Annotated in this window: 53 protein-coding genes and 1 riboswitch (2 of these 54 only partly in view); of the genes, 41 read left to right on the forward strand and 12 right to left on the reverse strand. The window is 57.7% G+C overall.

What is annotated here, in order from left to right; translation table 11 throughout:
• The 8 genes from CBW65_RS11520 to CBW65_RS11550 all read left to right on the forward strand — a co-directional run.
• Nucleotides 1-484, forward strand: partial view of a M3 family oligoendopeptidase gene (locus CBW65_RS11520; protein ID WP_087456943.1) — the final stretch only. It extends 1,244 nt beyond the left edge of the window; 484 of the gene's 1,728 nt are visible here — the last part of the coding sequence; its start codon lies beyond the left edge, outside the window; it ends in the stop codon at nucleotides 482-484.
• A gap of 110 nt (nucleotides 485-594) precedes the next feature.
• The gene (locus tag CBW65_RS11525; protein WP_087456944.1) at nucleotides 595-1,017 is read left to right on the forward strand and encodes a hypothetical protein; all 423 of its coding nucleotides are present in this window, start codon (nucleotides 595-597) and stop codon (nucleotides 1,015-1,017) included.
• Nucleotides 1,018-1,036: 19 nt separating this feature from the next.
• Nucleotides 1,037-1,174, forward strand: a complete 138-nt coding sequence (locus tag CBW65_RS24580) for a hypothetical protein (protein ID WP_198299815.1) — start codon at nucleotides 1,037-1,039, stop codon at nucleotides 1,172-1,174.
• 109 nt (nucleotides 1,175-1,283) lie between these two features.
• Complete coding sequence (locus tag CBW65_RS11530; RefSeq protein ID WP_087456945.1) at nucleotides 1,284-3,608, forward strand: xanthine dehydrogenase family protein molybdopterin-binding subunit; 2,325 nt, start codon at nucleotides 1,284-1,286, stop codon at nucleotides 3,606-3,608.
• Nucleotides 3,605-4,444, forward strand: a complete 840-nt coding sequence (locus CBW65_RS11535; protein ID WP_087456946.1) for an FAD binding domain-containing protein — start codon at nucleotides 3,605-3,607, stop codon at nucleotides 4,442-4,444. Before CBW65_RS11530 ends, CBW65_RS11535 begins: the two co-directional genes overlap by 4 nt.
• Nucleotides 4,441-4,935 carry a (2Fe-2S)-binding protein gene (locus tag CBW65_RS11540; protein WP_087456947.1) on the forward strand — a complete coding sequence of 165 codons (495 nt, stop codon included), beginning with the start codon at nucleotides 4,441-4,443 and terminating at the stop codon, nucleotides 4,933-4,935. The genes CBW65_RS11535 and CBW65_RS11540 overlap by 4 nt, the downstream gene beginning before the upstream one ends.
• Nucleotides 4,932-5,951, forward strand: coding sequence for an XdhC family protein (locus CBW65_RS11545; RefSeq protein ID WP_087456948.1), 1,020 nt, complete (start codon nucleotides 4,932-4,934; stop codon nucleotides 5,949-5,951). Before CBW65_RS11540 ends, CBW65_RS11545 begins: the two co-directional genes overlap by 4 nt.
• Complete coding sequence (locus CBW65_RS11550) at nucleotides 5,948-6,643, forward strand: nucleotidyltransferase family protein (protein ID WP_087456949.1); 696 nt, start codon at nucleotides 5,948-5,950, stop codon at nucleotides 6,641-6,643. The genes CBW65_RS11545 and CBW65_RS11550 overlap by 4 nt, the downstream gene beginning before the upstream one ends.
• 15 nt (nucleotides 6,644-6,658) lie before the next feature.
• Here the strand turns inward: CBW65_RS11550 and hemQ are convergent, their stop codons facing one another.
• Nucleotides 6,659-7,411 carry a hydrogen peroxide-dependent heme synthase gene (gene hemQ / locus CBW65_RS11555; protein ID WP_087456950.1) on the reverse strand — a complete coding sequence of 251 codons (753 nt, stop codon included), beginning with the start codon at nucleotides 7,409-7,411 and terminating at the stop codon, nucleotides 6,659-6,661.
• A gap of 205 nt (nucleotides 7,412-7,616) precedes the next feature.
• Here hemQ and CBW65_RS11560 point away from each other — a divergent pair, with 205 nt between their 5' ends.
• Nucleotides 7,617-9,377, forward strand: coding sequence for an aromatic amino acid hydroxylase (locus CBW65_RS11560; protein ID WP_232463485.1), 1,761 nt, complete (start codon nucleotides 7,617-7,619; stop codon nucleotides 9,375-9,377).
• A gap of 216 nt (nucleotides 9,378-9,593) precedes the next feature.
• Entirely contained in the window at nucleotides 9,594-10,070 is a 477-nt protein-coding gene (locus CBW65_RS11565; protein WP_087456951.1) for a hypothetical protein, read from the forward strand.
• Between the two features lie 3 nt (nucleotides 10,071-10,073).
• Here CBW65_RS11565 and CBW65_RS11570 read toward each other — a convergent pair whose 3' ends face one another.
• A complete protein-coding gene (locus tag CBW65_RS11570) occupies nucleotides 10,074-10,697 on the reverse strand; it encodes a superoxide dismutase (protein WP_198299816.1) in 624 nt (207 codons plus the stop codon).
• Nucleotides 10,698-10,770: 73 nt separating this feature from the next.
• Here CBW65_RS11570 and CBW65_RS11575 point away from each other — a divergent pair, with 73 nt between their 5' ends.
• The 13 genes from CBW65_RS11575 (at nucleotide 10,771) to CBW65_RS11635 (ending at nucleotide 26,838) form a co-directional block, all read left to right on the forward strand.
• Nucleotides 10,771-11,919: a THUMP domain-containing class I SAM-dependent RNA methyltransferase gene (locus CBW65_RS11575; RefSeq protein ID WP_087456952.1), complete on the forward strand. Its 1,149-nt coding sequence runs from the start codon at nucleotides 10,771-10,773 to the stop codon at nucleotides 11,917-11,919.
• Nucleotides 11,920-12,286: 367 nt separating this feature from the next.
• Nucleotides 12,287-13,222 (forward strand): cytochrome c oxidase subunit II, encoded by a 936-nt coding sequence (gene coxB / locus CBW65_RS11580; protein WP_087456953.1) that lies wholly within the window; start codon nucleotides 12,287-12,289, stop codon nucleotides 13,220-13,222.
• A 22-nt stretch (nucleotides 13,223-13,244) separates the two neighbouring features.
• Nucleotides 13,245-14,885, forward strand: a complete 1,641-nt coding sequence (gene ctaD / locus CBW65_RS11585) for a cytochrome c oxidase subunit I (RefSeq protein WP_408646543.1) — start codon at nucleotides 13,245-13,247, stop codon at nucleotides 14,883-14,885.
• Between the two features lie 284 nt (nucleotides 14,886-15,169).
• Nucleotides 15,170-16,114 (forward strand): heme o synthase, encoded by a 945-nt coding sequence (gene cyoE, locus CBW65_RS11590; RefSeq protein ID WP_087456955.1) that lies wholly within the window; start codon nucleotides 15,170-15,172, stop codon nucleotides 16,112-16,114.
• Nucleotides 16,115-16,138: 24 nt separating this feature from the next.
• A complete protein-coding gene (locus CBW65_RS11595; protein ID WP_087456956.1) occupies nucleotides 16,139-16,771 on the forward strand; it encodes a hypothetical protein in 633 nt (210 codons plus the stop codon).
• A 290-nt stretch (nucleotides 16,772-17,061) separates the two neighbouring features.
• Nucleotides 17,062-18,801: an ABC transporter ATP-binding protein gene (locus CBW65_RS11600; protein ID WP_232463487.1), complete on the forward strand. Its 1,740-nt coding sequence runs from the start codon at nucleotides 17,062-17,064 to the stop codon at nucleotides 18,799-18,801.
• Entirely contained in the window at nucleotides 18,798-20,570 is a 1,773-nt protein-coding gene (locus tag CBW65_RS11605) for an ABC transporter ATP-binding protein (protein ID WP_087456957.1), read from the forward strand. The genes CBW65_RS11600 and CBW65_RS11605 overlap by 4 nt, the downstream gene beginning before the upstream one ends.
• Before the next feature lie 147 nt (nucleotides 20,571-20,717).
• Nucleotides 20,718-21,683: a hypothetical protein gene (locus tag CBW65_RS11610; protein ID WP_087456958.1), complete on the forward strand. Its 966-nt coding sequence runs from the start codon at nucleotides 20,718-20,720 to the stop codon at nucleotides 21,681-21,683.
• The gene (locus CBW65_RS11615; protein WP_087456959.1) at nucleotides 21,680-22,645 is read left to right on the forward strand and encodes a hypothetical protein; all 966 of its coding nucleotides are present in this window, start codon (nucleotides 21,680-21,682) and stop codon (nucleotides 22,643-22,645) included. The genes CBW65_RS11610 and CBW65_RS11615 overlap by 4 nt, the downstream gene beginning before the upstream one ends.
• 82 nt (nucleotides 22,646-22,727) lie before the next feature.
• On the forward strand, nucleotides 22,728-22,943 hold the full coding sequence (locus CBW65_RS11620; protein ID WP_087456960.1) for a hypothetical protein: 216 nt from the start codon (nucleotides 22,728-22,730) through the stop codon (nucleotides 22,941-22,943).
• Nucleotides 22,944-22,976: 33 nt separating this feature from the next.
• Nucleotides 22,977-24,455 carry a cardiolipin synthase gene (gene cls / locus CBW65_RS11625; RefSeq protein ID WP_198299817.1) on the forward strand — a complete coding sequence of 493 codons (1,479 nt, stop codon included), beginning with the start codon at nucleotides 22,977-22,979 and terminating at the stop codon, nucleotides 24,453-24,455.
• Nucleotides 24,456-24,561: 106 nt separating this feature from the next.
• Nucleotides 24,562-25,833 (forward strand): DUF4397 domain-containing protein, encoded by a 1,272-nt coding sequence (locus CBW65_RS11630; protein ID WP_087456961.1) that lies wholly within the window; start codon nucleotides 24,562-24,564, stop codon nucleotides 25,831-25,833.
• Nucleotides 25,834-25,974: 141 nt separating this feature from the next.
• A complete protein-coding gene (locus tag CBW65_RS11635; RefSeq protein WP_087456962.1) occupies nucleotides 25,975-26,838 on the forward strand; it encodes an aldo/keto reductase in 864 nt (287 codons plus the stop codon).
• Nucleotides 26,839-26,886: 48 nt separating this feature from the next.
• Here CBW65_RS11635 and CBW65_RS24220 read toward each other — a convergent pair whose 3' ends face one another.
• On the reverse strand, nucleotides 26,887-27,336 hold the full coding sequence (locus CBW65_RS24220) for a YlbF/YmcA family competence regulator (protein WP_157721902.1): 450 nt from the start codon (nucleotides 27,334-27,336) through the stop codon (nucleotides 26,887-26,889).
• Between the two features lie 87 nt (nucleotides 27,337-27,423).
• On the opposite strand from CBW65_RS24220, the gene CBW65_RS24225 reads away from it, so the two are divergent.
• Nucleotides 27,424-27,675 carry a hypothetical protein gene (locus tag CBW65_RS24225; RefSeq protein WP_157721903.1) on the forward strand — a complete coding sequence of 84 codons (252 nt, stop codon included), beginning with the start codon at nucleotides 27,424-27,426 and terminating at the stop codon, nucleotides 27,673-27,675.
• Between the two features lie 132 nt (nucleotides 27,676-27,807).
• Here CBW65_RS24225 and CBW65_RS11645 read toward each other — a convergent pair whose 3' ends face one another.
• The 3 genes from CBW65_RS11645 to CBW65_RS11655 are packed head-to-tail and all read right to left on the reverse strand — an operon-like array spanning nucleotide 27,808 to nucleotide 30,262.
• A complete protein-coding gene (locus tag CBW65_RS11645) occupies nucleotides 27,808-29,166 on the reverse strand; it encodes a nucleoside recognition domain-containing protein (RefSeq protein WP_232463534.1) in 1,359 nt (452 codons plus the stop codon).
• A 32-nt stretch (nucleotides 29,167-29,198) separates the two neighbouring features.
• Nucleotides 29,199-29,990 carry a FeoB small GTPase domain-containing protein gene (locus CBW65_RS11650; RefSeq protein ID WP_087456965.1) on the reverse strand — a complete coding sequence of 264 codons (792 nt, stop codon included), beginning with the start codon at nucleotides 29,988-29,990 and terminating at the stop codon, nucleotides 29,199-29,201.
• 38 nt (nucleotides 29,991-30,028) lie between these two features.
• Nucleotides 30,029-30,262: a FeoA family protein gene (locus CBW65_RS11655; protein WP_087456966.1), complete on the reverse strand. Its 234-nt coding sequence runs from the start codon at nucleotides 30,260-30,262 to the stop codon at nucleotides 30,029-30,031.
• 309 nt (nucleotides 30,263-30,571) lie between these two features.
• Here CBW65_RS11655 and CBW65_RS11660 point away from each other — a divergent pair, with 309 nt between their 5' ends.
• A complete protein-coding gene (locus CBW65_RS11660; protein WP_087456967.1) occupies nucleotides 30,572-31,780 on the forward strand; it encodes an MFS transporter in 1,209 nt (402 codons plus the stop codon).
• Between the two features lie 16 nt (nucleotides 31,781-31,796).
• Here the strand turns inward: CBW65_RS11660 and CBW65_RS11665 are convergent, their stop codons facing one another.
• The gene (locus tag CBW65_RS11665) at nucleotides 31,797-32,096 is read right to left on the reverse strand and encodes a hypothetical protein (protein ID WP_087456968.1); all 300 of its coding nucleotides are present in this window, start codon (nucleotides 32,094-32,096) and stop codon (nucleotides 31,797-31,799) included.
• An 87-nt stretch (nucleotides 32,097-32,183) separates the two neighbouring features.
• Between CBW65_RS11665 and CBW65_RS11670 the strand changes: the two genes are divergently transcribed.
• The 5 genes from CBW65_RS11670 to CBW65_RS11690 all read left to right on the forward strand — a co-directional run bounded on the left by CBW65_RS11670 (nucleotide 32,184) and on the right by CBW65_RS11690 (nucleotide 36,612).
• Nucleotides 32,184-32,447, forward strand: coding sequence for a glutaredoxin family protein (locus CBW65_RS11670; RefSeq protein ID WP_157721904.1), 264 nt, complete (start codon nucleotides 32,184-32,186; stop codon nucleotides 32,445-32,447).
• A gap of 18 nt (nucleotides 32,448-32,465) precedes the next feature.
• Complete coding sequence (gene uvsE, locus CBW65_RS11675) at nucleotides 32,466-33,413, forward strand: UV DNA damage repair endonuclease UvsE (protein WP_087456970.1); 948 nt, start codon at nucleotides 32,466-32,468, stop codon at nucleotides 33,411-33,413.
• An 88-nt stretch (nucleotides 33,414-33,501) separates the two neighbouring features.
• Nucleotides 33,502-33,605, forward strand: a riboswitch (TPP riboswitch).
• 87 nt (nucleotides 33,606-33,692) lie between these two features.
• Nucleotides 33,693-34,274, forward strand: a complete 582-nt coding sequence (locus tag CBW65_RS11680) for an ECF transporter S component (RefSeq protein WP_087456971.1) — start codon at nucleotides 33,693-33,695, stop codon at nucleotides 34,272-34,274.
• Nucleotides 34,275-34,361: 87 nt separating this feature from the next.
• Entirely contained in the window at nucleotides 34,362-35,873 is a 1,512-nt protein-coding gene (locus tag CBW65_RS11685) for an ABC transporter ATP-binding protein (RefSeq protein ID WP_232463488.1), read from the forward strand.
• Nucleotides 35,866-36,612: an energy-coupling factor transporter transmembrane component T family protein gene (locus tag CBW65_RS11690; protein WP_087456973.1), complete on the forward strand. Its 747-nt coding sequence runs from the start codon at nucleotides 35,866-35,868 to the stop codon at nucleotides 36,610-36,612. Before CBW65_RS11685 ends, CBW65_RS11690 begins: the two co-directional genes overlap by 8 nt.
• Nucleotides 36,613-36,648: 36 nt before the next feature.
• Here the strand turns inward: CBW65_RS11690 and CBW65_RS11695 are convergent, their stop codons facing one another.
• Together CBW65_RS11695 and CBW65_RS11700 are read right to left on the reverse strand one after the other, a co-directional pair.
• Nucleotides 36,649-37,947: an ATP-binding protein gene (locus tag CBW65_RS11695; RefSeq protein WP_087456974.1), complete on the reverse strand. Its 1,299-nt coding sequence runs from the start codon at nucleotides 37,945-37,947 to the stop codon at nucleotides 36,649-36,651.
• 47 nt (nucleotides 37,948-37,994) lie between these two features.
• Complete coding sequence (locus CBW65_RS11700) at nucleotides 37,995-39,275, reverse strand: ATP-binding protein (RefSeq protein WP_232463535.1); 1,281 nt, start codon at nucleotides 39,273-39,275, stop codon at nucleotides 37,995-37,997.
• A gap of 233 nt (nucleotides 39,276-39,508) precedes the next feature.
• Between CBW65_RS11700 and CBW65_RS11705 the strand changes: the two genes are divergently transcribed.
• Entirely contained in the window at nucleotides 39,509-40,312 is an 804-nt protein-coding gene (locus tag CBW65_RS11705; RefSeq protein WP_087456976.1) for an inositol monophosphatase family protein, read from the forward strand.
• A gap of 49 nt (nucleotides 40,313-40,361) precedes the next feature.
• Here CBW65_RS11705 and CBW65_RS11710 read toward each other — a convergent pair whose 3' ends face one another.
• Together CBW65_RS11710 and CBW65_RS11715 are read right to left on the reverse strand one after the other, a co-directional pair.
• Nucleotides 40,362-40,970: a superoxide dismutase gene (locus tag CBW65_RS11710; protein WP_087456977.1), complete on the reverse strand. Its 609-nt coding sequence runs from the start codon at nucleotides 40,968-40,970 to the stop codon at nucleotides 40,362-40,364.
• Between the two features lie 152 nt (nucleotides 40,971-41,122).
• Nucleotides 41,123-41,716 (reverse strand): TetR/AcrR family transcriptional regulator, encoded by a 594-nt coding sequence (locus CBW65_RS11715; protein WP_087456978.1) that lies wholly within the window; start codon nucleotides 41,714-41,716, stop codon nucleotides 41,123-41,125.
• Between the two features lie 172 nt (nucleotides 41,717-41,888).
• On the opposite strand from CBW65_RS11715, the gene CBW65_RS11720 reads away from it, so the two are divergent.
• The 8 genes from CBW65_RS11720 to CBW65_RS11755 all read left to right on the forward strand — a co-directional run bounded on the left by CBW65_RS11720 (nucleotide 41,889) and on the right by CBW65_RS11755 (nucleotide 54,802).
• Complete coding sequence (locus CBW65_RS11720) at nucleotides 41,889-43,211, forward strand: phytoene desaturase family protein (RefSeq protein ID WP_087456979.1); 1,323 nt, start codon at nucleotides 41,889-41,891, stop codon at nucleotides 43,209-43,211.
• Nucleotides 43,212-43,471: 260 nt separating this feature from the next.
• A complete protein-coding gene (locus tag CBW65_RS11725; RefSeq protein ID WP_087456980.1) occupies nucleotides 43,472-44,431 on the forward strand; it encodes a tRNA modification radical SAM protein MnmL/YtqA in 960 nt (319 codons plus the stop codon).
• Between the two features lie 6 nt (nucleotides 44,432-44,437).
• Complete coding sequence (locus CBW65_RS11730) at nucleotides 44,438-45,013, forward strand: tRNA 5-(aminomethyl)-2-thiouridylate-methyltransferase MnmM (protein WP_087456981.1); 576 nt, start codon at nucleotides 44,438-44,440, stop codon at nucleotides 45,011-45,013.
• 157 nt (nucleotides 45,014-45,170) lie between these two features.
• Nucleotides 45,171-45,722 (forward strand): RNA polymerase sigma factor, encoded by a 552-nt coding sequence (locus CBW65_RS11735; protein WP_157721905.1) that lies wholly within the window; start codon nucleotides 45,171-45,173, stop codon nucleotides 45,720-45,722.
• Nucleotides 45,719-47,185 (forward strand): hypothetical protein, encoded by a 1,467-nt coding sequence (locus CBW65_RS11740; RefSeq protein ID WP_087456983.1) that lies wholly within the window; start codon nucleotides 45,719-45,721, stop codon nucleotides 47,183-47,185. Before CBW65_RS11735 ends, CBW65_RS11740 begins: the two co-directional genes overlap by 4 nt.
• Before the next feature lie 122 nt (nucleotides 47,186-47,307).
• Nucleotides 47,308-47,748 (forward strand): cupredoxin domain-containing protein, encoded by a 441-nt coding sequence (locus CBW65_RS11745; protein WP_087456984.1) that lies wholly within the window; start codon nucleotides 47,308-47,310, stop codon nucleotides 47,746-47,748.
• 108 nt (nucleotides 47,749-47,856) lie between these two features.
• Complete coding sequence (locus CBW65_RS11750) at nucleotides 47,857-51,117, forward strand: PD-(D/E)XK nuclease family protein (RefSeq protein WP_087456985.1); 3,261 nt, start codon at nucleotides 47,857-47,859, stop codon at nucleotides 51,115-51,117.
• Nucleotides 51,110-54,802 (forward strand): UvrD-helicase domain-containing protein, encoded by a 3,693-nt coding sequence (locus CBW65_RS11755; protein ID WP_087456986.1) that lies wholly within the window; start codon nucleotides 51,110-51,112, stop codon nucleotides 54,800-54,802. The genes CBW65_RS11750 and CBW65_RS11755 overlap by 8 nt, the downstream gene beginning before the upstream one ends.
• 242 nt (nucleotides 54,803-55,044) lie before the next feature.
• On the opposite strand, the gene CBW65_RS11760 is transcribed toward CBW65_RS11755, so the two are convergent.
• Nucleotides 55,045-56,154, reverse strand: coding sequence for an aminopeptidase (locus CBW65_RS11760; RefSeq protein WP_087459213.1), 1,110 nt, complete (start codon nucleotides 56,152-56,154; stop codon nucleotides 55,045-55,047).
• A 166-nt stretch (nucleotides 56,155-56,320) separates the two neighbouring features.
• Here CBW65_RS11760 and CBW65_RS11765 point away from each other — a divergent pair, with 166 nt between their 5' ends.
• A complete protein-coding gene (locus CBW65_RS11765; RefSeq protein WP_087456987.1) occupies nucleotides 56,321-56,617 on the forward strand; it encodes a hypothetical protein in 297 nt (98 codons plus the stop codon).
• Between the two features lie 90 nt (nucleotides 56,618-56,707).
• Nucleotides 56,708-57,487, forward strand: partial view of a GTP diphosphokinase gene (locus tag CBW65_RS11770; protein WP_087456988.1) — the 5' portion only. Its footprint extends 15 nt past the window's final position; the window shows 780 of its 795 coding nt (coding positions 1-780); it begins with the start codon at nucleotides 56,708-56,710; its stop codon lies beyond the right edge, outside the window.

The raw sequence follows: 57,487 nt of genomic DNA on the forward strand, positions 1-57,487 counted from the left end.
AGACCGGATTGCGCTCTTGGCCAGCAAGCTCGACAATGCGATGATCTACTGCATGTTCACCTACTCGGCGTTCCTGTTCGACCGCAGCTTCTATGCCGAGCGCGCGGAAGGTCTGGTCAGCGCGGAGCGCATCACCGAGCTGCTGCTGCAGGCGCAAAAGACGGCGTACTGCGATGCGCTTGATGGATACAACGAGTGGCAGTGGCTGTCGCACGGTCATTACTACGACACGGTCACCCCGTTTTACAACTACCCGTACACCTTCGGCTCTCTGTTCTCGGCCGGCATCTACGCGATGGCGCTGCGAGAAGGGGCGGCGTTTGAAGACAAGTACATCGCCCTGCTCCGTGACACCGGCCGCATGACCGTCGAAGATCTGGCCGCCAAGCACCTCGGCGTCGACCTGACTCAGGAAGCGTTCTGGGAGGATGCGATGGGGATTATGACGGGCGACTTGGAAGAGTTTTTGGAGCTGACGAAGTAAATAAAGGAGTCACAGCAAGCCGCGCCGGAGAGCGCGGCTTTTTTGTGCAAGGCGGGAACACAAGCCGATTCTGGCAATTTGAATATTCTAGAAGAAGAGAGGTGAGAAGCATGAAAAAAAGGGACACCGACATCGGGACTCGCACCGTGAAACGAATCTACCGAACAATCGAAGTGATCACCGTCGCGCTGCTGCTCTCCGGGCAGATCAACGTCAGCGGTGTCTTCTTCTTTAAAGGGGGCGGCTTCTCGCTGTCTTTTGCCGGGCCGATCACCGGCGGTGTGCGGTCGCTTGGTGTGCCGGAAGCGCCGGCTTCAGACGCAGTCATCGACTTGATTTCGCTGGCCGCCGCCTTGCTGCTGATCCTTGATCAAGTCAATGTGACAGGAACCCTGCTGACGCAAGGCGGCTATACGATCGTGCTGAGCGGGCCGATCTTTAGGCAAGCCAAGCGGGTGGCCGCTGTCCCGCAGACCAGACGATTCGTCAACGATTTGAAAAAGCAGGCATTGCGCTCGCTGCAAGAAAGCTGAGCAAAAGGAGTGAGACTGGATGGCGCTCAATAAGATCCCGCCCATCGTGCCGAAAAAGGGGACGATTTTTGTGTCTGCCGCGTTTTTGGCGACCTTTATCTTCTTTTTCACACGGCAGGAGCCGATCCCGGAAGAACAGCAAAAAAGAGAAGTTTGACCGGACAGGGACGGCAGACATCGGAGCACACGCATGGGACAATGCGGTGCTTACATATAACCAACAACGAATGGAGGTAACAGGAAAATCAGGGAGGGAGCTGCTGGAGATGGAGATCGTCGGGAAAAGCGTTCCCCGCAAAGAATCTCTAGACAAGGTGACCGGAGCTGCGAAATACACGGAAGACTTGCGATTGCCCCAACTGTTGCATGCCTGGCTGTTGACCAGCCCTTATGCGCATGCCAAGATCATCGAGATCGACACTTCGGAAGCGGCCGCGATCGACGGGGTGCGGGCGATCCTGACCGGCGACATGTATCCGGAGCCGCTCGGGGAGGCGCTGGCCGACCGTCCCTATCTCGCCGTGGAGAAAGTCCGTTACCACGGGGAGCCGGTTGCGGTGGTTGTCGCCGAATCGAAAGCGCTGGCCAAGCGGGCGGCGGAGCGGATTCGGGTGCGCTACGAACCGCTGCCGGTCGTCAACTCCCCGAGCGAGGCGCTGCGTCCGGACGCGCCAATCTTGCATGAACGGCTGGATGAGTATGAGCGGGCGCAGTCGATCCACCCGGTACCGCACACCAACATCGGCAATCACGTCAAGATTCGCAAAGGCGACATGGCGGCAGGCTGGGCGCAAAGCGAAGTGATCGTCGAAAGCACCTACTCGTTTCACACGGCCGATCATGGCGCGATGGAGCCGCGCTGTGTGATCGTGGAGGCCCCGCCGGGGAGACCAATCGTCATTCATGCCTCCACGCAAAATCCGTTTACGATCAAAAAGGAGTTCAAGCGCTTTTTTCAGGTCGACGAGTCGGACGTCGTGGTGCATGTGCCGTTTGTCGGAGGGGGTTTTGGCGGCAAAGGGGCGATTCAGCTGGAATACATCGCCTATCACGCGTCGAAAGCGTGCGGCGGACGTCCGGTGCGACTTGTCAACGCCCGCGAACAGGACCTGATCTCTTCGGCCAGCCACATCGGGCTGGAAGCGCGTGTCAAATTAGGGGCGACCCGCGACGGCAGGCTGACCGCCGCCGAATACACGCTGCTGTATGACACCGGCGGCTATACGGACCAGGGCGCTTTTGTCACGCTGGCCGGAGCGGTCAACTGCACGGGGCCCTACCGCATTGATCATGTGTGGTGTGATGCGCTCTGCGTTTACACCAACCATCCCTATGCGACTTCCTTTCGCGGGTTTGGCCATCCGGAAGCGCATTTCTGCATGGAGCGCACCGTCGATCTGCTGGCGAAGCGGCTGCAGACCGACCCGCTGGAACTGCGGCGCCGGAATGCCATCCTCCCCGGCGATACGACGCCGACGCAAGCGCCGCTGAACAGCAGCAACCTCGGCGACCTGCCGGCCTGCATCGAGAAGCTGAAAGGCCTGATCGGGTGGGAAGCAGGGCAGTTGCACCGGCTGGATGCGAATCGTGTGCTCGCCAAAGGCATGGCCAGTGTCTGGAAGACGTCCAGTGCGCCGATGACGTCCGGGTCGGGGGCGATCATTACCTTCAACCACGACGGGACGGTCAACCTCAGCGTCGGATCGGTGGAGCTCGGCCAAGGCAACCGCACCGTCCTCACGCAGATCTTGGCCGAACGGATGCAGATGGACGTCGATCGCATCCACATCAAGATGGAGGTCGATACGTCCGTCTCGCCTGAACATTGGAAAACGGTCGGGAGCACCAGCACGATGATGGTGGGGCGCGCCATTCTCGAAGCGGCAGACGATGCGATCGGCCAATTGAAGCGCACCGCCGCGATTCCGTTGCAGCGCCGTCCCGATGAATTGGCAGTTGGACGGGAGCGGGTGTATGTACGGAACGATCCGGCGACGTTTCTGCTCGTCAAAGATGTCGCCCAAGCGTATGTGTTTCCCAGCGGCAGCGCCATCGGGGGACCGGTCATCGGGCATGGCCGCTATATTGCGCCGATGCTGACCCATCTCGACCCGGAAACGGGAAAAGGCATCCCCGGCCCGCAATGGACGGTGGGAGCACAGGCGGTCGAAGTGGAGTTGAACACGCGTGATTTCACCTACAAGCTGTTGCGGGCGGCTTCGGTGTTTGATGCCGGTAAAGTGATCAACTGGGGCACGGCAGCGGGGCAGGTCATGGGCGGCATGAACATGGGGCTGAGCTGGGCGAGCCGGGAGACGTTTTATTTTGATGAAATGGCACGCGTGCTGAACCCGCAGCTGCGCGATTACAAGATCATCCGCTTCGGTGAAAGTCCCCATTATCTCGTCGATTTTGTGGAGACGCCTTATCTGGAAGGACCTTACGGAGCGCGCGCGCTCGGGGAATACGGCACGATCGGCATGGCGCCCGCTTTGGCCAACGCGCTTTCGATCGCCGCCGGCGCGGAGTTAAACCGATTGCCGCTGACACCTGAATTGATCTGGCGGCAGACGAAGGGGCGGATGCCATGATTTCCTTTGATTTCGACTATTACCGGCCGGAATCTGTCAGGGACGCGGTTCTGCTGTACCAGAAGCTGGCCTCGGAAGGAAAACAGCCGCTGTATTACGCCGGCGGCACCGAGATCATCTCGATGGCGCGGATCGGCCAGCTTCGCATGGGAGCGGTGATCGATCTGAAAGGGATTGCGGAACTGAACGAATCCCGCTTCAGCGGGGATGTGCTGGTCATCGGGGCGAACGTCACGTTGACGAGGCTGGCCGAGGAGAACCTGTTTCCGCTGCTGGGAGATACGGCGCGGCGCGTGGCCGATCATACCAACCGCAACAAGATCACGGTGGGCGGAAACATTTGCGGGCGGATCAAATACAGGGAGGCGGTGCTGCCGTTTCTGCTCACCGACAGCCAGGCGGTGCTGGTTGGGCCGTCCGGCCAGCGCCAGGTGCCGATTGGCGAGCTGTTCAACGGGAAACTGAACCTGCTGCCAGGCGAATTGCTGGTCCGGCTCCTCACCTCCCGCCGCGATGTGGAGCTGCCTTATGTCACGATGAAGAAAACCAAGCTGGAAGAGATCGATTACCCGCTGGTCCGTCTCGCCGCCGTGCAGACCGGCAGCTGGATTCGCATCGCTTTCAGCGGAGTCAGCGAAACGCCGCTGCGGCCGCTGCAGGTAGAAGCGATGCTCAATAACACGGCCTTGCCGCTTGAAGTGCGCATCGAAAACGCGATCCGGCAGTGGCCGGCTCCGATGCTGAATGACATCCTCGGGTCAGCGGAGTACCGGGCGTTTGTGCTGCGCCATGCCTTGCAGGATACGTGGGCCGCTCTGGAAGGGGGAAGCGTATGATTTCCAACGGTACGGGCAAATGTGAAGTGCAGCTGTTGGTCAACGGGGAGCACCGGCACGCGGTCATCCGCTCGGCAGACACGCTGTTGTCTGCGCTGCGGGACCAGTTGGATTTGACAGGGGCAAAGGCGGGCTGTGAGAATGGCGACTGCGGCACCTGCACCGTCCAAATCAACGGCTGGCCGGTCAAATCCTGCATGATGCTGGCGATCGAAGCGGCAGGTCTTGCCGTGACGACGATCGAAGGGCTGCGGGGGACGCCGGTTCAAGACGCCTTCATTCGCCATTTTGCGTTTCAATGCGGCTTCTGCACGCCGGGTTTTCTGATCGTGTGCCATTCGCTGGCACAGATTCATCCCGATGCGGATGAAGAAGTGATCCGAGAGTGGCTGCAATCGAACATCTGCCGCTGCACGAGCTATCAGGAGATTCGCGGGGCGATAAAAGCAACGCTGGCCATGGCGCAGGGGCATCAGGGGGAAGGAAGATGAAGGAGTTGCATCAGATCGCAAAAGCCTTGCAGCCTGTGCCGCAGCGGGCTTTGATCGCCACGGTGATCCGTGTTGAAGGGTCGGCCTACCGCAAAGAAGGGGCAAGCAGGCTGTTGTTGCCGGGTTGCTGCGGCGTCGGCGTGATCAGCGCCGGGTGTCTGGAAGCCGACCTCGAAGCGCGATTCCCGCGACTGTGGGAGGAAGGCGCCGCACGCACGCTGGTCTATGACATGAGTGCGGAAGACGATCTGTCCTGGGGGCAGGGGGCGGGCTGCAACGGAGTGGTCCATGTGCTGGTCGAACCGGTCGGGGAGGAACTGCGGAGCTGCTTGCTGCAGATGGATGAACTGTTGCGAAGCGGGACGCCGGTGCTGGTGATCAAGCAATTGACGCAGCATGGGGCGGTGGCAAGGTCCTGTTATTTGACCGAGCAGGGACTGACTTTTGGCGATTGGGGAGACGGAATCGAAGTGCTGGCCGACGCGGCATGGGGGCAGATCCGCCAGAGCCGGAAAAGCGGGGTGCACAAGCTCGAAGGAGTGGAGAGGGAGTGCTATCTGCAACTGGTGCTGCCCCAACCGCGTTTGCTGCTGGTCGGAGCAGGTGAGGACGCGCGGCCGCTGGCTGCGTACGCCGCTGCGGCAGGGTTCTCGGTGACGGTGGCCGACTGGCGGTCGGACGCTTGCAGCCGGACGCATTTTCCGCAGGCCGATCAGTTGATCGCAGGGCCACTGACCGACATTCTTGAGCAGTTGGACTTGTCTCTGGATGATGCGGCGGTGATCATGACACACAATTTTCAGCGGGACCGGGAAGCGCTGCAACTGCTCCTGCAGAAACAGGTGGGCTATCTTGGTGTGCTAGGCCCTCGACATCGCACGACGCGGCTGCTGGAGGGGAACACCATCCCCGAAGCGGTGCGTTCGCCGGTCGGCTTGGCGATCGGAGCGGAGGGGCCGGAAGAGATCGCAGTCAGCATCTTGGCGGAATTGATCCAGACCCGGAGGCGGCGATGAAGAGCGGCGGCGTTGCCGGCATCTATCTGGCGGCGGGGAGCAGCCGTCGCATGGGCGGTGACATCAACAAGATCGCGTTGCCGGTCGGCGGCCGGACGCTTGGCAGCATCGGTCTGGCCACCGCTCTCTGCTCCACGCTCGATCACATTTTCGTGGTGACAAGGCCGGATGATGATCTGAGCTGGGTGGACGGTACGCTGCGGGAAGCGGACATGGGGGAAAAATGGACGCAGGCAGTCTGTCTGGAAGCAGCGAACGGTCAGGCTGCTTCGCTGCAGTGCGGGGTTCGGGCGGCGCTGGAGGCGGGAGCAAGCGGCGTGATGGTGCTGCTCGCCGATCAGCCTTTCGTTCCGGTCGAACTGATCAACAGCTTGCACAGCTCATTTCTTCAGGACTGGCCGGAAGCGGCAGCCAAAGCAAAGATCGCGGCGGCGAGCTTTCAAGGCGCGGTGCGGCCGCCCGTATTGTTTGCGGCAGCCGTATTCCCGGAACTGCTCCGCTTGCAGGGGGATGTTGGCGCGCGCGAACTGCTCCGCAACCGACCGCCACATGTCGCGATGCGAACGGTTGAAGCGGCAGACGCCGCATGCTTTTTTGATGTGGACACCCCGGAAGATGTGCGGAAAGCTGAGGCCATCTCGCGGTCGTGTTCGGAAGCAGATAAAGAAAACCCTCCACGGAACGGTCCGTAGAGGGTTTTGCTGTCTTTACACGTGCAACAGCTTGCGGAAGCCTTCGCCGTCCAAGATGTTGCCGACGAGGAAGTTGCCGAACTCGCCGAAGCGAGCGGACACTTCGTCAAATCTCATTTCGTATACGATATGCTTGAACTGCAACGCATCGTCGGAGAAGAGGGTTACGCCCCACTCCCAGTCGTCGAAGCCGACGGAGCCGGTGATGATCTGCTTGATCTTGCCTGCGTATTTGCGGCCGACCATGCCGTGGGCGCGCATCATTTCGCGGCGCTGCTCCATGGACAGCATGTACCAGTTGTCATTGCCTTCGCGCTTCTTGTTCATCGGGTAGAAGCAGATGTGCTTGGACTTCGGCAGGGCCGGGTACAGGCGCGCACGGACTTGCGGGTCTTCGTACGGGTTGGCATCCGGGTTGTTCACATAGTTGGAAAGCTCGACGACCGACACATAGGAATAATCCTGGTAGGTGAAGTCGGCGAAGCTCGTTTTGTTAAATTCGTTCTCGATCTCGTTCAGCTCTTCCAGCGACGGGCGCAGGAACATGAACACCATGTCGGCCTTGTGACCGAGGATCGAGTACAGCGCGGTGCTGCCTCCTTGCGCCGCTTCGTTGTCGTTCCACTTGTTGACCAGGCCCAGCAGCTCGTCTAGCGCTTTCTGGCGGACTTCTTCGGAAGCTGCCTTCCATGCTTCCCAATCGATCTTACGGAAATCGTGCAGGGCAAACCAACCCTCCAGCGTAAGCAATGCTTCGTTTTGGCTCATTTCAAAAACAACTCCTTCAAATATGTACATACGAACCCTTCATTCCCCGTTAGTATACCACAACCGATTTTTTTCAAAACAACCCTGTCACACAGATTTCTTACAAATTGATGTAGATTTCTTATTCGGAATATTGTTTCGAATGGCATCATCATGTATGGTAGAGTAGTAGAAAGGCATACTGATCTCGAAGGGGGTCTTCACATTGAATAGCAATCCAGTTACTACTAATAAATTGATACCGGTTCCGCCGCATCTCAAGCCCTTCTGCGTGGAACAAAACTATGAAAAATATACTCCGATCGATCATGCTGTCTGGCGGTATGTGCTGCGTCAAAACAGCGCCTTCCTCGCTGAGAAGGGATATGGTTCCTATCAGGACGGGATGCGCGTCACCGGCATGTCCACCGAGTCGGTTCCGAATATCGAAGAGATGAACGTCCAACTCAGCAAGATGGGCTGGGGCGCTGCGGCGATTGACGGCTTTATTCCGCCTGTCGCGTTTTTTGATTTCCAGGCGCACCGTCTGCTCCCGATCGCCGGCGACATCCGCACGCTCGATCACATCGCCTACACCCCGGCGCCCGACATCATCCACGAATCGGCCGGCCACGCGCCGATGCTGCATGACCCGGGCTACGCGGAGTTCCTGCAGTTCTTCGGCGAAATAGGGGCGAAGGCGCTCGCTTCCAAAGAAGACCACGACCTCTATGAAGCGATCCGCCTGCTCTCAATCGTCAAAGAAGACCCGCGCGCGACCGCCGAACAAGTGCAGGAAGCGGAAGACAAACTCAAACAGGCCGAAGCTGCCGTCACCGAGTCGTCCGAAGCGGGCGACATCTCCAAGCTGTACTGGTGGACGGTGGAGTACGGTCTGATCGGCTCTGTCCAAGACCCGAAAATCTACGGCGCAGGCCTGCTCTCCTCGATGGGGGAAAGCCGCGCGCTGTACCGTCCGCACGTGCAGAAAGTACCGTTCTCGCTGGAAGTGTGCTCCACGAAAGACTACAACATCACCGAACCACAGCCGCAGCTGTATGTCTGCGAGAACTTCGAACAGCTGACCGAAGCGGTCAAAGCATTCGCGAAAACGATGGCCTACCAGGTCGGCGGCACCGTATCGCTGCAAAAAGCGCTGCGCTCCGACAACCTCGCGACCGCTGTCTACTCCTCCGGATTGCAAGTGAGCGGCACGTTTACGCATCTGGAATACGACGGCGCAGGCGAAGCGGTCTACCTCAAGACGACCGGCCCGACCATGCTGTCGGTGGAGAATGCCATGCTGGCCGGACATGACCTCGAGTACCACGGCGAAGGGTTTGGCTCGCCGATTGGCCTTCTGCAGGGCTTTGAAACTCCGCTCGAAGACTTCACCGTCGCACAGCTGGAGGAAGCAGGCGTCAAGGTCGGCGCTAATGCTGAGCTCCTCTTTGCTTCTGGCGTGCAAGTGGCGGGCGAAGTGAAATACGTGCAGCGCGAAAAGGGCAAAATCGTGCTGATCGGCTTTGACAACTGCACAGTCACCTATGGCGACACCGTCCTGTTCCAAGCGGAGTGGGGCACGTTCGACATGGCGGTTGGCGCTGTGATCACGTCTGTGTACGCAGGTGCGGCCGACCGTGCGGCGTGGGCATCTTCGACGTTTAGCAAATCGACGCTGAACACCAAGCGTCACGACGTGACCGCTGAAGAGCAGAAGCTGTACGATCTGTACCAGTCGATCCGCGATCTGCGCGAATCGAACGCCGGCGACAAAGAGGTGCAAGACGTGACGGCAAGCGTTGCAAGCGATCTGGAAGCATACCCGAACGACTGGCTTTTGCGCGTAGAGATTCTCGAACTGCTCGCACCGAAGGCGCTGGCGCCGGAGCTGCAGGAGAAGATCGAAGCGCATCTCAATGAGCTCGCTGCAACTGGCGAAGACCTGCAAGAACTGATTGAAAACGGCGTGCAACTGGCTCGCTAAGCAGCCGTACCCAACGGCTCGAAAACGAGTCTGACCGTGCATGTCGTCATCAGCGGTTGCTCAACCAATCTGTTCAAGGATTGTGTCGACTGTTGTTTGATTGTCTAAAGCTGTCAAAAAGACCAGCGCATTTCTTGCGAAGCGCTGGTCTTTTTCGTGGGATTGGGCAATACTAGCAGAGAGACTATCGACTATTGGATTGAAGGAGCAGCACCTATGGCCCATTTTTTGCGTGTGATGACCAAGCAGCAAACAGCGCCCGGACTTGGCGAACTGACCAACTCCCTGGCGCAGGAAGGCATTTCGTTTGAGACCTTCCCCGACAAAGAAGAAGAGCGTTTCAATGATCCGGACTGGCATACGCTGCACATCGCGTATGATCCGAACAAGATGTCCCTGATGCTCGACCGCTCGCGGACCGGGGATGAAAAGGGCGAGCTGGCCGAAGAGATCGCCGAATTTCAAGAGAACCTGCAAACGCTCACAGGCGACGGCAAAGCGGCCGTGGCAGAGATCCTGTCGAGCACCGAGCAAATTTTTGCCTGCCTGATTCCGGACGACATCACCGAACAAGGCTGGGAACTTGTCGAGAAGCTGCTCGAGCATTTGCTTGAGGCGACCGACGGCCACCTGCAGGTGGATGGCGAAGGTTTTTACGACAAAGAAGGGGAACTGCTCTTCGAGATGGAGTAGCGGCTAGCCGAAGATCTTCAAGCGCGGCCCTTGTTTGACGACTTGCGCATAACGCTTGGCGATGATCGTCCAGTCCAGATTGTGCAAAAACGCCTGGATGTAGTCGGCCCGCTTGGTGCCGTAGTCGATGAAATAGGCATGCTCAAAAACATCGAGCGGCAGAATCGGCACGGCATGGATGACATGTCCGTCATGCTGGTCGTCGGTGATGTAGATGAACAGTTCCTTTGCATCGGTGTCATAGGCGAGAATCGCCCAGCCCCGCGCGGACAAGGCCGAACCTTTCAGCTCGGCGAGGAAGCGCTCGTAGCTGCCGAACGCCCGATTGATACCTTTTTGCAGATCCGGACCGGGACTGCCGCCGGCGCCGGTCAGCTGTTCGAAATACAGTTCGTGCAGCTTCACGCCGTTAAGCGCGTAGCTTTCCCCGCGCTTGAGCGCCCGCACTTCGCTGTAGGTGGTGTTGCCTTTGGAAACATCGATCGCGGCGAGCTTCTCGCGGGTCTCGTTGGCTTTATTTACATAGCCCTCATACAGCTTGTAATGTTCCTGCATCGTTTTGGCCGAGATGCCTTTCAACTGCAAGGCTTTCGGCGGCAAGGGCTGGGGCTGCAGCTTTTTCTGCACGTTGCATCCTCCTTTGCATAGGTTTCACCCCATAAAGTATTCACAACACTCTCAGAACGGAAGAGGACTACATATGTCAAAATTTACTCTGATTGCCACCGCACCGATGGGACTCGAAGCGATCGTGGCCCGCGAAGTGAAGAATCTCGGCTATACCGACGTCGTGACCGAAAACGGCCGCGTCGAGTTCCAAGGCGACGAATCGGCGATCGCCCGCGCCAACATCTGGCTGCGCAGCGCTGACCGTGTGCAGATCAAGATGGCCGAGTTCAAAGCAACCTCGTTTGAAGAGCTGTTCCAAGGCGTCAAAGCGGTGGACTGGCAGCAGTGGCTGCCGAAAAACGCCGAGTTCCCGGTGGACGGCAAGTCGCAAAAATCCCAGCTTTCCTCCGTCCCGGCCTGCCAGAGCATCGTGAAAAAGGCGGTCGTGGAGAAGATGAAAGAGTCGTACGGCATCGAGTGGTTTGAGGAAAACGGCCCGCTCTACCGCATCCTCGTGTCTTTGAACAAAGACATCGCCACGATCACGCTGGACACGTCGGGCATCGGTCTGCACAAGCGCGGCTACCGTCAATTGACCGCGCAGGCGCCGCTGAAAGAGACGCTGGCCGCCGCGATCATCGACCTGACGCGCTGGAAGCCGGACCGTCCGCTGATCGACCCGTTCTGCGGATCGGGCACGATCCCGATCGAAGCGGCGCTGATCGGCCGCAACATCGCGCCGGGCCTGTTCCGCGACTTCTCCGCGTCGAACTGGCCGATCGTGCCGCAGCGCATCTGGGACAAAGCGCGCGAAGAGGCGAAAGACCTGGCCAAGATGGATCTGCCCTTGGAGATCATCGGCTCGGACATCGACCCGGAAGTGCTGTCGCTCGCCAACTACCACATCCGCCAGGCGAAAGTGTCCGATGCGATCCGCCTGAAGAACCTGCCTGTCAAAGCGCTGAAAACGGAATCGCAATACGGCGTGCTCGTCGGCAACCCGCCGTACGGCGAGCGCCTCGGCGAGCGCCGCGAAGTTGAGGAGATGTACAAAGAGCTCGGCAGCGTCGCTAAGCACCTCGACACGTGGTCGGTGTTCATGCTCACTTCGAACAAAGGATTTGAGAAATTCTACGGCAAGCGCGCCGATAAAAAACGCAAGCTGTTCAACGGCCGCATCGAGTGTGACCTGTACCAATACTTAGGTCCGATGCCTCCTCGCAAAAGAGACCAAGACTAGCAAAAAAAGGCCCCTTGATCGCAAGGGGTCTTTTTGGTGTACAATGAGAGTCGAGTCTGTGGAATTGGCGTTCTCAAATCAGTAGATTTGCGGTTGGTTTTTCCTGCGCTGGTAAGGCTTTGTCTCCTCTGAAAATCATACTGTGCCGTCAAAAAACGATGATTCAGTGTGGTCAGTCACATTTTTGTCAAGAAAATGACCAAAATGGACACAAAAAAGAAAACATGAACGCGGGAAGAACTAGTATAATCGAAAAGTAGAATGCTGTCTGAACACGTCGAACGGCATGTCCTGGGCGTGAAAACAGGGAGAATGCACAGCTTCTTCCGCAGCACTTATCGAAATTTCACAGATAGGAGGAGGACAAGTGGGACTGAGTAACTTTTATCTTCCAGAGGCACTGACGCAGACGGCGAAAGACATCGACGGTCTGTTTGGGCTGATCTTCTGGATTTCCCTCGTTGCGTTCATCTTGGTAGAAGCGCTCCTGGTTATCTTCCTTATTCGGTACAAGAGAAAGCACCCGGATAAGCAAGGTCTGGCGATTCACGGCAATACCAAGGCTGAAGTCATCTGGACGTTGATTCCCGCGCTGATCCTTGTCGGTATCGGTATTTACTCGACTGGTATGGTATACACCATCCAAGAGCCGCCGACCGACGTGTACGAAATTAAGGTCACCGGTATGAAGTGGGCATGGGAGTTTGAGTACCCGAACGGTGCTAAAACTTACGGCGAACTTCGCATCCCGGAAGGCGAGAACGTTCTGTTCAAGATCTATTCCAAGGACGTCATCCACTCGTTCTGGATTCCGGAATTCCGTATCAAGCAAGATGCTGTTCCGGGCCGCGAGACCCGCTACTGGGTAAAAGCGGAAACGCTTAACAATGTGGAGAACAAATACGAAAAGCGCATCATCTGCGCTGAGTATTGCGGCAACCAGCACTCCAACATGCTCGCAGACTTGCAGATCATGCCGGCTGACGAGTTCACCGCATGGGTGGATAAAGAGCTGACCCGTCCGAAGACTGACGCGCAATACGTCATTCAATCGAACGGCTGCACCTCTTGCCACACCATCGACGGCGGCAAGTCCGCAGGTCCGACCTGGAAAGGTCTCTTTGGCAAAAAGCAAATCGTAAACGGCCAGGAAGTAACGGTCGACGAAAAATACCTGGAAGAAGCGATTACCACTCCGGACGCAAAAACTCCGGAAGGTTTCAACTCCGGTATGATGCCGACGTTCCAATTGGAACCGGAAGCAATGAAAAACGTTGTTGAGTATATCAAATCTCTGCAGTAACACTATCTGACTTACAATGGGGGTGGAAACGTTGGCAGCGACGGGAGATGTAAAGCGCAAGTCTTTCTTCCGCGATTGGATTCTAACCGTTGACCACAAGAAGATCGGGATTATGTACGCCCTCACCTCGATTATCTTCTTCTTCTTTGGCGGTCTGGCGGCGATCCTGATCCGTACGCAGCTCGCATTGCCTGATACTCAGGTACTCGAGCCGCAGCAATTTAACCAAGCGTTCACCATGCACGGTACCATCATGATCTTCCTGTGGATCATTCCGATGCTCACCGGTGCTTTTGGTAACTATCTCGTGCCGATCATGATCGGTGCACACGATATGGCGTTCCCGCGAATGAACGCACTGTCTTACTGGCTGTTCCTGTTGGGCGGTCTGGTCCTGTTCTTCTCCTTCTTCGTAGGAGCGGTTCCGGATGTAGGCTGGACGGCGTATCCGCCGTATTCGATCGAATCCCAGGGCGCGGGCCTTGACTTCTGGGTCACCGCAGTCCATATCTTGGGTCTTTCCTCGATCCTCGCAGCGATCAACTTTATCGTCACCACTTGGAACATGCGTACCGAAGGTATGACTTGGAACCGCATGCCGCTCTTCGTGTGGGCGAACCTTGTAACTTCTTTCATCCAGCTGTTCGGTACGCCGGCGCTGGCGGGCGCAGTGACCACGCTGCTGCTCGACCGTCACTTTGGCACGGTCTTCTATAACGTCGCCGAGGGCGGGGACCCGATGATGTATCAGCATCTGTTCTGGTTCTACTCGCACCCGGCTGTATACGTTATGATCATCCCGGCGATGGGTATCGTTTCCGAGATCCTGCCGGTCTTCGCTCGCAAGCCGGTCTTCGGTTACAAAGCGATCGCCTACTCCTCCGTCATGATCGGTCTGCTCGGCTTCTCCGTTTGGGCTCACCACATGTTCGTAGCAGGTATGCAAATGACGGAAGGTATCCCGTTCATGATCACTTCCTTGATCATCGCGGTTCCGACCTCGATCAAGATCTTTAACTGGCTCGCGACCCTCTGGGGCGGCCAGATCCAGTTCACCACCCCGATGCTGTTCGTGTCCCTGGGCTTCCTGGGCCTGTTCACCGTCGGCGGTCTCGGCGGTATCATGCTGGGTGCGGTCCCGGTTGACCTGCACTTGCATGACACGTACTTCGTTGTCGCTCACTTCCACTACGTTCTGTTTGGTGGTTCCATGACTGCGATCATGGCGGGTATGTTCTTCTGGTTCCCGAAAGTGACCGGCCGTATGTACATGGAGAAATTCGGCCAGTTCGCATTCTGGCTGTACTTCATCGGCACCAACCTGACCTTCTTCCCGATGCACTTCATCGGTATGGCAGGTATGCCGCGCCGCGTATTCTTCTACCAGCCGGAGCTGACCACGCTGAACCAAGTGGCAACCGCCGGTTCCTATGTCATCGGTATCGCATCGCTGCTGCTGATCGGTAACCTGGTGTACTCGATTTTCAAAGGTGCAAAAGCTGCGCAAAACCCGTTTGGTGCTCAAACCCTCGAGTGGACGCATGCTTCTTCGCCGCCGACCGAATTCAACTTCGAAGCGATGCCGGTCGTTACTTCCGACCCGTACCAATTCGGTGAGAAAAAAGGTGGCAAATCGATCGACGATGACGGGGTAACCGCGTAATCGTCGATAGGATGACGAAGGTCACAAGCGGTGGAATACTGGCAGCTCGCGGAAGGAGTAGTCATGGTGGTCAACTGTCGTTACGTTCAGCTGCACTTGTCTATGGTAACTCCAGATGGAGCCTGGCCGGTTCGCCCCGCTTGCTGACACTCAACGAATAAGAGCGTCGCATTGATTCCTGCTCGGTATTCAAGATCAGGAAGTGGGTCCTGGTCGTTCCGGCTCCTTCTGGTCATCTTCAACAGAGAGAGATCTCTAGAATCTTTGCTGGGAGGGGTATTACTTTGGAACAGACTGTACAATCTACTTCGACCGCTTCTCGCGTCTCGAATCCGGTCATGGAACCGGGTCCGCTGTCGGAAACTCCGACCGGTACCTGGCGTGACTTTGTGACGGTAACCAAGATCGGGATCACCGTTGCGAACATGATGACCGTTTTTGCCGGCCTCTGGCTGGCATCGAACGGTCAGGCTGCAGGCGACCTGATTTTCTACACGTTGATCGGTACCGCGCTGGTGATCATGGCCGGTACATGCTTAAACAACTATATCGACCGTGACTTGGACAAAAACATGGAGCGCACGTCGAAGCGCGCGCTGCCGAGCGGCCGTCTGAACGCTACTCACGTTCTCTGGCTGGGCGTGGGGTTCGCACTCGCCGGCACGTTGATCTTGACGTTCCTCGTCAATCCGCTTACGGCGTTCCTTGGTCTGATCGGTCTGTTCGTTTATGTTGTGATCTACACGATGTGGCTGAAGCGTTCGTCCACCACTTCCACCGTTTGGGGCGGCATCTCCGGTGCTGTGCCGATCGTGATGGGGTGGACCGCTTTCACTGGCGAGATGAATTTCGGTGCATGGATGCTCTTCCTGTGGATGTTCCTCTGGCAGCCGCCGCACTTCCTGGCGCTGGCGATCCGCCGTGCGGAAGATTACGGGAAAGCGGGCATTCCGCTGCTTCCGGTCGTCAAGGGTTTTGATGTGACCAAGCGTCACATGATCCGCTATGTTTCGGCGATGGTGCCGGTATCGTTCCTGATGTACCTGATCCCGAACATGGGTTACACCTACCTGATCGCTTCGCTGATTCTCGGCTTTGGCTGGTTGGGGCTGTCGATCGTTGGTTTTGTTGTCAAAGATACGATCAAATGGTCGCGCATTTCGTTTGTTTACTCTCTGATCTATCTCACGGTGCTGAGCATCGTGATGATCGTAGAACCGTATCTGTAATCTCGAAGAAAAGGAGGAACGAAGATGTCTGCACATCACGCTCCCGATTGGGTGCCGCATCGCGAAGGCACAGGCATTAAAGACAACGGCGTTTTTGCTACCTGGCTGTCTCTGATCGCATTCACGTTCTTTATCGGCACATTTGTTGCTGCGAACGTGTACCTGCGCGGCTGGGCACCGGATAAGTTCAACATCGACTTCGGTGCAAACGCGAACCTTCCGGCGTTTACGACCATCTTCTTGCTGGTTGCAGGTTTCCTGCTCCTCTTGGCAGGTAACTTCTTCCGTGCGAACCAACTGGGCAAGTTCAACGCTATGATGGTGTTGGCTGCTCTGGCGATCACCGGTTACGCTGCTATGCAGCTGTGGCTGATGTCGTTTGTTCACGGCCTTGGCGCGCATGCTTGGACGACTCACATGGGGATCTACTTCCTGCAGTTCGCTCTGGCGCTCGTCTGCATCGGCTTTACGATGGCGATTGGTAAGTACTACAGCGAACGCAATGTCAAAGCGCTGAACCGTCTGGTTCCGGCTGCACTGTCTGTGTTCCTGTACACTGTAATGACCGGCATCCTGACGCTGGTGATCACCGACATGATGTCCGTGGGCGATTTCGCAGAGTGGTGCGGTACTCGTATCATGGAACTCGTGAAGTAATAAGGAGGTATAACAGTAATGGCTCTGCTCGGATTTGCTGCTGGTGCTTTCGTATTCGTAGCGTTGATCTGCGGTATGTTTTATTACACTGCCTCCTTTACGCAAAAGAAATAGCACCACCAACGTCAAAAGATCTCTTCCCGCACGGGGAGAGATCTTTTTTATGCCTGATGTAAACGTTTTCTAAAGCGCTCATAAAGACTGAATAATTCAACTTTTAGAAAAGAGCTTCCAATCTCTGTAGGACGGAAGTATATTTGAAAGAAATCTTTTTGTAGGGGGGAACTGATGTGGGCTTGTTTCGGCAGACGATTGCGCTGTTCGGACCGTACAAGGGGCGCTTGATGCTGGTGCTCTGCTTTGCGATCGCCGGGGGCGCGTTTGCGACGGTTCCGCCGATTTTGCTTGGGAAACTGGTCGATCTCGTGCTGCCTTTGCAGATGACCGAGATGATCGGCTGGCTGGTCGCAGCCGTATTTTTCGCTTTTTTAGGCAAAGTAATTTTTGAATCTTTGCAAGAGTTTGTACAGGTGAAAATTGGCCTCGACATCATCACCGACATGCAGCTGACCGCGTTTCGCAAGCTGCATCGCGCGCCGATGTCGATGTTCGCCACCACACCGCGCGGGGACATTCTGTTCCGGCTGACCCATGACGTCGAAGCGATTCAGAACTTGAACTCGACCGTCATCCCGCGCTTCTTGCAGCAGTTCTTAGGCGCGATTGCGGCGTTTGTCGCCGTCATTGCGATCTATTGGCCGGCCGCCGTGGTGATGCTGGCCGTATTTGTGATCTATCTCGGCCCGTCCTATCTGCTCGGGCGCAAGGTGCGCAAGCTGAGCGAGGTGCAGCGCAACATGCTCGCCGACCTCTATGCGCACATGCAGGAGAGCATCGAGTCGATTCGCCTCGTCCGCACGTTTGTCACGGAGGAGCGCGAGGCGGAAACGCAGTCGGTGAAGCTAAACGCGTGGAAAAAGTTTGCGATCTACGCGGCGCTGATCTCAAAAGTGAACTGGCGTCTCGGCAACCTGATGCAGGTCGCTTCACCTGGCGTGGTGATGCTGATCGGCGGGATGGCGGTGTGGCAGGATGAGATCAGCATCGGTACGCTGGTCGCCTGCATCGGATTTATTCCGGCGATGTTTTTGCCGATCCGCTCCTTGGCGGAAAATGCCTTGATGATTCAGCAGGCGATTCCGGCCTTGCAACGCATTTTTGAATACTTTCATCTGCCGGAAGAGCAGGCGGAAGGCCTGCCGGCCGTCGGCACGGTCAAAGGCGAACTCCAGATGGAGAACATCTGGTTTGCCTATCCGGGCACAGAAGCGCAGGTGCTGCGCGGGGTGTCCCTGCATGTGCAGGCCGGGCAGCACATCGGTATCGTCGGCGCATCGGGCGGCGGGAAATCGACGCTGATCCAGTTGCTGCTGGGGCTGTACACGCCGGAGCAGGGGACGGTATTGGTCGATGGCAAGGACATGAACACGCATGACCGCAACTCGTTCCGCCTCCAAGTCGGCGTCGTGTCGCAGGAGACGTTCCTTTTGAACAGCACCTTGCGCCACAACCTGCTCTATGCGCGTCCCGACGCTTCGCCGGAAGAGCTGGATGCGGCCGTCAAAGCGTCCGGGCTCGGCGAGTTTCTGGACAGCTTGGAAGAAGGTTATGAGACGATTGTCGGCGAGCGCGGGCTGAAGCTGTCCGGAGGGCAGAGGCAGCGCGTGGCATTGGCCCGGGCGATCTTGCGCCGGCCGCCGGTGCTGATCTTTGATGAAGCGACGTCATCGCTGGACGGCGAGACGGAAGAGCGCGTGCAGGAAGCCTTAGAGCAACTGATGCCGGGGCGCACGACGATCACGATCGCCCATCGTCTGGTCACGGTGCGCGATGCGGATGAGATCCTCGTGCTCGACCACGGCGTTGTCGCTGAGCGCGGCACGCATGAAGAGCTGTTGAAACTGCAGGGGCAGTACCACCGCCTGTATACGGCGCAGTACAGCGAACTGGAAAAGGAGGGGGCCGTATGAGCCGGACAAATGTGAAAAAGCCAAGCGACGGCAAGCGCGTACTCGCGTTCCTGCGGCCCTATCTGAAGTGGGTCGGAGCGGACTCGTTTGTCATCGCGCTGAGCCAGGTCTGCGCCGACCTGATCCCGGCGCTGGCGATGACGTGGCTGGTCGACTCGATTCTGCCCGATACGGGCAACAGCGAGCTGCTCTGGGGCTTGGCGATCCTGCTGCTGGTGGCGGCGGTGCTCGACCTCGGGTTTATGATCATTGACGAGTACTTCTGCCACTATGTCGCCAAAGGGGTGACGATCCAGCAGAAGCTGCGCCTGTTCCGCCATCTGCAGGTGCTGCCGTTCAGCTTCTACCACCGCAACCAATCGGGGGAACTGCTGGCCCGCGTCTCCGATGACCCCGATACGCTGCACAACTTCCTCGCCTGGGAAGGGTCGTCGCTGATGGCGTCGGTGCAGGGCGTGGTGATCTACTCGGCGGTGCTGGCGTGGATCGATCCGTTGCTGATGGTGACGTCGCTCGTGCTTGGCGTGATCTTCTACTACGGCTCCAACCTCGTCGGTGCCAGAACGCGTGCCGCATCGGCAAATGCACGTAAAGAAGCGTCGCGTTATCTGGAACGCCTGCGCGAGTCGGTGACCGGCATTCACCTGTCACGGGTGCTCGGCGTGGCGGAGACGGAGATTGAGACGGTGGCAGAGATTCGCAAGAGCTTCATCCGCGAAAGCCACCGCGAACTGAAAGCGCGGATGCAGTCCTATGTGGTGATCGGCTCTTTTAACGGCGTGGCGATCGGCGCGGTCTACGCGATCTCGGCGTGGCTGATCTGGGACAAGAAACTGACCCAAGGCGAGATGCTCGCCGCCGCTACCCTCGTCGGCGTCGCGGCGAACCAGCTGCAGCGCATGCTGCGCCACTGGCTGTCGGTGCGCCGCACGGGACCTGCGCTCGACCGTTCGGAGATCTTGCTCTCGGAAGCGGTATCGCCGGCCGAAACGGTCAAAGGTCTGACCTTTAAAGAGGTCAAAGGTGACTTAGTTCTCGACGGCGTGGCATTTGGTTATCCGGGAAAATCGGACCGCGTGATTCAAGATCTGTCCTTTGCCGTCTCGCGCGGCGAAGCGGTGGCGCTGGTCGGGCCAAGCGGCTCGGGCAAGTCGACGGTGGTCGATCTGCTCCTGCGCCTGTATGAGCTGGATGCGGGGCAGATCTTCCTCGACGGCCAGCCGTTAAGCGCTCTCGATGCCCGCTGGCTGCGCAAACAGGTCGCGGTGGTATCGCAGGATGTGCAGCTGCGCAACGGCACACTGGCCGACAACCTGCGGCTGGGCAATGTGCAGGCCAGCGACGAAGTGCTGCTGCAGGCGATTCAGGACAGCGGCTTGCAGGAATTTTACGACAGCTTGCCAAACGGTCTGAATTCGCCGGTCGGCGAGCGGGGCAACCTGCTGTCCGGCGGGCAAAAACAGCGCCTGTCGCTGGCCCGGGCGCTGGTGGCCGACGCGCCGATCCTCGTGCTTGATGAAGCGAGTTCGGCGCTCGACCCGATCACCGAGGTGCTGGTCAATGAAGCGATCACCAAACGCCGTCGCAAGCAGACGGTGCTGGTCATCGCCCATCGCCTTTCCACCGTGCTGACCGCCGACCGCATCGTCGTGCTGGAGCACGGCTGTGTGGTCGAGCAAGGCACGCATGAGCAGCTTCTGCAGCAGGACGGCGTCTATGCGCGCCTGTTCAAGCGGGAAGCGGACATCGGAGAGAATCTGGCTGTGTAATCGTACAAAAGGCCGCCCGAAGCCGGGCGGCCTTTTCTTATTGCGGAGATTGGCAGGAATTTAGTAGTCAGTTATCTTTTGTCTTCTGTTATACTTAAAGTCTAGTATGTTGAGTATTTGCAATGCTTGAAAGAGGTGTTCTGACAGATGACCGATTGGTTGGCGATCTGGAAGGCGCTTTTCATCGCAGGCGTTCTGGCCTATCTGGCAGGCACGGCAGCTTATGGATGGCTGCCGATTCAGCGCAGACGTTTGAAGCGGAAGATCTTCGCCCGTGAGCGCGTGGCGTTCTCTTCCGACGTCAACACGGAGCTGCACGGCTATCACATCGGCCCCAACCATTGGGGAGCGGTGCTGTGGACGGCCGCGTTTTTGCTGCTGCTGGTCTTGCAGGTGGAAAGAGCCCTTTTGGTAATTGGCTGTTTTGTATATATCGGGGCGCTGACGTGCCACTATCACCGCAGCCGCCCGTATCAGAAGATGCAGGGCTATTTGTTGACCGACCAGGGCATGTACCTGTTCCCGGAAAATTTGGGTCGGCCGTTATGGAACAAGTCGGAGCAGCTGTTCGCCGCCTGGGACGGGGTCTCCGGCTATAAGATCGACGGGAGCTTCCTGCAGTTCGCAGGCGCTGACGGCAGCATCACAGCGCAGGTCGAGTACCGGGCTGTCGACTATGAACAGGTGAAAGCTGCTCTGTTTGAGCTGGGCGTGCAGCGCTTGGAGCTGACCGACCGCCTGTGGGCGGCACAGATCGATGAAGAGCGGTTTTACGCGCTGGAAGACGAGGTCAACGACTTGGGCTGGGATCTGCTCGACCTGTTCCATGAGGAACTGCAGGGCATGAACCTCCGCCCGGAGTTTGGCGTGATGCGCAACATGCCGGGCGACCGGCTGTTTGAAGAGCAGGCGCGCTCGTGGCTGCAGCTGAACCTCGTCGATGCCGACTCGTCCGAACGGGTCGCCGGCGGTTCGTTCCCGCTCTGGCACTCGACGGGCAGTGTTGGCTATCTGCTTGGCACCGGCGGGCAGGAGCTCGTCGACCGCCTGCAGGAGTGGATGAAAATGACCTTGCGCGATGCACAGAAGGCGAGAGAGGTGGTCGTGTCATGATGGCCGGATTTTTGCTCGTCTTTGGGATCTGGATGGCGCTGTACGGCTTGAATGTGCCGGTCAGAGCGTATCTGATTCGCCGCCATGATCAGCAGCATGAGGTGCTGCAGCGGGTCGATGTGCAGACCGGGATTGTGGAGAAGATGACCTTTTCCAAATACATGGTGCCGGTGGGGATCGCGCTGCTCCTGATCTCGACCGTACGGGTGATCACGCGGGAGCAACTCCTTGAGATCACCGATGTCGAAGCTGTGTTTGCCGGGATGTTGATCGGCCTTGTCGTGATCTCAGCCCTGTGGCCGTTCTACTACAAGAGCAAGACGCGGCGCACAGAAGCGGTCCTGTTTGACCGCGACGGCGTGACGATGTTTTCGCCGCGCGTCGGTCTCTTGTCCCAAGGGCCGTTCCAGACGCGGATCGACTGGAAGGACTGCTTTGGCTACTCGGTGTTCCGCGGGCATGTGATGCTGGCCTTGCGCCCGATCGGGCATGTCGAGCAACTGTACGGGGACCATCGCGAAACGATGGAGAAGGTGCTGAATTCGCTGGGCATCCCCAAGCTGAACGCCTATGACGTGATCCGCAATGACGAAGTGCCGGAGGAAGCGTTGCGCGCTGCCGAGCAGCATGTGCTGGCGATCGCCGAGGACGTGGCGGCAGGCTTCAGCACCGAGCTGGCAAGCGTTGGCATCACGATCGATGTTCAACTCCTCGACACGGTCGAAGGCGAGCCGGAGCAAAGTCCGGATGCACATGCTCTGGTGCGCTTTCGGATCATGGAAGGGGACAACGTGCTGCAGCAGCTGGACTGGCTGATCTGGGCGCTGTATGACGACTCGCTGGAACTCTTGTCCCTGCCGGAGCACCAGTATTATGAAGAGCTGGACGGGCGGGTGCAGGCGCTGGTCGACAACCGCCTGCGCGAACTGGGTGTCGCACAGAAGCCGATCGTGTTGCAATAGGTCGATTTTTATAACTGGTTGAAAATTGCAATTCCATGTTAAGATAAAGTAACATTATTATCCTAACAAGGAGGTTGCGCCAGTGATAGAAGGTATCGGGAACTCTTCTTCGCACCAGCAGGTGTCGATGCAACGGCAGCCTGTCAAGTATGTGCAGCACGATTTTGCGTTCCACACGACGCTTTCCAACGGATCGCGAGTGGTGCAGCACGAGACCAAAGAGACGATCGTCGCTGCATCTGCCACCCAAGAGCGCAGCCATACGGCTGTCGGACAGCGCATTGACGTGTATTGCTAGAAGCGGCGCCTCCAAACATGGAGGTGCCTTTTTTTGCGCATACTAGGGGGAAAGCGAATCGCAAGGGTGGTGACGACGATCTTCTGGATGATTCTTCTCGGTATGGGACTGCTGCAGGTGGTTTTCATCGGAACGGTGATCGCACTTGAGAACCGCAGCCCGGGGAAAACGGTGGCCTGGTTGATCGTACTCACGTTGCTTCCGTTGCTCGGATTCCTGCTGTATCTGGCCGCCGGCCGCAATGCCAGGAAAGAGAAGCTGTTCCGCCACAAGCACATGAAAGGCGGCAAACTGGAGTCGATCGTGGAAAAGCAGCTCCGGCAGATGACCGAAGATCAGGTGTTGCTCGGATACGGCGTGCAGCAAAAAAAGCGTCTGGTGCGCCTGTCGCTGAACAACTCGCTGTCGCCGCTGACCAGCAACAATCGATTTGAGGTGCTGACCGACGGCAAGCAGAAGTTTCAGGTGCTGTTCGAGGAGTTGGAAAAAGCGCAAGATCACATCCACCTGATGTATTACATCTTTAAAGATGACGGGATCGGACAGGAAACGCGCAAGCTCTTGCTGCGCAAAAAACAGGAAGGCGTCGAGGTGCGGGTGATGGTGGACGGATTGGGATCGCACAAGACGTCAAAACAGTTTTTTCAGGAGATGCGCGATGCGGGAATTGAGGTGGCGGTGTTTTTTCCGGTGAAGTTTCCTTATGTGACAAGCCGCTTGAACTTCCGCAATCATCGCAAAATCGTCGTCATCGACGGCCGGGTCGGACTGCTCGGCGGGATGAACATCGGGGATGAGTATCTGTCGCGCGACCCGAAGCTGGGCTATTGGCGCGACACGCATCTGCTGGTGCGCGGCGAAAGCGTGCAGTTGATGCAGAAGACGTTTTTGAACGACTGGTATTTTGTGACCAAGCAGAAGATCACCGCTGATAAATATTATCCCAAGCCGGAGCAGGTCGGGGACATGCTGGTGCAGATCGTGCCAAGCGGTCCCGATGCGGAGTTTGACTCGATTCGGCAGATATTTTTTACAGCCTGTGCAACGGCCGAGAAGCGGATTTATCTGCAGACGGCCTATTTCATTCCGGATGACAGCATCATCATGGCCTTGAAGATGGCAGCGTTGAGCGGAGTTGACGTGCGTGTGATCGTGCAAGGGGTGCCGGAGTACCGGGTGACCTATTGGGCGACGCGGTCGTATTTTACGGAGCTGCTCGATGCCGGGGTGAAGATTTATCAGTACGAAAAAGGGATCTTGCATACGAAGGTGCTGATCATCGATGATGAGGTGGCGTCTTTGGGCTCGGCAAATTTTGATATCCGGAGCTTTTTGCTGAACTTTGAGATCGGGGCATTTCTGTATAACAAGGAGTTTGCGGATCGGCTGGAGCGGGATTTCAGGATGGATCTGGAGAACAGCAGGCTGGTGGAGAAAGACGTGTACAAAAGCCGCCCGCTGAAGGATAAATTGCGGGAATCGGGGGCGCGGCTGTTGTCTCCGCTTTTGTAAAAGCCCAAATTGCAAAGTTGATGAACCATTACCTAGACGCTGTAATACTTTGGAATGGGAGTCGTGCAGAATCGACAACAACATCCTTCCGAGGAGGTCTAGGGGTTTGAACAGAGAGGAACGACAGCTTGTTGCGTTTGAGCAGTTGGCTCGCGAAGTCGAGAAGCTCGTTTATTTGGTGCAGGAGAGCCAGCAAAATCAGTATGAATTTATGCAGGAAACGTGCCGTTTGCTTCAGGAGCAGCATCAGGATGTCAACTCGCTGGTCGCGCGTTCGAGCACGCAGGATCAGTTGAAAGGCATGCTTGATGAAGTATTGAAGCAAATGAACGATCAGTTCCAGAGTCAGATGGGAGCGCCGGCCGGGATGGAGGCCGGCGATGTCAATATTCAAGTTGATCTGGATGGGGGGCCAGGCGGGCAGACCGGGGTGATTCCGACGCCGGCTGCGGAGCCTGGCGCGGTGCAAGCGCCGACGCAGGCCGGGTATGTCAGCCCCAATGCGACATCAGGCTGGATTCAGCCGACCGAGCAACTGTTGCCGGGGGTACCGGCAGCGCCGCCCGGCCAAGACGTTTTCCCGTTCCCGCAAGCGGACGGGATGGAGCCGGATGGGGAGTATGAGGAAGTGGACGACGTTCCCCAGAGCGGTGTGATCACCGATGTGTCGCCGCTGCCGGAGATGGACGGGGAAGCGGTGCCGATTCCGCTGGGACAGCAGCAGGTCATGCCGATCTCCGAAATCGTCGAACAGGAGGCCATCCCGGTCGTCAAACCGGTCGCCGCTCCGGCGGCAGGCGCACAGATTCGCTTTTTCCACGCGTCGCCCGACACGCCGGGAGTGGATATCTACATCAACGGGAAAAAGGCGGCGGAAGACGTCGATTTTGAAGGCATCAGCGAATATTTCCCGCTGACGCCGGGCCGCCACCGCGTGCAGGTGTTTCCGTATGCCAAACAAGTTGGCGCCCTGATCGACACCACCTTTAACGCCAAGCCCAACCAATCGTACACTTTTGCGATTGGCGGCTCGTTTAAAGACATTCGTCCGGTGATCATCGAGGATGAGCCAAAGCGCGCCAAACCGGGCTTTGCCCGCGTCAAAGTCGTCAATCTCTCGCCCAACGCGCCCGCTTTCGATGTTACCTTGCCCTCCGGCAAAGTGCTGATCGGCCATCTCACCTTCAAAGAAAAATCGCCGTATCTGCAAGTCACCCCCGGCCGCCGCGACCTCGAACTGCGCCTCGCAGGCAAAAAGGACATCATCCAGCGCCTGCCGAAAATGCGCTTCGACCCGGATGTGACGTACACGCTGTACGTGGTTGGTCTTGCCGGCGGTCAACCGCCGCTGTCCACCGAGCTGATCCCGGAAGGCTAAAGCAGCGGTAAAAGTTCAGCATGCAGTCCTTTCTTTTTGCAGAAAGGGCTGCTTTTTTTGCGTGGAAAAAGGGTATCCTGCATAAAGTAGAGAAATGCTCTTGGCAGCATAACCGCCGGAAACAGAAAGGATGTACATACGATGATCCAACAACCGTTTGGCCGCACCGGCTGGCAGGTGCCCCTGCTCAGCTTTGGCGCACAGCGCATCGTGGATGAACATAACTGCACCGAAGAAGAAGCGATCAAGATCGTCAATACTGCGATCGACCGCGGCATTACATACTTTGACACCGCGCCCAGCTATTCGGAAGGGCAGTCGGAACACCGCCTCGGCCTCGCCTTGCAGGGCCGCCGCCACGAAGTGAAGATCGCCACCAAAACGCACGACCGCACCCGCGACGGCTCCTTGCGCCTCTTGGAAGAGAGCTTGAAGCGTTTGCAGACCGACCACGTCGATGAGTGGCGCCTGCACAACATGGTGTCGATCGAACAGCTCGACCGCTGTTTTGCGGAAGACGGCGCGATCAAGGCGCTGCTCGAAGCCAAGGAGCAGGGACTTGTCAAAAAGCTCTCCATCTCCGGCCACACCAACCCGCAGGTGCTGGTCGAAGCGATCCGCCGCTTTGACTTTGACAGCGCCCTCGTCGCGCTCTCGGCGCTCGATCACCACATCTACTCCTTCGCCCATGAGTTTGTGCCGCTGGCCCGCGAAAAGGGCATGGCGATCGTCGGCATGAAAGTGTTGGCGCTGGGCAAACTTGGCGACTGGTATGAGCAGGCGCTTCGCTACACGTTGTCGCTGCCGATCTCCACGTCGATCGTCGGCATGGAGTCGATGGAGCAGTTGGAGAAAAACCTCGCCATCGCCGAGAACTTCACCCCGATGACCGAGCAGGAGCGCCTCGATTTCTGGAAGGAGATCATGCATCTCGCCACGCCGCAGACGTTGCCGTGGAAAGCGTCCGTCTGGGGCTCCGACACCTGGTATCAGCGCGCGCAATAAATAGAAAAAGCCAGCAGATCTGCTCTGCTGGCTTCTTGCCTTCTGAAATTAGTGGCGTCCGCAGCCGCCCGATGAGCAGCTGCCACAGCCGCCGCTGGCGCCGTCGCCCGGTTCTTCGCCTTTTTCGACAGACAGCGTGTTGTTCACCGACGAAACGAGCGTGTGCAGGATGCCTTGGATGACATCGTTCAGGTCTTCCTGCGCCGCTTGCAGTTCGTCGATCAGCGGAATCTGCGCGATGCGGTCGAGCACATCATCATACTCCTGTTTCGCCTTGACCACCGCCGGATGATCGAACCCGTGGCGCAGGGAGAGCTGCGAGTATTGGTTGCGCTTGGCTTTTACCACAAACAAGAGCGCCTGTGCGTCGCCATGGCGGGAGATCTTGGTCTCCGCCTGACGGAAGCGCTTCATTTCTTCTGACGATTTGAGCAAGCTTGCGATCTCGTCCGCCTTCGTCAAGACGTCCGCCATCGATGTATGTTGAACAGCGTTCACTGTGAAAACCTCCTTCACCATAGTTACATTGTACTCCAAAACTTCTTTTTCTACATGGAAATATGCAAAAAAAGGAAGGGAAAAATATTGGAACGATTGCAAGCTGAACTGATGCAGTACGCCGAGGAGCTGTCCGTTCATCTGCCCGGCGACTATGCGGCGCAGGACTATTATGATTTTCTGCGCAATCTGTATGAGGCGACCGTTCGCCATCACGGCGAGGAGACGGTGGCGCAGATGAGCGACGAGACGATTTTGAAAGTGATCAAAGGGCAAGTGCGCGAACTTATCCAGTTGAAACGAATCAACAAATTGCTAAAAAAACGAGACCGGATCTAAAAGATGTCCTGCTGCCTAAGAAAAGGCTGGTGCGGAAATGTACAAACTTGCGGGAGCGTGCTCTGCAACGAAAAAGCTCCTCTCCGTATGAAAAAGACCCTTTCCGCCACGGGAAAGGGTCTTTCGGTTTGCTCACACCCAGCCAAAGAAGCGAACGGTCTGCGCGACGAGGAAGCAGACGCCAAGCGCGATTCCGGTCGGCAGCAAAATGGCGACCAGCGTCCATTTCGTGCTCTTGGTCTCTTTGGCGATCGTCCACATCGTGGTGCCGCACGGGTAGTGCAGGAGCGAGAACAGCATCATGCACAGCGCGGTCAGCCACGTCCAGCCGTAGGAGAGGAACAGATTCTTCAGCTCCGTCAGCGTGTTCATCTCGGTCATCGCACCGGTCGACAGGTAGCTCATGATCAGGATCGGCAAGACGATCTCGTTCGCCGGCAGCCCGAGGATAAACGCCATCAGGATGTAGCCGTCCAGCCCGATCGCCCGCGCAAACGGGTCGAGGAACAAGGCGGCGTGCTGCAGGATGCTCACATCGCCGATGTAGATGTTGGCGAGAATCCACGTCACCACCCCGGCCGGAGCGGCGACGATCACGGCGCGCTTCAGCACAAACGCGGTGCGGTCATAGACCGAGCGGATCATCAGGCGGCCAAATTGCGGTTTGCGGTACGGCGGCAGTTCCAACGTGAAATTGGACGGGATGCCGCGTAAGAGCGTCTTGGACAGCAGCCACGACACCGACAGCGTCGCCGAGATCCCGATCAGGACCAGCCCGACCACCACCGCCGTCGCGACCAGACTGCCGTATGCAAGCCCGACCGCGCCGCCCATAAACAAGGTGGCCAGCGTGATCAAAGTCGGAAAGCGTCCGTTGCAAGGCACAAAGTTATTGGTGATGATCGCAATGATCCGCTCGCGGGGCGACTCGATGATCCGGCAGGCGGTGACGCCAGCCGCGTTGCAGCCAAAGCCCATGCTCATCGTCAAAGCCTGCTTGCCGTGCGCCCCCGCTTTTTTGAAAAAGCGGTCGAGGTTAAACGCGACCCGGGGCAAATACCCAAAGTCCTCGAGGATCGCAAAGGCCGGGAAGAAGATCGCCATCGGCGGCAGCATCACCGACACCACCCATGCCGTGCCGCGGTACAGCCCTTCGATCAGCACGCCATGCACCCAGGCCGGTGTGCCAAGCCATGCGAAGAACGCCGTCAGATAGCCTTCAATCCAGAAAAAGAAATCGGCGAGCAGGCTGGACGGGACGTTGGCCCCGGCAATCGTCAGGTAAAACACGGTGCCCAGCATCAGCAGCATGATCGGATAGCCGAGCCAGCGTGAAGTCAACACATTGTCGAGACGGCGGTCAAAATCGAGCTGGGTCTTGTTCTCCGGCAACGTCACCGTCTGGGCAACGATCTCTTCGGTCCGCGCATAGATGTCGCTGACCATCTGGTCGCGCAAGGCGGACGTATCGTTTTGCTGCACGTTTTGCATCAAATTTTTCAACTGCTGGAACTGTCCTTGGTTCATTGCGGAATCACCACCTCGCCGGAGCGGATGGGGCGCGGAGGCTCCATCGTGTATTGTTCCAGCGCCGCCAGCACCGAGTCGTCGCCGTCAAGCAGGCGCAGCGCCACCCAGCGCGGACGCAGCACGCCGCCGACCAGCGGTTCGACCTGCGGAATGAGCTCTGCCACCGCCCGCTCCACTTCTTCCGAATAAGGGAACAGCTTGGGGGAAGGCTTTACTTCGCCCAAAGCGATTTTTAACAGCATGTCTTTCAGTTCCGGGAGCCCTTCGCCTTTGCGGGCGGTCATCGGGATGACCGGAACGCCGAGCTGCTCCTGCAGGCCCGCGAGGTCGATGGTGATGCCTTTGCGCTTCGCTTCGTCCATCAGGTTGACCGCGACCACGACTCGGTCGGTCACCTCCATCACTTGCAGCGCGAGGTTGAGATTGCGCTCCAGATTGGTCGCGTCGGTGACGACAAGCGTTGCGTGCGGGTTGCCAAAGCAGATGAAGTCACGGGCGACCTGTTCGTCTGCCGATTGGGACAAAAGAGAGTATGTGCCCGGCAGATCGACTAGCGTGAACCCGTGCTGCTCATGGCGGATGCGGCCGATGGCGCTGCCGACCGTCTTGCCGGCCCAGTTGCCGGTATGTTGATTCATCCCGGTCAAGGCGTTAAAAACGGTGCTTTTGCCCGTGTTGGGGTTGCCTGCCAGCGCGATGACGAGGTCATCGGGACTCTGCAGTTCGATCTCGAACCGCTCCGTGCAAGCGGCATGAGTTCCTTGACAGCATGGATTTTGCGACATGGTTCATACCCTCCTTTGCACAACATGCGAAATTGTAATCAGATGCGCGTGACCATCACGAGGGATGCTTCTTCGCGGCGCAGCGCGATCACCGCGCCGCGGATGCGGTAGGCGACCGGGTCTCCGGCCGGGCTTTTGCGCAGGGCTTCGATGATCGCCTGCGGGACCAGACCGAGGTCGAGCATTCGGCGCCGCTGCGGGCCCGCCGCGTTCAAAGACACCACTCGCGCCCGTTCGCCGATCAAGAGCTCAGGCAATGGAATGATCTCCATGAACAAAACCTCCCATCCGTTCATATCCTGTATATTTGTCTGACACCAACTCTTTTGCACGAGGGAAACTTTTACGCCTAAAAAAAGATGGCACTGTCATACTATTGCTTGGAGCTGGATTTGGTGACAGCTCTAGTTAGACGGGCTCAACAAAGTTAGCTATGGGAAAACTTTTTTCTATTCTCTAAATCATATTACGAAATCCCAACATTGTGCAACATTTGTCGATGAAATTTTGTTGACAGCGGTGTTATGGTCTTCCATACTACTATAAGAATGCAGTAAATATCGCACTAGGGGCATTTAGAGATGACTGGACTGCAACGCAACTTTTGGCTGATGTTGACCGGCCGCTCGGTTTCCAAGCTGGGAGATACGTTTCATTTTCTGGCGCTTGCTTTGATGATTTATGCGAAAACACACTCGGCGCTCAGCGTGGGCCAGGTGATGGTCGCTTCGTATTTGCCGGCGATTTTGCTCGGCCCGTTTCTCGGGGTGTGGATCGACCGGCTGGACAAGCGCCGGCTGGCGATCGCCTGTGAGCTGACCCGCGCCTGCGTGGTGCTGTCGATTCCGTTTTTGCCAAATGTGTATTGGATCTATCTGATGACGTTTGTGGCGGCGGTGGTTGGATTTACTTCGTCCAACTCGCAGCACGCGCTGATCGCGCAGCTGTTTCCGAAGCAGCAACTGCTCGGCTACAACGCCAAGATTCAGACGTCGATGCAGGTGATGGCGATCGCCGGCCCGATTTTGGCCGGGATGGTGATCGGCTTTTGGTCGTATACGGCCGCCTTTGTGGTCGATGCGCTGACTTTCCTGTTTTCGGCGACGACGCTCTCCTTGCTGACGGTGGCGGCGAAAGAGGCTGCGAAGCAAGGCGCAGGGGCGAAGAAAAAGCAATTTTGGGCGGAGTTCCGCGCAGGGGCCCGCTATATGATGCAATTGCCGCGCGTGCTGAACGCGACGGCGGTGATGTTTACGGCGATGATCGTCTCCGGGATGTTTAACGTCCTGCTGGTCGTGTTTTCCAAAGACATCATCAAAGTGACCGATACGCAGTTCGGCTGGCTGGAAGCGGGCATCGGGCTGGGTCTCGCCTTGGGCGCGATCACTTTGACACAGGTCAAAAATGTCGACCTGCTGCAAGTCGTGCGCTTTGGGATTCTGGTCGACGCATTGCTGATCGCGCTGCTTGGCACGACCGAGTCGTTTTATACGGAATGGCTGGTGCTGGTCGGGACGGGGATGTTTTCGGTGATGGCGATGATCGCTTCGGCGACGCTGATCCAGTCCGAAGCGGAGCAGCCGTACATCGGGCGCGTGCTGGGCTTTTACAACACCGTCTTTATGGCGGGCACCGTCGGGTCGATGGCATTGGCGGGCGTTGTGGAGGCGTGGTTTTCCGTCCGCGAGATCTTCATCTACGGCGGCTTGCTGACGGCGGTCGCGACCGTCTTGCTGTCGATGAAGCGTCTGCGCAAAACGGATGTGTCTGCCGAGCAGGCCAAGGCATAAAAACGGGCAGTCCCGATCAGCGGGAATGCCCGTTTTTTCGTGTCTGCGCGGTGGTGAGCAGCAGGCGGTACAAGGCGTAGACGCCGAGGTAGCCGGAGGAAGCGAGGAAGAGCAGCGAGTTGAAAATCTCGTGGATGTGCGTGGTGAACTCGGTCTTCATCTGTTTGATCTCAAGGATGCTCAGCCCTGACGTGAGCAGGAATAACAGCAGGGCGACCGCGCCGAGCAGGTCGAAGATCCAGGCGAAACTGCGCGCGCGCAGGAAAAACAGTACGAGCGGGATGACGATCGTCCCCGCGATCAGCATGAAGTTCATAGCAGGCTCCTTTGGGGGATTTCTTGGTAGCTTTTGCGATCGTGTGGTACTGTATTCCTGAGAATATGCGATAGGAGTCTGACACAGGTGAAGCCTTTTCAACTTACATTGTTCACAAAAGACGGATGTACGCTATGCGACAAAGTAAAGCCGATCCTCGAACGGGTGGGGAGAACGTACCCGCTTCAAGTGGCGGAGTTCGATATTACGACCGATGAGCGCGTTTATGCGAAATACTGGGACAAGATCCCCGTGCTGCACGTCGACGGGGAAGAGGCGTTTGTCTCGAAGATTGCAGAACATTGGCTGCGGCGTTATTTGGAGGAAAAGAGGAAAACCCGTGCAGACTAAGCCTGTGAGGTGGTAACGATGCAGGTGAGAATTGGGTATGTTTCGATTGCGCTGGCGATCTATCAAAATACGCCGAGCTCGACGTTTACCTACAAGCTGTTTCAGCAGCGCCCGCGTGAGGAAGCGATCCTTCGCGCCATCGAAGTTGGACGCAAGAATCTGCAGGCGACACAGCGGGTCTTGTATTTTAATGCGGCGCACGGCATTCGATTGTACCGGATGAGTTCGTCGATCGTGCCGCTCGCGACACATCCCGATGTCGGGATCGACGTGCGTGAGGTCTATGAAAAGGAACTGGAGCGCCTCGGCGAGTTCGCCCGGCAGGAAGACATTCGCGTGACGATGCACCCCAACCAGTTCACGCTGCTCAATGGCGCGGACAAAGTGGTGGCGGCCGCACTCGTCGATCTCGACTACCACACGGCGCTGCTCGACGGGATGGGGATGGACGAAACGAACAAAGTCAACATTCACATCGGCGGCGTCTACGGCGACAAGACGAGCGCTGTGCAGCGGCTCTACGACAATTTTGCCAAAGTGCCGGCGGCGGTGCGGAAACGGCTGACGTTCGAAAATGATGACAAGACCTACACGGTGGAAGAGACGCTGGCCGCCTGCGAACAGCTTGGGCAGCCGATGATGCTCGACATCCACCATGACTGGTGCAACAAAAGCGAGCAGACGCCGCTGGAACTGCTCCCGCGCATCGTGGCGACGTGGAAGGGGCAGCCCTTGAAGATCCATGTGTCGTCGCCGAAGGACGAGCATGAGTTTCGGGCGCATTCCGACTATATCGACCCGGAGCGGCTCCTGCTGTTTTTGAAAGGGTGCAAGGCGCTGGGCTTGGAGCGCGTCGATGTGATGGTGGAGGCGAAGCAGAAAGATTTTGCCTGCCTGAAGCTGGCCGAGGACCTCGGGAAGGTGCGGGGGATCAAGCGGGTGGACGGCGCAGTGTTGGAGCTGTAGCAGGGTGTGAACGGACTGTGACAGAATGTCCTTTACAAATGGTTTGTCCTTCTACTACAATGAGTGAGGAAGTTAAAACTGAATAGCCCGCAGTTGCTAGGGGTGCCTACTATGGCTGAGAAGCACGATCAGTGCTAACCCTTTCACTCGATCCTGGGTAATACCGGCGTGAGGAAGTGACGGCATCAGACATTTTTGTCTTGTGTATACATCTTCTGCCGGGTTTCGGGAGAAGATTTTTTTATGCAATGAGCGGTTATTCGAGGAGGAAAATGGGACATGAAGAATAGTTATGTCGTCAATTTCAGAGAGATTATGATGACGGTGATCCTGGCCGTGCTGTGCGGGTTCATCTACATCGCATGGGCGCCGCTGTACGGTGTGGCGGATGCGATTTATCCGGGCGCAGGCGAGGTTGTGTACGGCACGTGGTTTATCGCCGGCGTGCTGGCTGCCTACATCGTGCAGAAGCCGGGCGTGGCGCTGATCGCCGAAGTGGCGGCGGCGTCGGGCGAGTTTATCATGGGCGGGCCGTACGGGCTGTCCACCCTGCTCTACGGTGTGGCGCAAGGCGCGGCGACCGAGCTGGTATTTGCACTTTTACGTTATCGCACTTTTAATGTAAGCACGTTGATGCTGGGCGGTGCTGCTGCAGCGCTTGCCTCCTTGGGATATGATGCGCTGACCGGCGGTCTGGCCGAGCTGACGACCGGCCCGATGATTGCCAAAATTGCGATCCGCACGATCTCCGGCGCGATCCTCGGCGGTCTGCTGGCGAAGATCATTGTTGATGCGTTGGCAAAAACGGGGGCTTTGAACAACTACGCCATCATTCGCAAGAAGATGGAGAAGCCGTTTTAAATGAATGAAGGAACCAAGACACCCTTTCTCGGCTGTGAAAGGGTGTCTGTGCAATTTTTTGACCGTGAGACCCCCGTGTTGAAAGAGATGAGCGTACAGATCGAGGAAAAGGAATCGGTGCTGCTGCTTGGTCCGAGCGGCAGCGGCAAAAGCACGCTGGCCCAGGTGCTGTCGGGCATCATTCCCCGTTCGATCGAAGCGTGGATGAAAGGGAACGTGTACCGTCCGGAGCGGGTCGGGGTGATGTTTCAAGACCCGGATGCACAGTTTTGCATGTTGACGGTGGAAGACGAGATCGCATTTTCACTGGAAAACCGCCGGGTTCCGCCTGCGCAGATGCGCGGGGAGATTCAGCGGCTGATGCGGGAAGTGCGGCTCGATCTGCCGCTGAACAAGCAGATCGCCGAGCTGTCGGGCGGCTTGAAGCAGCGTTTGGCGTTGGCCTGCCTGCTCGCCTTGGAGCCGGACGTGCTGTTTTTTGACGAGCCGACCGCGCAGCTCGACCCGGAGAACACCCGGCTCGTGCTGCAAGACATCGCCCAACTGCGCGGAGAGAAGACCCTCGTCGTCATCGAGCACAAGCTGGAGAGCGTCATGGAGTGGATCGACCGCGTGTTGTTGTTTGGGCCCGACGGTTCCTTGCAAGGTACCGGGAAGCCTGAAGATGTGTTGCGCGATCATGCACAAGCGATCCGAGACTATGGCATCTGGACCCCGCGCATGTGGCCGGTGACGTGGGAGGAGCTGTTGCGTGATCCGCAGCATGAGCTGGCACAGCGCCTGCAGTCGACGCCGCCAGCTCCCAACCCTGTAGACAAAACAGAACCGCTTTTGGAAGTCCGCGAGCTGCGGATGAGCTATCGGGGCGGGGCGAATGTCTGGTCGGATGTGAATGTGAGCGTGCAGCCTGGCGAATGGGTCGCGGTGATGGGGCCGAACGGAGCCGGGAAAAGCACATTTTTGAAGGCGGTCGGCGGCCTGCTTCCAGTGAGCGGGGGGCAGGTGCTGTTGAAGGGGAAGGAACTCGGGAAGTACAAGCCGGAAGCGTTGTATGATCGTGTCGGCTTCGTGTTCCAGAACCCGGAGCATCAGTTTATCGCCGACACCGTCTACGAGGAAGTCGCGTTTGGCGGCAAGCTGGCGCGGTGGCCGCAGGAGCAGGTGGAGCGGGAGACGACGCAGTTGCTGGCAGACTTCCATCTGGAAGCGCTGGCTTCGAAGAACCCGTTTACCTTGTCCCAAGGGCAGAAACGCCGCTTGAGCGTGGCCGGGATGCTTTTGAAAAATCAGGAGCTCTTGCTGCTCGACGAACCGACGTTTGGCCAGGACGCCGCCACGACGCGGGAGTTGGTCGAGCGCATTCGCGAGCGCAACGAAAACGGCACGACGGTGATGATGGCGACACACGATGTGGAACTGGTTGCCGAAACGGCTTCCCGCGTGCTGGTGTTCGCCGAGCATGGGCTGTTGTTCGACGGGACGCCGCAGGAGCTGTTCACGCAGCCCGACCTGCTCGCCCGCGCCGCGCTGATCGAGCCGCTGGCGTATGAGTACCGGCGCCGCCAAGCTGCACAGGAGGAGGGAAGCGTGTATGCCTGAGACGAACAGCTTTGTCGGCGGGGTCAACCCGTCGGTCAAACTCTTCCTGCACCTCTTGTGCATGATCCTGCTCGTGTTCTCCCGTGATCCCTGGACCACGCTGGTCCTGCTGGCAGTTCCGGTGATCATCACGCTGACGTTGGCCAAGATTCCGTTGAAAACGTTTATCGTGCGCGTCTCGCCGTTTTTGGTGCTGTTCCTGTCCACGACCTGGGTGCTCGCCGCATACGGCAAAGGCGAGACGGTCTGGTGGGAGTGGGCGTGGATTCGCATCACGGCGGAAGGCTTGCAAAACGGCTTGAACATTGGCCTGCGGATGATGGCGTTCGTCTGCTACGGCTTCCTGTTCACGGCGACGACCGACGTGACCAAGCTGGTGATGAGCCTGATGCAGCAGTGCAAAGTGTCGCCGAAATTCGCCTATGCGCTGCTGGCCGGGTTCCGCTTCCTGCCCCTGTTCAAAGAGGAGTACGCACAGATCAAAGCGGCGCACCGCGTGCGCGGCGTGGCGCGGGTGCCGGGGCTGCGCGGCAAGATCCAAGGCGTGATGCGCTATACGATTCCGCTGCTCGCCCAAGGTATTCGCAAAGCGGAGCGCGTGGCGGTGGCCTTGGAAGCGCGCGGGTTTGACGGAACGCTGAACCGCACGTTTTATCACCAGATGACGGTTGGCCGCCGCGATGCGCTGTATCTGGCGCTGCTCGTGGTGACCAATCTGGCCGTGCTGCTGTTGCTGTGACGGTCAAATCAAAATCAAAAACGCTCTTCCCGAGGCTTACTTGGGAGGAGCGTTTTTTTCATGATGTTTATCTGGAAGGGGGAAGGACAGCGCGAACTGCGTGCCTTTGCCCTTTTCGCTTTTCACTTGGATGTGGCCGGACATGGAATGGACGATCTGATAGGTGACCATCAGGCCGAGTCCTGTGCCGGTCTCTTTTGTTGAGTAATACGGGTTGCCGAGGCGGGCCAGTTCGGCCGGCGTCATGCCAACGCCGGTGTCGGACACGTCGATGTGGATCTGGCGGGCCCGCTTGTAGGCGTGGATGTGCAGCGTGCCGCCTTGGGGCATCGCTTCGATCCCGTTTTTGAACAGGTTCATCAGCACTTGGGAAAACTTCTCCGGGTCGCCGGTGAGCTCCAGGCCGTCTTCGATCTGGCTTTCGACGGTGACGCTGCGCAGCGTGGCGTACGAGGTGACGACGCCGGCCACCGAGCGGACGCGCTCGCTGACTTCGATGCCTTCGTGCTTGTCGATCTGCGGTTTGGCATAGGCGAGGTAGTCGGAGATGATCGCTTCGGAGCGGTCGAGCTCTTCGATGCTCAGCTCCAGAAACATTTTCTGCTTCTCCGGCGAGACGCTTTGCTCTTGCAAGAGCTGCAGGAACCCGCGCACGACGGTCATCGGATTGCGCATCTCATGCGCGATCGCGGCGGCGAGCTCGCCGAGGACATAGAGCTTTTCACTCTGCTGCACTTCGACGCGCATGTGTGCTTTCTCGCGGATGTTTTCGATCAGGTAGACGGCAAGCCACGCCGCAAACAGATTGATCAGCGTGAAAAAGGCGAGGAACGGCAGGTGCGGATTCTGCCAGGGTGTGACCTCCATGCTATGTACGATGATCAGATTGGTCGGAATCAGCAGCACCAAGAGGAGCAGGATCGTGAAAATGATCTTCGGGCGCCGTCCGATCAGCAGGTAGCGCTTCGCCGACAGGATGGCCAGGGCGATCACGACGGGGAAGGAGATCGTCATCAGGAGAAATCCGATGCCGAGCGACCCGATCAGGACGCGGTAGCCAAACAAGGCGATGATCAGAAAGATCCCGACGCGCCACCCGCCGTATAAAATGCCGATCAGCATCGGAACGAGCCGCAAATCCAGCACGTAGCCGGGGATGATCGATACGGGGAACGTCATGCAGAGCAGGACGGATGCAATTGACAGAGAGCCGATGGCGACGCCGTTGCGCCGCGGCATGGCGGTGCCGAGCTTATCGACCCAGAAGTTCTGGTAGATAAAGATCGGCAGCAAAATAAAAAGCAGGTTGAGCAAGACTTCTTGTATGCCGGCCAACGTTGTTCACCTCACTCGGATGAACGAACTTTTTCGACAAAGTAAGTCTATTTCCTGCCTGCTAGTAAGTCAGATTTACGAGGGAGCGTGATGATAAAGCGCGTCCCGCTCCCTTTTTCGCTTTCGACGTGGATCTTGCCGTTCATGCTGTGGATGATCTGGTAGGTGACCATGATCCCAAGTCCGGTGCCGTCTTGTTTGGTCGAGAAAAACGGGTTGCCGAGGCGCGAGGTCTCATCGGGCGTCATGCCGACGCCGGTGTCGGCGACTTCGATGCGGGCGGTGCCGTCGTTTGCCGCAGCGACGGTGATCGTGAGGACGCCCCCTTGCTGCATCGCTTCGATCCCGTTTTTGATCAGGTTCATCAGCACTTGGGAGAGCTGCTCGGGATCGGCTTCGATGAAGAGGCCGGGGGTGGTCAGGGTGTTGATCTCAACGTTGCGCAAGGTGGCGTAGGAGGAGATGATGCCGGCCGCATGCTCGACCCGCTCGGCCGCGTCGACCGCTTCGATGCGCGTGGACTGCGGGCGGGCGAAGGCCAGATAGTTCGAGATGATCGACTCGGAGCGGTCGAGCTCTTCGATGCCGAGCTTGAGGAACATCTGGCGCTTGTCGGACGGGATCTGGTCCGACTGCAGCAACTGCAAAAAGCCGCGCACGACGGTCATCGGGTTGCGGACTTCGTGGGCGATCGACGCGGCGAGCTGACCCATGATGCGCAGCTTTTCCGCCTGCTGAATCTCGAAGCGCAAGGCGGCTTTCTCGCGCATGTTTTCGATCAGGTAAACGGCGATCCACATCGTGATGCCGTGCAGGATGACGTAAGCGGCAAAGACGGGCAGATGCGGGTTGATGAAAAACGGCTCATCAAGGGTCAGCACGACCACCGTGTTGACGAGCAGGGCGGACAGAAAAGACAGCAGAGAGGCGGCGGCGAGTTTGCGGCGGCGCTCCCAGAGCTTGAAGCGGGCGGCGAGCAGGAAGCTGGCGATGATCGCCGCCGGATAGGTCAGCGCCACAATGACAAAGCCGATGCCGCCGATCTGCCAGCTGTACAAATAGACGGCGGAGATGATTAACAGCGACGCGCGGAACCCGCCGTAAAGGATGCCCATCAGGAGCGGGACGAGGCGCAGGTCGAACACATAGCCGGGATGCGGATGCACCGGAAACAGCATGCAGCAAAGCGCAGCAACGGCGGCCAGAATGGAGATGGCGGTGCGGTTACTGGAAGAAACCATCGGACTGCTCGCTTTGTCGATCCAGAAGGTCTGGTAGACAAAGATCGGCAGGATGATGATGAGCATATTGAGCATGAGATCTTTCACTTCGTTCAAACGTCTCACCTCAGGACAGGACAGCATCGTCAGAATAGTAGGTAGGGCTGTGAATCTTCGTCGTCAAATTTCGACATAAACCTACAGGAAACCTCTTTTGCATTTGTAAAAATTTTAGAGTGAGTATTTAAACGTGTTCATGAAAGAATATGAGGTGGTGAATGGTTGGACGAGGTTCATCGATTTCGGTTAAAATATGGAAACGAACAGGGGGGACGAGAGCGATGGAAGCGATCTTGAAACGGGCGCGCGAAGTGGCGTCGGAAGCGGCTGTTGCAGCCGGGAAACTGGCGAAGGAGAAGTTTGACAGCGCGTTTGCGGTGGAAGAGAAAGATGAGCACGGGGATCTCGTCACCGAGGTGGACGGGCTGGCCGAAGCGATCATTTTGGAGCAGATTCGCGGCGCGTTTCCTGACCATGGGATTCGCAGTGAGGAGACGGGCTGGTCGGGCGTGGAAGGCGACTTTTTGTGGCTGGTCGATCCGCTGGACGGGACGAACAACTATGCGATCGGGCTGCCGGTGTATGCGGTGGCGATCACGTTCTTTTACCGCAAGGAAGCGCTGCTTGGCGTGATCTACGACTCGGTGCTGGACAAGCTGTATGTCGCCGAGCGCGGTGGTGGCGCGACATGCAACGGGCAGCCCTTGCGGATCAAGGAGCCCAAGCAGGGCAAGAAGCTGACCTTGGGCTGGATTCAAGGGCATGCCGTGCAAAAAGATCCGCGGGCAATGCGGCTCAAGCACCATCTTGATGAAGTCTCCAAGCGCGTGCTCCGCGTCTGGGCACCGACCTTGGTGTGGTGCATGATGGCACGCGGCGATCTCGATGGCGTGGTGCTGTACAATTCGGAAGGCGATGACTTGTATGCCGGTCTGTTGCTTTTGCAGGAAGCAGGCGGGAAGGTGATCGACTTTGATGGCACGGATTTTGTCGGGATGAATGAGGAGCCGTATATCATCGGCTGTCATCCGGCGAAGCGGGAAGAGTTGCTACAGATCGTAAAGGATGGCATGCAGCAAGACTAAAAAACGCCTCTCCGCATGGAGAGGCGTTTTTTTGCTCAGAAATCAGAAATTACTTCGCTGTTGCGAAGCGCTTGTTGACTTCATCCCAGTTGATCAGGTTGAAGAACGCAGCGATGTAGTCCGGGCGCTTGTTTTGGAACTTGAGGTAGTAGGCATGCTCCCAAACGTCGAGGCCGAGGATCGGGGTCTTGCCTTGCATCAGCGGGTTGTCTTGGTATTCGGTGGTGGTGATTGCCACTTTGCCGCCGTCAACGATCAGCCATGCCCAGCCGGAGCCGAAACGGGTGGTTGCAGCTTTGGTGAACTCAGCTTTGAAGTTGTCGTAGGAACCGAATGCCGCGTTGATCGCGTCAGCGATTTCGCCGGTCGGAGCGCCGCCGCCGTTCGGGGAAAGGATTTCCCAGAACAGGGAGTGGTTCGCATGGCCGCCGCCGTTGTTGCGGACTGCAGTGCGGATGTTTTCCGGAACAGCATCGAGGTTGGAGATCAGCTCTTCGATCGACTTGGAAGCCAGGTCGTCGTGGCCTTCGAGTGCTGCGTTTACATTGTTTACGTAGGTCGCATGGTGACGGTCATGGTGGATCTCCATGGTCATTGCGTCAAAGTGCGGTTCGAGAGCGTCGTTCGCGTACGGAAGTGCCGGCAGTTGGTATGCCATTGGGTGTTACCTCCTATGTAGAAAGAGTTTTTATACATACATATATCTTATCTTAATTAGGTCGGAAAGCCAAGACAAAATTTGGTGATGTGTCTTACTTTCCTCAGACTAGGATACTCGCAGGCAGGGCGGTTCATACATGCCCGGCCGTTTTATTGGTTGAGACCGTTGAACAGGTAGTGGATCTTGGTGGTCAGAATCTCTTCGACCGGCCAGTTGCCTTCCGACAAGACCCAGTCCTGCATGGCGTGCAGGTAGATGTTCTCCAGCATGTCACCGGCGATGATCGGGTCGATCTCTTGCTTGAGCCGTCCTTTCTCTTGTTCCGTTTCCAGAATGTCGGCCATCAGGTTGCGCAGCGCGACCGGGCTCTGCCGCTCGTGGATCATCGCCGTGGGATTGGCGAGGGTGGACTTGACCCAGATCTTGACGAGGTCAAAGCTCTCCTGGTTGGCGGTGAGCGCGATTTTGAACAGGCGCATCACTTTTTCTTCGGCCGACAGCTCACTCAGGTCCCATTCTTCGCGGCGTTCGGTGATCTCGGCGAGGCTGTCCTGCCCCCAGTGGGCTAAGATCGCTTCTTTAGAAGGAAAATGCAAAAAGACGGTGCCGCGCGCCACATCGGCGTGCTCGGCGATCATGTCGATCGTCGTGGCATCGTAGCCGCCTTCCTGAAACAGTTTCATGGCGCTGGTGAAGATTTTGTTGCGCGTCTCTTGTTTTTTGCGCTCTCTGCGGCTGGACATAGGTTCTCCCCCTCTTGATGGTTGCTGCTTGGTTCTATTTTACACCATTTTGGGACTGGACACATATTTCATAGACCTGTAATATAATTGTACTAGGTACATTTTAGACTGAGTTCATTAAAAGTGTGGATATATAAATAGTTCACGTCTCGACTTGGAGGTCGATTTGATTATGAAAAAACGGACGGTAGTGGTGGGCGGCGGTTTGGCAGGTTTGAGCGTGGCGGCGAGGCTGGCGAAGGCGGGGCAGGATGTGACGCTGCTGGAGAAAGCGCCGAAGCTGGGCGGGCGCGCGGTGACGATTCCGCTGAAAGGGTTTGATTTCAACTTTGGAGCGCACGCGATCTACAGCCGGGACTCGTCCTACATTCGCAAGCTGCAGAAGGAATTGCAGCTGAACATCGGCTGGGTGGATTTTGACCCGAAGAAGGCGCGTTACGACCTCGGCCATGAGATGACGGAGATGCCGGCGACGCTGGAAGGCTTGTACAAGACCAAGGTCTTGCCGAAAGGGGCGACCAAGGCGCGGTTTGCCATCGAAGTGGTGAAGACGGTCTGCCTGCTGGAGCGCGGCGAGGAAGGCGTGTCGATCGGCGAGTGGCTGAAGCGCTCGGGCAAACATCAACAGGTGCAGGATTTGATGCTGACCCTGGCGTCGAGCAACTTCTTTACCCAAGAGCCGGAGCGGATTCCGTCGACGGTGTTCTTCAACTACTACCAGCGGCTGTTCCGCACGTCGAAGGCGGTCTCGTACATCGCCGGCGGCTGGGGGTCGCTCGTCTCCGAATTGGAGCGTGTGATCGTGGAGAACGGTTCGAAAGTGATGACGAAAGCAAAGATCGAGCGCGTGCTGTTTGACCAAGGCCGCGTGGTCGGCGTGGAAACGCCGGACGGCGTGATCGAAGGCGATGAATTTGTGTTTGCGGTGCCGCCCAAGGAGCTCGGCAAGATCTTTGCCGAAACGCCGCTGGAACATTCGATCGCGCCGTACCTGCTGCACAAGCCAAACAACGTGCTGGTCTATGACATCGGCCTGACCCAGCGCATCGACACGCCGTACACCTATATTTATGATAAAAATGCCCGCGTGTTTATGACCGATATCTCGGCCTACACGCCATGCACCCCGGAGGGTGGACAGCTGATTCAGGCGGTCGCGTACTTGAAGAGCGAAGAGGTGGGTGACCGCGAGCATGCGGCGATGCGCAAGGAAGCGATCGAGCGGCTGTTTGACAAGCATCTGCCAGGCTGGCGTGACCAGCTGGCGGCGAAGCGCTACACGGAGCGTGCGGCGGCGCAGGAGATCAAGGTGGAAGATGACCAGCAGTTGATGCCGGTGCAGTTCCATGCCTGCTCGAATGCGTATTTTGCCGGCGACTGGGTGCAAGGCGTCGGTCAACTGTCGGAGCTGTCGTTCTCGTCCGGCTATGAGGTAGGCGAACGGATTTTGCGCAAGGACGCGGGCGGCATTCGCTTGATGAGCTGGGCTGTCTAAGGAATTGCAGAAACGAAAAACGCCCTCCACCGGAGACCTCGGTGGGGGCGTTTTTACTTCCCAACATGAAGGGCTAGCTGATTTTCTTGGTGCGTTTTTCCCAGACTTGCATTATGACCCGCTAATCTGTTGTATCATATGTCCTAACGGGCTGTATCGTACCGATAAATCGGCTGGGAAACAGCGGATTTTTCGGGAATGGGGAAGAATGTTACAATAAAGGTTGAATGCTGTGGATTTTTGCAGAAAGGAGTCTGAATATGACTCAACTGACAAAGCAAGAACCGCTCCTGTGGGGCGATAAGCGATATCATACGTGGAATACTCATTTGCGCTCGGTGTTTGGTGAAAAGGTGTTTAAGGTGCCTTTGGACGCCGGGTTTACCTGTCCGAACCGGGACGGGGTGGTGACGACGGGCGGATGCACGTTCTGTTCGGCGCGCGGCTCTGGCGATTTTGCGGGCAACCGCAAGGACGATCTGGTGACGCAGTTTCATGATGTGAAGGAAAAGATGCACCGCAAGTGGCCGAAAGCGAAGTATCTGGGGTATTTTCAGGCCTATACGAATACATACGCTCCGGTGGAGACGCTGCGGGAGTATTATGAGACGATCCTTGAGCAGGAAGACGTGGTTGGGCTGTCGGTGGCGACGCGGCCGGACTGTTTGCCCGATGATGTGGTCGAGTATCTGGGCGAGCTGAACAAACGGACGTTTTTGTGGCTGGAGCTGGGGCTGCAGACGATTCATGAGCAGACGGCCGAGCTGATCAACCGGGCGCATGATTACGGGGTGTATCTGGATGCGGTGGAGCGGCTGCGGAAGCAGGATATCAAGGTCTGCTCGCACATCATTTTGGGCCTGCCGGGCGAGACCGATGAGATGATGATGGAGACGGCACGGGCGGTGGCGCATATGGGCGTGCAGGGGATCAAGATCCACTTGCTGCATCTGCTGAAGTATACGCCGATGGTGAAGCAGTATGAGGAAGGGCTGGTCGAGTTCCTCGATCCGGATCGGTACATCAAGCTGGTCTGCGATATGCTGGAGATCCTCCCGCCCGACATGGTCATCCACCGCCTGACCGGAGACGGCCCACCCGATACCCTGATCGGCCCGCTCTGGTCGCTGGACAAATGGTCGGTGCTCAACGGCATTGATGCCGAGCTGAAGAAAAGGGACTCTTGGCAAGGGAAGTTTTACGTCCCCCAGGATAAATAAACCGATATGATCATTCGGCCGATGTTGCGGTATATGCGAGAACTGCTCTCCGAAGTGCTTGAGCCGGGCGATCTTGCCATCGACGCAACGGTTGGCAAGGGCAGCGACACGCTGTTTTTAGCGGAGCGTGTGGGCGAGAGTGGACAGGTGATCGGCTTTGACGTGCAGGAAACCGCTTTGGAAAAAGCCCGGACCCGGCTCGTGGAGGCGGGGATGCCGGGGCGGGTCGACCTGAAGCTGGAAAGCCACGCCGCGATGCGCGACGCCGTGCCGCGTGACTGGCACGGGCGCGTCAAAGCGGTGACGTTTAATCTTGGCTATCTGCCGGGCGGCGACCCGGAGGTGGTCACGGTGGCGGAATCGACGCTGACCGCCCTCGACGCCGCGCTGGAACTGCTCGCCACCGGCGGCGTGATGACCGTCATGCTCTATTCCGGCCACGAACAGGGCAAGGCGGAGACCCGCGCGGTGCTGGACTGGGCGGAAAGTGTGGAACTGGAACGGGCACATGTTCTGCTCTACCGCTTCCTCAACCAGCAAAACGATCCGCCCGTCTTGATCGCGCTGGAGAAGCGCGGATAGGACTGCCTGTTAGCCAGGCAGTCTTTTTGTTTATCAGAAAAATAAAATTTCGAGAATCGGATTAATTTTTTCGCAAAACCTGTAACAAATTTTGTGAAACCCCCGACTATATCTGTAGATGAGAATGAAATTCAATGGGGGAAGAGGGGAAGGCTCGATGGTGGAACACGATTTTGATGAATGGTACCGTCTCTACCACCGGGACGTTTTTGCCTATATCGGATACCAAGTGCGCTCGCGACAAGACGTCGAAGATATTGCGCAGGAAGTATTCGTCCGCGTTCTGGTCGGCGCCGACCGCTTCCAAGGCCTGGCCGCTCCGAAGACTTGGATTTTGGCGATCGCCCGGCGGGCTGTTGCCGACTGGTATCGGAAAAAGCGGTTTAAGAATTTGTTCTCGCTCTCTGAAGTGCATGACATTGCCAGCGATGAGCTGTCGTTATACGAGCGGGCCGAGCGAAGCGCCAAAGAAGATGCGCTGCGCGATGCTTTGCTCAAGCTCAAGAAGGATGACCGGGATGTGGTGGTGCTGCGGATGATCCATGAGTTCTCCACGGAGGAGACCGCCGCGATTTTTGGCTGGACATCGGCGAAAACGCGCACCAAGCTGCACCGGGCGCTCAAGAAACTGCAAGAGATGCTTGGCGGTGACCCGCTGTTTGAACAGATGGCACGAAAAGCAGCAGAGGAAGGGGTGAGCATGCAATGACGGAACCGCAGTGGGATCATCTCAAGAAGGAACTAAAAGTTATGAAGCCGGAGGAGCATGACAAGCCGGCCGATGCGATGAAGTTTAAGCAGAAAGTTCTGCAGGAATATGACCGGAGAACCCGCGTCGAACAACGCTCGCGCTGGTTGCGGCGGGGGGCGACCGCACTGACGATCGCCGTGGCGGTCTGGTGCGGCTTGCTGGTCACCTCTCCGTTTAGCGATGACGGGCTGATCAAGGTGCCGGAGTGGCAGACGCTCTCCCAGCCCAAGGCCAACCAAGCGGTGCAGAGCCTGGCGCCTTATGATGTGGTCAGCACGTATTTCGACCTGCTCTTGCAGCGGCGGACGGAGGACGCGAAAGGTTTTCTGACCGCGGGCATGAAAAATGAACGCCCGGTGGTCACGCCAAATCTGTCCAATCCGCATATGACCGGGTTTACGATCTATAACGCTTCAAAAGGCGCCGACAAGATCCAGTACAGCGTGCGCGTGTCGTGGGGCTCTCCGGTGGAGAAGGCTTCCAGCGAGGCGTATGAAGTGACCGTCCGCGAAGTGGAAGGCCAGTGGATGATCGCCGATATCAAGCGGGCGGGCGAAGTGGTATTTGACGGATCGGACGGCTTGGAGATCTCGCGGACACAGCGCGGGAAGGAAGAGACGTTTTTGAAAAAATCGGATTGGTCGGAGGAAGGGCAGTGGACGCTGTTTGCTGCCGATCCTTCGTTTACGTCACAACTGGTGTTTGTCGACCCGCAGCCAGCGCCGGTGATCTACAAAGCAGCGATCGGGATGAAACCGCAAAAGCTCGCCGTGCTGCCGGAAGGGACGGCGGGGCAGATTTTGTGGACGGACAGCCACCTGCTGGCGGTAAACTTCACGCCGCAGGGCTCGGAGGAGCATCAGGTGCTGTTCTATGATGCGAATTCTGGGAATTTGCGCGATTCGGGCTGGTTGACCTCGACGCTGCGGGTGCTTGGCGTAAAGGAGATGCAGGCGGTGCATGCGTTGCCCAATGAAAAGATTCGGGTGGCGGCAGGCGACGGGTATTACCTGGTCGATCTGAAGAGCCGCCGGGTGACGCCCGACCATAGTTTAGGGCAAGTCGTGAAAGTGAAATTTGACCTGCAGAATGTGGAGCTGCCGGTCGAGGGGCTGGTCTTCTCGTATCCGGATCGCACACCGGAGTTTTTGGATACGGTCGATGTGATTTCGACCGATCAAAAAGTCGATCTGGCCAAAGAGTCGGGGCTGTATGTGTTTAACGGAAGCCTCGATCACTTCTCGCTGGAAGGGTCGGAACTGCAAGTGTACCTGCAGCATGAAAAAGGACGGGTGCAAGTGGTGGCCGTTCCGTACAGCATGCTGAAGCAGTTTGCGGGCAAGGCGTTTCTGGTAAAAGTGTTTGATGAGGAAGGCAAACTGCTCGGCGATCCGTCTGAGGTCGTTGTGCCAAAGCTGTAAGATTAAAGTCAGAAGACAGCTCCTGAGGGAGCTGTCTTTTTTGTTAGGCGCATTTGGGGGAATTGCAGATGGAAGATGGTGGGATAGTAGGAGCAGAGATTGTTTTGTGAGGAGGTATTTTTATGAAGAAGCTGTTAGTTGGTGCGGGTGTGACGGCTGCTGTGCTGGCCGGGCTGGTGACGGCAGGTGCGGCGGAGACGAAACCTTATTTGCAATCGGCGCATGTGGCCGATGCTTCCGGGCAGAAGCAGGAGTTTTGGATCGTGACCAATGAGATCAAAACGAAACTCGAAAACGGCAAAGAAATCGAAGCCTACCGCTGGGACCCTGGATTCCTGACCGTGGAAAAAGGGAAGCCGGTCACACTGCATTTCTATGGCGTAAAAGGAAAAGCGCACCCGTTCCTGATCGAAGGGCTCGGCGTAAAGGGCAGCGTGGAGAAAGGCAAGACGACCAGCGTCACCTTCACGCCCGAGCAGGCCGGCACGTACCGGGTGGTGTGCCTGACTCACGCAACGGTAGAAGCAAACGGCCCGATGATCGGGTATTTGCGAGTGGAGTAGTTTGGTTGGGAAAGAGGGGCTCTGGGAGCCCCTCTTTTATTTGCCAACAGGGATTCCGGGGGCAGGGAGCGAAGTTTGGGGGACTGAGTCAGAGGAGGGAACGGACGAGTGACGAGTGTACGGGAGATTGTGGCAGGGGCGTTTCATAGTGAGCATCGGAAGGAATGGGCCGGGGCGGTACGGGCGGAGATTGCGGCGGGGCGCGGGGCGTCTTGGCTGTATTTGGTGCCGACTCGGGGACTGGGCGCGGTGGTGCGGGAACTGGCGCTGGACGGGCTTGGCGGGATGGTCGGGGAGCAGGTGCTGACCATTTTTGAAGTCGTCGAACGGGTGCTGAAGGCGGGCGGGAAATCGTATGTGCGGCTGGACACGCTGGGGGCGGAACGACTTGTGGCGAAGGTGCTGCGCGGGATGGATCGGGAATGGAACGGCGCGCAGCTGGCCGAATGGGCACACTCGCCGGGCGTGGTGGCGGCGTTTCGGGAACACATCGCCGAACTGCGCCGCTCGGGCGTAGGGCCGGAAGAGTTGGCGGCGTTTGTGCGCGGCACGGTGCATGAGGAAAACATGACGGTGTTAGCTGAGGTGTACGCGGCGTATGAACGGGAACTGCAGGCCGGGGAGACGGTGCTGCTGGATACGGAGGAGTCGTATCTGGAAGCCGCCCGGATTTTGCAGGATCAGGGGCTGAATGATGTTTTCCCAGACGTGGCGACGCTGTTTGTGGATTCTTATACTGACTTTCTGCCGCATCAGTTGAAGGTACTGGAGCCGCTGTTTGCGATACCCAATGTAAAGATGTATGTGCCTTACCAGGCGAAACGGTGGGCCTGGATGGAGAGTCTGGCCGGGATGATGGAACGGACGATCGCCGAGCTGGCGGAGCGCTTTCAACTGCAGGCGCTCTTTGATGAAACGGAAGCCGAATGTGAGGGCGTGAAGGGTGACTTGCTCGCGGTGCAGGCCGGTCTGTTTGCGCCGCACGCGGAACCTGTTTTTGCTGCGCCTTCTGTACGGGCCTTTGCCGCGCGCACAGAAGAGAAAGAATGGCTGTGGGTGGCCAAGCGGGTGAAAGAACTGCATCACGGCGGCGTGCCGCTGGGGGAGATCGCCGTGCTGTGCAACCGGGAGATCGCGTACGGCAGCGTTGGACACCGCGTGCTGAAACGGGAAGGCATTCCGCTGCGCGTGAATGTGGCGCTGTCCGCCGATGAGGTGCCATGGGTGCGCGATCTGCTGACCCTGTACGGACTGGAAGACGCCGAGTGGCATCGAGACACGTTGCTGCAACTCGCTTCGGCCGAGTGGCTGCTCGGCGAGCATGTCGTGTCGCCTGCTGTTTTGCAAAAGGCGGCCAGGCAGCTTGGCGTGGTGAAAGGCTTGGATGTGTGGAGAGCACGCTTGACGGCAGAGATCCTAGCGAAGGATGCGCGGGGTGCACAAGCAGAAGCGGATGATCTGCAGGCTGTTTTAAAGTGGATCGAGTGGCTTGCGAACCGCGTGGCTGCCGTGCCGGATGTTGCCGATGGCAGTTCGCATGCCGATGCCTTGCGTGCGGTGATGCCGGGGGCGGAGCTGGAGCGGCGCCTGGTGCTGCGCTACCGGGAGCAGGACGGGTATGAGACGGAGCATCTACAGCGGGACTTGCAGGCGCGGGAGAAGATCGAGTTGGCGCTCGGCGCATTAGGGCGTCTGGATGCGGTGTTTGGTGCAGAAGGCGTGTACTCGCGGGCGGAGTTTGTGCAAGTGCTGAAAAGGCATTTGCAAGGCGAAGAGATCATCGTCGAACGCGGAAAACGGGGCGGGGTGCAGGTGCTGAACCCGTCGGCTGCCCGTGGGTTGTCGTTTGCTCATGTGTTTTTTGTCGGGCTCAACGAAGGCGTCTGGCCGACGCCTCCGAAATCGCCTTGGCTGATCAAAGAAGGGCTGCGCGAAGAACTTGCCCAGCAGGTGCCATCATTCTCGCCAAACGTGCAGGTCGATCAGCAAAAGCTGTTTTTCCTGATGGGCCTGCACACCGCACGGGAAGGCGCCTGGCTGTCCTGTGTCGGCGGCTCGAAGCAGGACCTGGCTTCGCGGTACTTGGATGAGCTGCTCGAACTCTGCCCCGGCGTAAAAGCGGAGATGGAAGCGGACGCGTATTTGGGCGGATCGGCTCTATATCCTGCCGAGGCGGGGGAGATCTCCAACCGGCGCGAGGCGCGGGACTGGACGGCAGCGCGGCTGATGGCGGCAGGAGCTGTCGACCTTGTCGAGCCCGGCTTTTGGCTGCAGGTGGTCGAACAGGCGATGAGCGAACGGGAGCGCGCGGAAAGCACGGGAGGTTCCCGCTACGACGGTGTGCTTGGCGACGCTGGAATTCGGACGGCGCTGGGGCAGCGTTTTTCCGAAGAGACGGTGTACAGCGTGTCGCAGTTCAACCGCTATGGGGAGTGCGGCTATAAATTCTACCTGTCGCGCGTGCTGCTCCTCGACGGGGAGCAGGAAGAAACGGAAGAGCTGTCAGCGCTGGAGAAAGGCAACTTGTACCACCGTGTGCTGAATCGCTTGTATCGTCAGGTGACGGCGGAGCAGCGAATGACGCCGGAACTGGTCGAGATGCTGCGCGGGCAGCTGAGCCTGCTTTTTGAAGAAGAATGGAAGCGGGCACAGTCCGTGCGGCTCACCGAAGTCGGGGTGCGGCAGGTGCTGGAAAAAGAGCGTCTGCTGCGCAGATTGACGCAGTGGTTTGAAGTCGAGGCGCAGGCGTGGAATGGAATGGGGCTGCCGATGGCGCCAAAGTATCTGGAATGGGTGTTCGGAATGCAGGCCGGCAAGGGTCATGATCCGAAGTCCCAGACCGAGCCGGTCACGATCGGCAAGCTGAAGTTCCGCGGGCAGATCGACCGCGTCGACGCCACGGCGGACGGGACGTTTATGGTCGTCGACTACAAATCGAAACACACCAAGCAGATGCCCAAAGCGATCGAGCAGGGCCTTGATTTTCAGCTGCCGGTCTATCTAAAGGTGGTCGAGCAGGCTTTGTTCCCGGATGGCACGGCGGCAGGCGCTGCCTATTTTTCCATCGAAAAAGGCGACCGGACGACCAGCGCCCTGGTCAAGGCCGAGTATCTGGACGGCCTTGGCATGGGCAAAAAGCGAACCAAGCTCGATGAAGAAAGCTGGCAGGAACTGCTGACCCACGCTGAGCAGACGCTTGAGCGTTACCGGGGGCAGATGGCCGACGGCGTGTTTGCCGTGCTGCCGGGGGATGAAGCGGTATGTGACTACTGCGAGTACCGAATGGTCTGCCGCTATGACCGCTTGCGTGCCTTGAGCCGAGAAGCAAACGAACAATCTGCAGAGGAAGGAGTGACCGTCGATGAGTGATCCGCGTCCGACCAAAGAGCAGTGGACGGCGATACGAGAAGTAGAAAAAGACCTGTCCGTCTCGGCCGGAGCCGGTGCGGGCAAAACGTGGGTGCTGACCGAGCGCTATACCGCAATGCTCGCCGGGCGGCCGATGGTGCTGCCGCCGCTGGAACTGGAAGCGGAGGAGCTGCACCGCGAGCCGGGCACGCCTGCCCGACCCTATCAGATCGTCGCGATCACCTTTACCAAAGAAGCGGCGGCGGAGATGAAAGCACGGATTCGTGAGCGTCTAAACCGCTGGAAACGCACCGCAGCACCTGACGAGCAGCGGTTGATCGGGCAGCTCAAAGAAGAAGTGGAGCGGGCGGCGATCACGACCATCCACGGCTTCTGCTCCGACCTGCTGCGCCAGTATCCGATCGAGGCGGGCGTCGACCCGCAGTTTCGCGTGCTCGAAGAAAGCGAAGCGCGGATGGCGCTCGACGATGTGTTACGCGAAGTGCTCGACGCCGGACTGGCAGCCGAAGACGGGGCGGTGATCCGCCTCGTGACCGAATACGGCTACGAGCAACTGGTCGAGCACCTGGGACGCTTTTACCAAAGCGTACGCGAGCAGACAGAAGACTTCCACGGGATGGCTCAGCACTCGCTTGCGAAGCTTAACGAGCTTTCCAACGGGCTGGAGATGGACGTACAGCTCCTCACCGCTTGTCTGGCACGCCTTTCCGCCATCGACCTGTCCCAAAAAGACACCTCAAAAGGCTCGGCAAAACGCGGCGCAGAGCTGCAGGCCGCCTATCCCGCCATCGCGTCCACACTCGAAGCGTGGCAAGCGTCCGGGCTCCGCTATCAGGCGGAGGTCGCCGAACTGCTGAGCGGTCTCCTCAACGGCTGGGGCGTGCTGGTCAAAGAGCTGAAAGCGGACGTCAACGACCTAAAAGCGATCATCGGGCGCATCGTCGGCCAACTCGTGCCAGGTGGCATGCTCGACGTCGTGCAAGACGCAAGCGCCGTGCTGCAGCTCGTGCATCAATCCTTCACCGAGCGCAAGCGGCAAGAGCGCGGCGTCGACTTTACCGATTTGCAAAACCGGGCTGTGCAACTGCTGCAGCACCCGGTCGTTGGCAAAGCGATCGCTGGGCGACTGCGCTTCCTGATGGTCGACGAATTCCAAGATACCAACCCTGTACAAAAAGGGCTGCTCGACGCGTTGACAGCGAGCAACCCCGACCTAAAACTGTTTGTCGTCGGCGATGCCAAACAGTCGATCTACCGTTTTCGCGGCGCAGATCTCGAAGTTTTTCTTGCCACGCAAGCCGAAGTGCTGACCCGCGACGGCGAACATGTGCCGTTGGCGCATAACTTCCGCACGCAGCAGCCCGTGATCGATTTTGTAAACCGCTTGTTCGAGCGCCTGATGCCCGTGCAGGCGGACGGCCCGCGTTATGCCACCCAATACGAGCCGATGGTGGCGACGCGCCCGCCCGCACACGACCGCCACATGGTCGAGATCCTGCACCTTTCCGCCGCCGAAGACGCGGCGAAAAGCAAGCTCAAAGAAGCGCAAGCCATCGCCCGCCGCATCCAAGAGATGGTCGGGCAAGAACTGCTCGTGCCGGGCGAGGAGGGACTTCGTCCCGTGCAGTACCGGGATGTGACCTTGCTCTTCTCGGCGATGACGCACCTCTCCTACTACGAGTACGCCCTGCAGGAGCAGGGGATCCCCTACTACATCATCGGTTCGCGGCACTTCTTCCGCCGTCAGGAAGTATGGGACCTCGTGCAGCTCCTGCAAGCGGTCGTCGATGAGCGCGATGTGATTGCGCTCATCGGAGCGCTCCGTTCGCCCTTGTTTGGCGTGTCCGACGAAGCGTTGTATTGGCTGGGCAAGCCCGGCTTGCAGCGGAGCCAATTTTCCCATTCCGAAAATTGGCCCCGGATCGCCGGCGATGACCAGGAGAAATTGCAGCGGGCAGAGCGCCTGCTGGCGGCTTGGCGTTCCGAAAAAGCGTTCCTGACAGCCGGAGAACTGCTCTCGCGGATCCTAGAGCAGACCGGTTACGAGCAGGCCTTGCTCCTGACCTTCGGCGGCAACCAAAAAGTCGGCAACGTGCGCAAACTGCTCGAGCTCGCGCACGAGCAAGCGCCCGAGCGGGCAGGGGTGTTGCCGTTCTTGCAGTACTTGCAACTGATGGTCGACGAAAGCGTCGACGAAGCGGACGCGCAGGTCGAGTCCGACCAAAGCGACGTCGTCAAAATCATGACCGTGCACAAATCCAAAGGTCTGGAGTTCCCGATCGTGATCCTGCCTGACATGGCGCGAGAATTCAACGTGCGCAGCGAAGGCAAGTTCCGTTACGACCCTGCCTACGGACTCGTGCCGACCTTCACCGAGCACGAGTCGTGGAACGACATGGGATATGCGCCCAAGCTCCGCGAAATCGACCGCAGCAAAGCGGTCGAAGAAGAGCGCCGCAAACTGTACGTCGCGATGACCCGAGCCCGCGACTACCTGCTGCTCGTCGCCACAAGAGAAGCGCCGAAAAAAGCGATGACCCTCGACAACAGCCGCTGGTTCGACTGGCTCGTCGCGACCATCGCCGATGGCGATTTGTCAAAAATGGCCGGCACACTCCTCGCGGAGTGGCCGGAAGTAAAGTGGTCTTCCGAAACAGCGGGCGACTCGCCCGAGCCGATGCTGCCAACACAGCCCAAAAAACACGACCCTACAGCAGTGCTCACCGAGATCACAGCCGCCTGGCGCGAGGTCGCTGCGGCGGGGGCAGGAGCGATGGAGCATCTGACCAACCAGATGCCGCCCTTGCACCATGCCTTCCCATTCACACAGCCCTTGCAGCCGGACAGCACCCAGGGGATCTTACTATCCGTGTCAGCCTTGCTAACCTATCTCGCGTGCCCAAGGCAGTACTACTACCGCTACGGCCTGCGCCTCCCGGAGTTAACAGACGAGGAGCCCCAGTCCCAACCGGAGCAAATCATGGCCCCCGACGAGCGTGATCGCACGCAGCTAGCCGCCACCGAGCGCGGCACGCTCGTGCATCGAGTCCTCGAGTGGCTCCAAGAGCCCGCCGAGGCGGATGATCTCATCCGCCGTGCGCTCGCCGAGCAAAGCATCGTCGGCCAAGAGGCCGAGCAGCATCTGCCTGCACTGCGTGCAGATGTAAACACCTATCTGCAAAGCCCTTTGTTCCGCGAAGTGCAAAGCGCGGCTGAAACAAAAAGCGAGCTCATGTTCCGCCTCACCCTCGGCCCCCACGAAATCACCGGGGTCCTAGACAAAGTGATCCGCAAGGCCGACGACACGGCCGTCGTCATCGACTACAAAACCAACCGCATCACCCAGCGCTCCATCCAAAAAACGACCGAGCACTACACGCCGCAACTCCAGCTCTACACGCTCGTCGCCAAGCACCTCCTCAACTGGAACGTAGCACGTTCCGTGCTCTATTTCACGGCGCTGGGGACAGAGTCCCAAGTTCCGATCCAAGACACCGATCTCAAAAAGACAGAGGAGACGATCCGCCAAGCCCTCGATCACATCGCCACCCACGACCGAGAAGCGGACTACACCCAAGCCACCAGCGACAGCCCCTGCCGCCACTGCGGCTACCTCCTCCTCTGCAAAGGTGTGCCGAGTCTCTCCGACGAAGCTCCTGCAACCGAGCAACTAACGCTCTTCTAATCTTTTTGCCTTTGCCCTTGCCTTTGTATTTGCCTTCTAACTCCCTTAGGCGGCCTGACTTCCTCGGGGGAGGGCGGGATATGCGGAAGTGGTGATCTTTGAATCTTTACCCTTCCGCTAAAAAGGTTTTACTCAATAAAAGGGTGAAGATGAAACGTGAACCCGGAGCATGTCCCGCCCGGACCCGACCACCCAACCAACACAGACCACAAAAAAAGCCCCTCCACCGGAGGGGCCCTTCCTTAAACCAAATTCTCCGGATTAAGCGCCTCCAACTCCGGCACCACAAACCGTCCATCCTTCCGAATCAAAACACCGTCAAACCAAATCTCCCCACCGCCATACTCCGGACGTTGAATATTCACAATATCCCAATGAATCACCGACTTATTCCCATTAAACGCATTGTCATAACACTGCCCCGGCGTAAAATGGAACGACCCGTCGATCTTCTCATCAAACAAAGTATCCAGCATCGGATGCTTAATAAACGGGTTAAACGCAATCGAAAACTCCCCAATATACCGCGCACCCTCATCCGAATCCAAAATCTTGTTAATGCGCTCATTATCATTCGAAGTCGCCTCAACAATCTTCCCATCCTCAAACACAAACCGTACATTCTCAAACGTAAAGCCCTGATAATTCGTCGCCGCATTAAACGAAATCACGCCATTCACCGAATCGCGCACCGGAGCCGAATACACCTCGCCATCCGGAATGTTCACATGCCCGTCGCACTTCACCGACGGAATGCCGGCCATCGAGAACGACAAATCCGTCCCCGGCCCGACCAGCCGCACCTTATCCGTCCGATCCATCAGTTCCTTCAGCGCATCCATCGCCTTTGACATCTTGGCGTAGTCCAGCGTGCAAACATTAAAATAAAACTCCTCAAACGCTTCCGTACTCATATTCGCCGACTGAGCAAACGCATCGGTCGGATAACGCAGCGTCACCCACCGGCAGCCCATAATCTTCGGCCCGGTCTGGCTGCGATAGACCTTATTGTACAAGTCCATCTTCTCAGCAGGCACATCCGACAACTGCGAAATATTATTCCCGCCGCGAATCCCAATCCAGCAGTCCATCTTATCCAAATGAGCCGCTTCACTCTCGCCCCACACGCGCAGCTGTTCTTCGGTCGCGTTCATCAGCAACTGACGCTGCACCTCATTATGGCGTACCGTCACAAACGGATTGCCTCCAGCCTTATGTACCGCCTTTACAACTTCCTTCACCAAAGCCATATCAATTTCCGTCACATCAATATGCACATTCTCACCAGGTTGCACATTCGTCGAAAAATTCACCAGCGTCTCAGCCAACTTCGTCATTCTCGGATCGAGCATCATTCCGCCTACTTTCTCTGCACAGTTTTGTTATAGATATCACTTCAAGGCCAGCCAGCGAAATCCTTCACCGAATTCCATCATTAAAATCCCGCATCGAAAATGCTTTCCAAATGTGCTATCATCTCTTGTAGAAAAGCTAGTCCCGAAGGAGGCACCACAACCTATGAACTACCCGGAATACTTGACCGCCATTCAGTCCATTCTGATCGAATACATGCCCAACGAAACTGTCCTCACCGCCGAATACGCCGACCTGATGGGCGCGCGCCTGCTGGAGACAGACATCCAGAACCCCAACAACTCCAAAAAAGGCTACCACCAGACCGTCGCCGTCTTCAAAGACCGCGGCGTGTGGACTCCGGTGACCCTGCACTGGCAGACCAACGAAGCAGGCCGCATCCAGTATGCCCGCGTACATACGCCATCCTTCATCAAAGAATATGGCCAAGAGCGCTTCTAGTCGAATCTTGTCTATCATTTCTCTGCATGAAACGAGGTTGGTTCCACATAACTTAGCTTTGTAATGTCGCAAGTGAAGGGGGCGTCCCGAGTGTACGGACGTGATTGGGAGACGTTCTTGATACCTTATGAACAGGCAGTCGAAGAACTCAAAGTCAAACTGCGCTCCTTGCGCTCCGAGCTGAAGCGCAAAGAAGAGTATACACCGATCGAATTTGTGACCGGACGCGTCAAAAAAGTGTCCAGCATCATCGAGAAGGCGAAGTTTCTCAACATCCCGCTCGAAGAGGTCGAAAAAGTCCCTGACATCGCCGGCCTGCGCATCATGTGCCAGTTCGTCGAAGATATGCACCGCGTCGCGGAGCACCTGCGCAACCGCAAAGACATGGTCGTAGTCGAAGAGCGCGACTACGTGACCAACCGCAAGCCAAGCGGATACCGTTCCTACCACTTCATCGTCAGCTACCCGGTGCAGACCGCAGACGGAGAGCTCGAACTGCTCGCCGAGATCCAGATCCGCACCTTGGCGATGAACTTCTGGGCGACGATCGAGCATTCCCTGAACTACAAATACCGCGGCAACATCCCGGAAAAAGTCCGCCAGCGCCTCGTCGCCGCAGCCGAGGCGTCCTTTCATCTCGACAACGAGATGTCGGGGATCCGCGAAGAGATCCTCGAAGCGCAGATCCTGTTCGAAACCAAATCAAACACCGTAGAAGACATCCTGCGCAACCTCGAAAAGCTGATCGTCTCCGGCCATGTCGAGATGGCAGCCGAGTTCCACCAGCGCTTCCACGACACACAAAGCGAAGACATCGGCAAACTGCAGCGGCTCGCCGAAGAGATCAAAGACAAACTCAACCAACTGCAC

The organism is Tumebacillus avium (assembly GCF_002162355.1).
GTDB classification, from domain to species: domain Bacteria; phylum Bacillota; class Bacilli; order Tumebacillales; family Tumebacillaceae; genus Tumebacillus_A; species Tumebacillus_A avium.

What these genes read in the sequence shown, in the direction of transcription:
- CBW65_RS11535 (WP_087456946.1), top strand. Translation starts at nt 3,605, where the DNA reads ATGATTTCCTTTGATTTCGACTATTACCGGCCGGAATCTGTCAGGGAC.
- CBW65_RS11740 (WP_087456983.1), top strand. Translation starts at nt 45,719, where the DNA reads ATGACGGAACCGCAGTGGGATCATCTCAAGAAGGAACTAAAAGTTATG.
- CBW65_RS11645 (WP_232463534.1), bottom strand. Translation starts at nt 29,166, where the DNA reads ATGCAAAACGTGCAGCAAAACGATACGTCCGCCTTGCGCGACCAGATG.
- CBW65_RS11575 (WP_087456952.1), top strand. Translation starts at nt 10,771, where the DNA reads ATGTCAAAATTTACTCTGATTGCCACCGCACCGATGGGACTCGAAGCG.
- CBW65_RS11710 (WP_087456977.1), bottom strand. Translation starts at nt 40,970, where the DNA reads ATGGCATACCAACTGCCGGCACTTCCGTACGCGAACGACGCTCTCGAA.
- CBW65_RS11540 (WP_087456947.1), top strand. Translation starts at nt 4,441, where the DNA reads ATGATTTCCAACGGTACGGGCAAATGTGAAGTGCAGCTGTTGGTCAAC.
- CBW65_RS11635 (WP_087456962.1), top strand. Translation starts at nt 25,975, where the DNA reads ATGATCCAACAACCGTTTGGCCGCACCGGCTGGCAGGTGCCCCTGCTC.
- hemQ (WP_087456950.1), bottom strand. Translation starts at nt 7,411, where the DNA reads ATGAGCCAAAACGAAGCATTGCTTACGCTGGAGGGTTGGTTTGCCCTG.
- CBW65_RS11755 (WP_087456986.1), top strand. Translation starts at nt 51,110, where the DNA reads ATGAGTGATCCGCGTCCGACCAAAGAGCAGTGGACGGCGATACGAGAA.
- CBW65_RS11685 (WP_232463488.1), top strand. Translation starts at nt 34,362, where the DNA reads ATGAGCGTACAGATCGAGGAAAAGGAATCGGTGCTGCTGCTTGGTCCG.
- CBW65_RS11525 (WP_087456944.1), top strand. Translation starts at nt 595, where the DNA reads ATGAAAAAAAGGGACACCGACATCGGGACTCGCACCGTGAAACGAATC.
- CBW65_RS11680 (WP_087456971.1), top strand. Translation starts at nt 33,693, where the DNA reads ATGAAGAATAGTTATGTCGTCAATTTCAGAGAGATTATGATGACGGTG.
- uvsE (WP_087456970.1), top strand. Translation starts at nt 32,466, where the DNA reads ATGCAGGTGAGAATTGGGTATGTTTCGATTGCGCTGGCGATCTATCAA.
- CBW65_RS11720 (WP_087456979.1), top strand. Translation starts at nt 41,889, where the DNA reads ATGAAAAAACGGACGGTAGTGGTGGGCGGCGGTTTGGCAGGTTTGAGC.
- CBW65_RS11615 (WP_087456959.1), top strand. Translation starts at nt 21,680, where the DNA reads ATGATGGCCGGATTTTTGCTCGTCTTTGGGATCTGGATGGCGCTGTAC.
- CBW65_RS11735 (WP_157721905.1), top strand. Translation starts at nt 45,171, where the DNA reads ATGGTGGAACACGATTTTGATGAATGGTACCGTCTCTACCACCGGGAC.
- CBW65_RS11725 (WP_087456980.1), top strand. Translation starts at nt 43,472, where the DNA reads ATGACTCAACTGACAAAGCAAGAACCGCTCCTGTGGGGCGATAAGCGA.
- CBW65_RS11605 (WP_087456957.1), top strand. Translation starts at nt 18,798, where the DNA reads ATGAGCCGGACAAATGTGAAAAAGCCAAGCGACGGCAAGCGCGTACTC.
- CBW65_RS11760 (WP_087459213.1), bottom strand. Translation starts at nt 56,154, where the DNA reads ATGCTCGATCCGAGAATGACGAAGTTGGCTGAGACGCTGGTGAATTTT.
- CBW65_RS11705 (WP_087456976.1), top strand. Translation starts at nt 39,509, where the DNA reads ATGGAAGCGATCTTGAAACGGGCGCGCGAAGTGGCGTCGGAAGCGGCT.
- CBW65_RS11610 (WP_087456958.1), top strand. Translation starts at nt 20,718, where the DNA reads ATGACCGATTGGTTGGCGATCTGGAAGGCGCTTTTCATCGCAGGCGTT.
- CBW65_RS24580 (WP_198299815.1), top strand. Translation starts at nt 1,037, where the DNA reads ATGGCGCTCAATAAGATCCCGCCCATCGTGCCGAAAAAGGGGACGATT.
- CBW65_RS11745 (WP_087456984.1), top strand. Translation starts at nt 47,308, where the DNA reads ATGAAGAAGCTGTTAGTTGGTGCGGGTGTGACGGCTGCTGTGCTGGCC.
- CBW65_RS11730 (WP_087456981.1), top strand. Translation starts at nt 44,438, where the DNA reads ATGATCATTCGGCCGATGTTGCGGTATATGCGAGAACTGCTCTCCGAA.
- CBW65_RS11530 (WP_087456945.1), top strand. Translation starts at nt 1,284, where the DNA reads ATGGAGATCGTCGGGAAAAGCGTTCCCCGCAAAGAATCTCTAGACAAG.
- CBW65_RS11715 (WP_087456978.1), bottom strand. Translation starts at nt 41,716, where the DNA reads ATGTCCAGCCGCAGAGAGCGCAAAAAACAAGAGACGCGCAACAAAATC.
- CBW65_RS11655 (WP_087456966.1), bottom strand. Translation starts at nt 30,262, where the DNA reads ATGGAGATCATTCCATTGCCTGAGCTCTTGATCGGCGAACGGGCGCGA.
- CBW65_RS11665 (WP_087456968.1), bottom strand. Translation starts at nt 32,096, where the DNA reads ATGAACTTCATGCTGATCGCGGGGACGATCGTCATCCCGCTCGTACTG.
- CBW65_RS11690 (WP_087456973.1), top strand. Translation starts at nt 35,866, where the DNA reads ATGCCTGAGACGAACAGCTTTGTCGGCGGGGTCAACCCGTCGGTCAAA.
- CBW65_RS11660 (WP_087456967.1), top strand. Translation starts at nt 30,572, where the DNA reads ATGACTGGACTGCAACGCAACTTTTGGCTGATGTTGACCGGCCGCTCG.
- CBW65_RS11765 (WP_087456987.1), top strand. Translation starts at nt 56,321, where the DNA reads ATGAACTACCCGGAATACTTGACCGCCATTCAGTCCATTCTGATCGAA.
- CBW65_RS11545 (WP_087456948.1), top strand. Translation starts at nt 4,932, where the DNA reads ATGAAGGAGTTGCATCAGATCGCAAAAGCCTTGCAGCCTGTGCCGCAG.
- CBW65_RS11550 (WP_087456949.1), top strand. Translation starts at nt 5,948, where the DNA reads ATGAAGAGCGGCGGCGTTGCCGGCATCTATCTGGCGGCGGGGAGCAGC.
- CBW65_RS11565 (WP_087456951.1), top strand. Translation starts at nt 9,594, where the DNA reads ATGGCCCATTTTTTGCGTGTGATGACCAAGCAGCAAACAGCGCCCGGA.
- CBW65_RS11595 (WP_087456956.1), top strand. Translation starts at nt 16,139, where the DNA reads ATGTCTGCACATCACGCTCCCGATTGGGTGCCGCATCGCGAAGGCACA.
- CBW65_RS11650 (WP_087456965.1), bottom strand. Translation starts at nt 29,990, where the DNA reads ATGTCGCAAAATCCATGCTGTCAAGGAACTCATGCCGCTTGCACGGAG.